Here is a 55,267-nt window from a genome sequence, read left to right as displayed (position 1 = left end):
CCACGGGCTACCGCGCCGCCGGCGACCGCTGGCAGATCGTCCACCAGCACACGTCGGTGCCGGTCGTCGCCGGCATCCCGGGAACCGAGGAGGTCCGGTCGTGAAGTACGTCCTGTTCCTCTGCACGCCCGTCGGCGGCGAGGACCTCGGTCCCGAGGAGATCGCCGACGACCCCTGGTTCACCTCGTACGTCCAAGAGGTGCGCGACCACGACATCATGAAGGGCGGCGCCCGGCTGCGGCCCTCCACCGACGCCACCACCGTCCGGGTCCAGGGCGACGAAGTCCTGCTCAGCGACGGCCCGTTCGTCGAATCGAAGGAGTACGTCGCGGGCATCGACATCGTCGAGGTCGCCGACCTCGACGAGGCCATCGCACTCGCGTCCCGGCATCCGGCGGCGCTGGGCGGCGGTTCGGTCGAGGTGCGGCCGGTCTGGGAGTGAACGACGACATCGAGGAGGCGGTCGCCGCCGCGTTCCGCGAGGAGTGGGGCCAGGTCGTCGCCACCCTCATCAGGGTGACCGGCGACTGGGACCTCGCCGAGGAATGCGCGCAGGACGCCTTCGCGCACGCCCTCGACCGGTGGCGGCGCGACGGTGTGCCGCGCCGCCCCGGCGCCTGGCTGACCACGACCGCGCGCAACCGCGCCCTGGATGTGCTGCGCCGAGAGGCGGTCGGGGCACGGAAGCTGAGGGAGGCGGCGGTGCCGGCGCGTGACGAGGGTCCGTACGACCCGGAGTTCGACGAGGACAGCGGGGTCGGGGACGACCGGCTGCGGCTGATCTTCACCTGCTGCCATCCGGCGCTTCCCCTCGAGGCCCGGGTTGCGCTCACCCTGCGCACCCTGGCCGGGCTGACCACGCCCGAGATCGCGCGCGCCTTTCTCGTCCCCGAGGCGACGATGGCGCAGCGACTGGTGCGCGCCAAACGGAAGATCCGCAACGCGGGCATCCCGTACCGCGTACCGCCCGCGCACCTCCTGCCCGAACGCACCACGGGCGTCCTCGGCGTGCTCTACCTGCTCTTCAACGAGGGGTACGCCGCCACGGCCGGCGTCGATCTGGTGCGCACGAACCTCTGCGCCGAGGCGATCCGCCTCGCCCGCGTCCTGGCCGGCCTGATGCCCGACGAGCCCGAAGTCCTCGGTCTGCTCGCTCTGTTGCTGCTGCACGACGCCCGGCGCGGTACGCGCGTCGACGCGGCGGGCGACCTGGTCACCCTGGAGGACCAGGACCGTGGCGCCTGGGAGAGGCCGGAGGCCGACGAGGGCGCCGCGCTGCTGGAGACCGCTCTGCGCCGCGGGCGCCCGGGGCCGTACCAGATCCAGGCCGCGATCGCCGCCTGCCACACCACCGCCGCGACGGCCGAGGAGACCGACTGGGCCGACGTCGCGGCGCTCTACGGCGAGCTCCGGCGCTTCGTGCCCTCAGCCGTGGTCCGGCTCAACCGGGCGGTCGCCGTGGGCATGTCCGAAGGCCCCGAGGCCGGGCTCGCCCTGGTCACCGAGCTGGAGGAGGAGGGTGAGCTGGACGCCTACCACCTGCTGCCCGCCACCCGTGCGGACCTGCTGCGTCGCGGCGGTCGTACCGCGGAGGCCGCCGAGGCGTACGAGCGGGCGCTCGAACTGGTGGAGAACGCGTCCGAGCGGAGATTTCTGGAGAAGCGGCTCGCGGAGTGTCGATCGGCGTAGGGGCTCTTTGTCCCTTGGGGTGAAGGGACCCTCCCGACGGTTGGCCGCCCGGGCGGGCAGGGCGAGGGCCGAACCCCGGCCGGGAGTCCGTCATGCCGAGGTTGCGCCGTTCGCCTTCCTCGAAGAACGCCGAGTTCCCCCAACCTCCCTGCGTGAGGCGGGATTGCGGTTCGTCGGTTCCGCCGCGTCGATGGTCGGGTTCGTGTGTCGGCCTTGCCACCACGGCGCGAGCTGGAGGACGCCGAACACCACCTCGACGGCGAAGAACGGCCACAAAATCCGAGAGGCTCCCTGGGCCAAGGCGTACGCCTGCCACGTCGCGAACAAGGTGCGCGCGATGCCGTCGAACAGCCCATGCTCCGGGCGCGTTCCGAGAATGCGCAGGAGCGACCAGACGACCACCACCGAGCCCATCAGGTTCGCGAACAGGGTCTGCCACGGGTCGGGTTCGGGCAGAGTGCCCAGTCCGAGCGCGTTGCCCCACGACGACAGTGCGTCGTGAACCAGCATGTAGGTCCAGGGTGTTGCGAATCCCGCCGTGACGGCGAGGTCGTACCAGGCACTGGCCCGGACGAGGCGGACATAGGCGGGTTGCCCGGGGTCGGGAAGACGGATCACGGCGAGGCTCCTGCTGGTCTTGTGGCAGCGACGCCTCACGCTAAACAGTGGAGTACGGTCCAAGGTCAAGCCCTAAACCGAGCTCCATCTCCGACGGAGGGTCATGCGCATCGGTGAACTCGCCGCGCAGGCGGGCATGTCCAGAGACACGATCCGGTTCTACGAAAAGATCGGCCTGGTCGAAGGCCGCCGTCTGGCCAACGGATATCGCGACTTCCCACCCGAGGCGGTGCCCTGGCTGCACTATGTCCGCACCGCACAGACCCTCGGGTTCTCCCTGGCCGAGATCGCGCGGCACGGCGAGGAGCTGCGTGAGGCGCCGGACACCGCGGAATCGCTGTCCGCGCTGTTCGAGGAGAAGATCCAGGTCATCGACGCCCGCATAGCCGAACTGGTCACCCTGCGGGCCGAACTGACCACACGCGTCGGCACCGGCTGCCCGCTGCGGACAGCCGGCCGGCTCGCCTGAACTCCGCCTCCGCGATCGTCGGACCGGGCAGGTGCGCCCAACACGACGGACAGGGGAACCGTGGTTCAGTGCCCGGCCCTCGGCCCGGTGAGTTCGAAGACGGCGTAGCCGAATCCCCGGGCGTCGATGGTGTCGTCGTCGATACGGACGCCGTCGGCTTCCAGGGGGCGGGCGCCGGTGGCGCCGCCGTAGCGGCAACTCGCCCGATCTCGGCGCGGATTGATAACGACGAGATAGCGGCCGCCCCGCACGTACACGAACGGGTAACCGGCGTGCACCACCTCCACCGAACCGCCCGGCCCCAGCTCCGGGGCGCTGGTGCGCAGGGCGACAAGGCGGCGTACGAGATGCAGGAGCGAGGTGTCGTCGGCCAGTTGGGCGGCGACCGTCGGGCGGTCCGGGGACGGGTCGACGGGGAGGTAGAGGCGGTCGGCGGGAGCCGTGGAGAAGCCGGCGTTGGGGCTGTCGTCCCACTGCATCGGTGTGCGGGAACCCGCGCGGTTGTAGCGCGGCCCCAGCACGCTGCCCTCCTTCTCGGGCAGTCCCGCAAGGTAACGCATGCCGATCTCGTCGCCGTAGTAGATCGCCGGAAGGGTCGGCCAGGTCATCTGAAAGGCGAAGGCGGCGGGGAGCTGGTCGGCCGTGCGGGGGCCGCAGTTGAGGCGGGAGAAGTCGTGGTTGGCGGTGGGGAGGGCGATGAAGCCGTCCTCGCCGAGCATGGACGCCGCCCGGCTCCACGCGTCCACGAAGGGGCGCGGGGAGCCCCGGCCCTCGGCGTCGAAGAAGCAGTCGAGCGGATCCCAGGCCTCGTTGACCGTGCCTTCGCCGTTGCTCCACAGCGAGCGCAGGGCGAGTCCGTCGGTCGGCCCGCCGAACTGGAGGAAGAAGTCCGCGTGGAACCCCGCGGGGACGGACACCTCGGGTTCTCCCCACTCCGAGAGCAGCACCGCCTGGGGATGCGCGCGGTCCAGCCAGTGGCGCAACTCCGTCCAGATCGCGGCCGTCTCCTTCCGGTCCGGGTCGTCCTTCACGAGCGAGGCGGCCATGTCCACGCGGAAGCCGGAGAGCCCGAGACCCAGCCAGTGGTCCATCACCGAGCGCAGCGCGGCACGGTTGGCGCGCGGTCCCTCCGCGGCGACCGGGCCGCGCCACGGCTCGTCCGGACGGGCGCGCGCGTAACCGAAGTTGAGGGCGGGCTGGAAGGCGAAGAAGTTCGGCAGATAGGCCCCCGGGCGGGTTCCGGGGGAGGGGACGAAGCCGTCCGGGGAGCCCTCGGGCGCCCAGATGTACCGGTCGTCGGCCGGATCGTCCATCGCGGTCCGGAACCACGGGTGCTGGTCGGAGGTGTGACCCGCCACGAGGTCGAGGAGTACGCGGATGCCGCGACGGCCGGCCTCGTCCACGAGGCGGGCGAGGTCGTCGGACGAGCCGTAACGGGGAGCGACGTCCAGGTAGTCGGCGACGTCGTATCCGGCGTCGCCGAACGGTGACACGAAGCACGGGTTGAGCCACACGGTGTTCACGCCCAGCCACGCGAGGTGGTCGAGGCGCTCGGCGATTCCGTCGAAGTCGCCGATGCCGTCGCCGTTCGAGTCGGCGAACGACTGCGGGTAGATCTGGTAGAAGACGGCGTCGGCCAGCCAGGCGGGGGCGGGGCGGAACGAGGTCATGCCGGGGACGATAGATCAGCGCACCGGCGCCCGCTGCCCCTAAGCTCGGCCAGATGTTCACGCCGCAAGGTCCCACCCTCCGCGAACTGGCCGTGCAGGGCCTCTCGTCCATCGAACACGGCTACGACCTGCTCGCCCCCAAGTTCGATCACACGCCGTTCCGGACCCCGGACGCGATCCTCGACGCCGTCGGACGGGCTCTCGCGCCGATGGGACCGTTCACCGCGGGACTCGACCTCTGCTGCGGCACCGGCGCGGGCATGGAGGTCCTGCGGGAACTGTGCCGGGAGAGCGTCACCGGCGTCGACATCAGTACGGGCATGCTGACGGTCGGACGTGAGCGGCTCGGCACCGACGGCTCACCGTCCCCGGTGCGGACGCGCGGGGACGGCTCACCGCCCCTGGCGAAGCCGTGCGACGACGAGCCACCGCCGGTCGCCCCGATGCCGGGAGGCAGGCCGCCCTCCGTCGCTCCGGCGCAGGGCGGCACGCTGCCGTCCGTCGCCTCCGTACGGGGGGCCGGGTCACCGTCCGTGCCCCGGGTTGACGGCGACGGCGCCCCGTCGGTCGCCTGGGTGCGCGGCGATGCCCGCGCCCTTCCCTTCGGGCCCGCGTTCGACCTGGTCGTGAGCTTCGGCGCCTTCGGGCACTTCCTGCCGCGCGAGCTGCCCGGCCTGTTCGCCGGGATCCACGCCGTACTGCGTCCCGCCGGGCGCTTCGCGTTCCCGGTCATGGCTCCGCCGCGGCCCAGCTCGCCGTGGTTCTGGGCCCTGCTGGGCTTCGACACGGTGATGCGGGTGCGCAATGCCGTCCGGCGTCCGACCTTCGTCATGTACTACCGGGCGTTCCGGCTCGGTGATGTGGAGCGGGAGCTGGCTCGGGCCGGATTCCGGACGGAACTTCACGCGCTGTCCACGTTCGGCCGGCGACGGGACGGCAGCCCGCGGGCCCGGATGGTCGTCGCCACGCGCGAGGACACCTCGGGGAGGCCGTCGGGCGCCGTATGACGGGGCCGAGGGCCCCGGAAGGCTCCCTTTCGAGAGATGGTGCGGTGGTGCGGTGCGGCGTGCGGGCGCCGCGCGGCCGCGGTGGAGGTCAGACGAAACGGCGGACGAACTCCAGTGCCGTGTCGGCGACTTCCTCCCAGCCGTGGTCGATGGTCAGCGCGTGGCCGCGGTCCTTGATCTCGGTGATCTCGGTGACGCCGGAGTTGCGCTGCTGCTTCTTGTACGACGCGTTGGCGATGGCCCATGGCACGGTGTGGTCCTTCTCGCCGGAGATGATCAGCAGAGGCCCCGGTCCGGGTTCTCGGTGTCGACCTTGACCTCGGTCCAGGGGTTGAAGTTGGCCGTGGCCGCCTGGAAGAGCGGGGCGCCCGGCGCGGGCACGGCGAAGGTGTCGTACAGCTCCTTGGCCTCCTCCTCGCCGACCGCGTTGGCGAAGCCGTAGCGGAACTACTCGAAGGTGAGCGGGACGGCCCGGTTCCGGTTCGCCGGGTTGCCGAGCACGGGCGCGGCGGAGCGCAGGGACGAGATCGGGAGGGGCAGCACGCCCCGGAACGGCGCCGGGTCGATCGCCACCGAGACGGCGGACCGGCCGCGGCCGGCCAGGATCTGGGTGAGGAGGCCGCCGAAGGAGTGGCCGAAGACGGCGGGCTTCTTCTCGAGGCCGCCGATGAGGCTCTCCAGGTGGTCGGCGACCTGACCGACCGTCTTGCTGGCGAAGACCTCGGGGTGGGCCTTGGCCTCCTCGACCGTGTCGGGGTCGTCGGGCCAGGACAGCGAGACCGGAGCGAACCCGGCCTGCTCGAAGTGGGTCGCCCACCGGTCCCAGCTGCTGGGCAGCAGCCACAGACCGTGGACGAAGACGACCGGTACCCGGCCCGTCGCGTTGGCCCGCTCGATCTGCTGTGCGTCGTTGGAGGTCATGCCTCGACGCTAGACGCGAACAGCCCTGCTGGGATCGGTCAGATGACTGCATTCCGGCTCCGGACGGGTGGGTGACCGGCCGAGGTCCCCCACCCCTCCCCTTTGTGTCCGCAGTCTCGACCGTCCTACGTCACCCGGAGTTCACTCGGCCGCCGGAAGTGTGAACTCGTAGACGAGGGCGTCCTGTTGCGCGTCGACGGTCAGGTCGGTGATTTCCAGGGGGCGGTCGTACTGGTCGTGCACGCGGCGGGTGACCCGCACCGACTGCGGGAGCCGGGTGATCGCGTCCCGGTGATGCAGGGTCAGACCCGCCTTGCGCATCCAGTCGTAGGCCCGTGACAGCTGCGCCGACGCGTGGCCGTCCGCGCGGTCGCGGTAGCGGGCGAGTTCCTCGACCTCGGTCACCGCGATCGCGGAGAAGGACGTCACGGCCGTGCGCAGCCCGCTGCCGTCGGCGGCGGCCGACTCGTAGCGGTGGACCAGCGTCGCGCGCCGCGGGGCGAGTCCGAGGGCCTTGGCGTGTTCCGGTGGGGGAGCCTCCCAGGTCACGGTGGTCCGCCGGCGTGCGCACGGTTCGCTGGTGTGCGCGCCGACGGGGAAGTCGAGGGACGGGACGGGCTCGGTGCCGGACAGCGTCGCGTGGCTGCCGCGCCGGTCGGTGGAGACCTGGCCGCCGCGTCGCAGCATCTGCAGCGCCTGCCGTACGGTCTCCCGGCTGACGGCGAAACGGGCGGCCAACTCGCGCTCTCCCGGCAGGCGTTCGCCGGGCGGGATGCTCCCGTCGCGCAGCTCGCCGAGCAGTTGTGCGGCGATCCGCGCGTAGAGCGGTTCGTGGTCGGATGAAGGGGTGGTGCGGGCCATGTCCGCTCCTGCGTGGTGACTAGACGTAGCCGTGCGGGCTCGTTGCGCCACCACATCTAGCATTGGTCTAAACCACCAGGAAAGGGCAGCCGGAGACTTCGGCCGAATTCAACCCGCGTCCCGGACAGGCGCGGTGCGCCCCCGGAGCGCGCTGTACAGGGCGTCGACGAGCGCCATCTTCCTTGGGTCGTCTGCGATGTGCGGGCCCATGCGGTTCATCACGTACCCCAGCGAGACCCCCGCTTCCGGGTCGGCGAGACCGCAGGAGCCGCCGAACCCGTCGTGTCCGAAAGCCCTGGGGTTGGGTCCGTACGATCCGTTGACCCCACTCAGCCACAGTCCGAGTCCTGCCTCCGTCTCATTCGCGAACCCGGCGCCCAGGACCAGGTCGCGGCAACTGCCCTGTCCCTCGCGTACCCGCTCGGCCGCCTCCGGGGACAGCACGCGCCGGGAGCCGTAGGTGCCCTTCAGCGCGAAGATCCCGTACAACTCGGCGATCGCGCGCGCCGTTCCGTGGCCGTTGGCGGCCGGTATCTCGGCGGCCCGCCATCGCGGTGTGTTCGCCTCGGCGGCTCCGACCGACGGGTTGGCGAGCGCGGCCAGCGCCGCGGGCGCCAACTGTGCGAAGACCGCTGCCTGTTCACTGCTCGACGCGGCCGGAGGGTGGACGAGCTCGGCCGCCCGTCCGGCCTCCTTCTCCGGTAGTCCGATGGTGAAGTCGATCCCGAGCGGCCCGGTCACCTCCCGCTCGAGGAAAGCGCCCGGCAACAGCCCCGACACGCGCCGCACCAGCTCACCGACCAGGTGCCCGAACGTCAGCGCGTGATAGCCGGACCGGGTACCCGGCTCCCACCAGGGCTCCTGCTCCGCGAGGCGCCGGACGGTCAGCTCCCAGTCGCAGAGCTGCGCGAAGGTGTGCGGCTCACGCAGCCCGGACAACCCCGCCCGGTGGGACAGCAGATGACGTACGAGGACGTCGGCCTTGCCCGCCGCCGCGAACTCCGGCCAGTACGTGGCCACCGGGGCGTCGAGGTCGAGCAGTCCCTGATCGGCCAGGATGTGCGCGCACAACGCGGTCGGTCCCTTCGAGGTCGACCACACGTTGACCAGCGTCTCCCGCTCCCACGGGCGGGTGCGGGCCGCGTCGGCCGAGCCGCCCCACAGGTCCACCACTGTCTCCCCGTCGAGAGTGACGCACACCGCCGCGCCCAGCTCCCCGCGGGCGCGGAAGTTCTCCTCGAACGCGGTGCGCACCGCAGTGAAGCGCGGGTCGCAGTGGCCTTCTGTAAGGGGGGTTTGCTGGGTCATGAGCCCTCCGTGATGCGTCCGCGGGTGGTCGGGAAGGTGCCGGGCCCGTTGAACGTACCGACTGGTCGGACTGGAGGGAAGTCGTACGACGACAAAGCGCGTTGTGGCCCGCCGACCGCCGACCGCCGACCGCCGACCGCCGACCGCCGACCGCCGACCGCCGACCGCCGACCGCCGCCCGCCGACCGCCGCCCGAGCCTGGCGCCCGCGTAGTTCCCCACTGGGTGAGGCCATGGGAGACAGCTGTGCCTGGTGGAGGCCCGAGCGCTGCACGGGCTGTCGGAGGCGGGTGAGAGTCTGGGCCGGTGCTGATAGAGGGATTCGAGAACGCCCCTGTTGTCGTGGGGGAGGAGCTGCTGGCACTGCCGGGGTTCTGGGCGGCCTACCTGATGTGGCTGAGCCAGACAGACGAGTACGACCCTGTTCCGGAGTGGTTCGGTGTCGACGGGGCCGATGCCGACGCGGCCTGGGGCGCGCTGAGCGACGAGGACCAATGGCCCGTCTTCCGGATCCCGTTCGCGGGCGGTCACACCGCGCTGGTCCTCGGCTGCAACATTCCCGAGGATCCGGGAACGGAGTACTTCATCACCCACCCCGGATGGGGACGGCACGGCCACCTGACCACTGTCGGCGGCAACCATGCCGGCCCGGGACTCTCCTGGCGGGAGCTCCACCACATCGCCCGCACGCCCGACCTCGACGCCCCGGGAGTCCACGCGGAACACGCCCGCCTGCTCCTGCTACTGCCCACGCTCGGCGACCGGGACATGCCCGAGGACGCCGTGGACATACTCGGCGACGCGCTGGCGCGTGCGGGCCTTCCCGTGACGGAGGCGCGGGGCACCGCGGAAGCGCTCCTCGCGGACCACCCTCTGTGGGAGCCGGCCGAATGGACGTTTCCTGGCGCCTCCCCGCTCTCAGGAGGACAGGATCCGTTGCCCTTCGACGGAATCCTGAACTGCGACGGGCCCATGAGTCCCCGGTTCGGTACTCGTCTCGCCCGGGGCATCACCCGAGAGCAGAGCGACCGGCTGGCCCAGGCGCTCGGCACCTGGCCTGCTGTTTGAACGGCCCGCCCGGGCAAGGCTGTCACCGGCCTCGCCCGCTTTGCTCTGCGGGGGTCCCAGGTGTCACTCGGCGGGCGGCGGAGCCCGGTTGAAGAGCCTTCGATCACCGCGCCTGACCGCAGAGTGCGGCCAGGTCCGCTCCGATGACGGCGCCGTCGGCGTCGCGGGTGAGAAAACCGCGCCGGCCGATCAAGCCGCCGCCGGTGACGATGGGGTGAGGGCGCCGTTCCCGAACCACAGTCCCGGAGTCGGCGAGGACGCCGTTGTCGAACCGCGCTACCGAAGTCGGCGATGACGACGAGCCCGCGGCCTCGGAGGCAGTCTCGGTCCGCCGTACTCCTCCATCGTCGCGGGTGAGGGGACCTGAAGCCCTTCGCCGCATCGATCGCGTATCTTGGCCGTCCTCGAGGAAGGGAGCTGGCCCCATGGAGTTCGTCTTTTCCGGCCGAGTGATCGAATGGCGCGGACCGTCGCCGTACTACTTCGTTCGTGTGCCGGACGAGGAGTCCGCCGACATCCGCGAGGTGGCCGCGATGGCCACCTACGGCTGGGGCGTGATCCCCGTCGATGCCCGGATCGGCGAGGTCGACTTCCAGACGTCGCTCTTCCCCAAGGACGGCGGCTACCTGCTGCCGCTCAAGGTCGCTGCGCGCAGGCCGAGCGGCCTCTCGGCAGGAGATGAGGTGACGGTGAGGATGGCCGTCCGCCTCCATGAACATCAACCCCGCTAGGGCCCACGGTCACGGTGCCAGTGGCCCGGTGGGGTTCGCGAACGCGACTTGATGATCCATGTCGAGCCGCGTTCGCAGACCGTATCGGGACAGCCGACCTCCGAGTCAACAGGCCCGAACCGACCGGTTACATCGACACCTTCTCCGCGGACAACCGGTGCACGGCACGTTCGATCACATCAAGGTCCGGGTCCTCGACCTTCAGACCGACGCACGGGTGAAGACTCAGCCCTTCCTGTCCCGCGCAGCGCGGGTGGAAGGTGAAGCACTTGAACCCGCGGGTCGAAACAGACCAGTCCATGGCGGCCGGCGACTGACAACGCCGGCGCACCTCAACTCGCGCTCACCGATTGAACCGCCGGCGGGCATACGGCAGGGGGGCGTGTCAGGCGGCGCTCACAAACCCATCGCGGGCAAAGCCTTCGTCGAGGTGGGCGCTGGGGGCCGGGTAACCAACTCGGCTGTGCACTGCCGCTCGTGGGTGTGCTTGTGCCTGATGCCTGGGTACATGGCTGACGGTCTTGGCAGGGGGCAGGGAGCAGGGGGGGCAGGGGGGGCAGGCGGACATCATGGGAGTTCGACATTGGAGGACTTACGCCCATGAGACTGATCTTCGACCCCGGGTACGGAGAAGTGGATCTCTCCGCCTCTGCGGAGGAACTGACGTGGTTGGCAAGCGCGGTGGCCCAGGGGGAGGGGCTGCTCAACTCCACGACTTCGCCGGGCGGCGACGTCCTGGCCGGAGTCGAGGTCAAAGAGACTTCCGGCCCCGGTGTCCTCATCGGCCGGGACGCGGAGCGGCACATCCTTGTGATCAGCGGTGACTCCGACGGCAGGGCGGTACTCGCGGAGAACCTGCGGGACATGGCAGGCGCCGAGGACGGCGGTCATCTCCACATCGACTACTTCCCCGGGCACGACTATCTCGCCGAAGGGTCACTGCCCTTGGTGGTCAACAGCCCGCACGGAGGCATGCCAACCCGCTGAACCGGCACTTGGTGGCCGCGTTACGCGGATTCACCTCTCTCGGGATCCGCGATGTCGCTCAGTCGTCGCCCCGAGCATCTTCAGGCGTGGCCGAGGCTTCTCCACTCTGGGCTGTCGACCACTTGAGCTCGATCTCCAGTTCTATCTGCCCGTCCCCGACCTCCACCTCGACTTCGCTGTGCAATTCGTGAGGGATCTGAAGGCTCAGCTTGCCGGGGCCGAGCTGGAGCTCGGCACGGCCACCATGCCTGAGCGCGTCCGCGAGTGCCGCAAGCTGATCGGCAGCCTCAAGGCGTGACAGGGAACGCTTGTGCTCGAATTCGAGGTCCTTCACGGATATCTCCGATCCGGCAGAAAACGTAGTTCTCAGTCATTGTGGTGCCGTGCATCGCGGTAGGCATCTCCACAGCGGTCCCCACAGCGTCCGCACAGCGGGATGGAGACCGTCCCGGATCTCACTGCCGCGGTGGAGGCTGCGCTTCCAAGCCCCCAGGTCGCCGCGGGCGGCACGGCTCACACCATCGCCCGGAGCAACCGGGACCTACCTGACCGACACGGTGACCGCCGAGGTTCGCAAACGCATTGCGATACTGATGGCACGTACTGCCGCCCGGTGCGATAGCCGTCTTCGGCTCGGGAGCCGTCAGGCCAGCAGACTTCGATGGCGGCCTCCCGGCCGTCCTCGCGCGGCGCGTAGAGGTGCTCGCGCCGTGCGTATGCATCCACTGCGGCCGCCAGGACACGGATGGCCAGGAGCGTCAGCCCGTAGACCGTTGCTGCCACGATCTCGCCCTCGTCCGTGCCCAGGGCCTCTGTGACGAGTTGGGTCGGGAACGGGAGGAACACCACCACGAGTAGGAAGAGCAGATTGAGGCTGAGAAAGTTCGGATCCGCCCGTGTGAGGCGGTCGGTCATCGCGTGTGAAGGAGCCAGGCTCCGCCGATCGTCAGGAAACTGACGAGGTAACCCAGGTATCCGGGCCAGCCATCAAGTACCTGCTTCAGTGGAGAGCCCGGTGGATGTACCGCGAGGTCCAGTACGAGCAGCGTGGCGGCGATCGAGAACACACCGTCGCTGAATGCCGCCAGCCGGTCAGTATTGAGGGTTCGGCGCCCGCGTGACTTGTCCGCGTCGGCTGGCATGGCGCTGACTCCTTCAGGTCGATCGACATTCGGAATCTTGCACCCGGTAAGAGCCTCGCTCTAGTTACGAAACGCCTTGGCGCCGCCCGCGGCGTACCTATGTCACCGACGCCGAACAACTCGAGGTAGGTCTCGCGGCCCATCGGATAGCGACCGGTCCAGGTCTGTCCGCCGGTACCGGTAGTGGTGCGAACCTGGAAGTTGGCGAAGTCCCGCAGATAGCCGGAGTGCTCGATGGCGTCGGCGGTCTCCCGGTCGAGGACTCCGTAGGAGTGGTTGTAGAACAGCAGCTGCCGATCGTACGAGGACGGGTTCCCTTCCGCCTGTGCGGTCTCCACGCCACCCCCGATCGCTCCGGTGAGAGCCACGGCGAGCACGACGATCATCCGTAATGTCCGGCGAATCGGCATGCGAGGGATCGTAGGACGGGAAAGATGCGGCTCCTCTTCCCTTTGACCCAGGCCGAAATGCTTGACACGTGGCGGTCGGCGAAGTGCTGCATCTCCAACAGGTTCTGGCCAGGTCCATGCTGGTAGTAGCCCTCGACCGGTGAGGCGGGCGGTATCCGCTCACTCCGTCCCCAGTGGACGCCGTCCGGGTGCCAGGTCTCGGGGTCGGCTGCGCGTGCTGACAGCGGCGTCAGGGGAGTGCGCGCGAAAGGCCGTCCGCTCACGGCGCGCGAGATGGGCCTGTGGTTCCTTACGCTCGTAGGGACAGGTTCCCTTGGACCGTGGTGGACACGGTCTCGGAGGTGGCAGCCATGCGTGCCTCACTGATCCAGCTGTCCGTCGACTCGTCGGACTCCGCCGACGAGCGACGTCACAGAGCGGCTTCGCTGGTCCGCGGTCGGACGGGCGACGACCTGGTGGTCCTGCCGGAGCTCTGGGCGGCCGGTGCGTGGTCGTACGACCGCTGGGATCACGATGCCGAAGGCCTGGACGGCCCCACCGCCGAGGCCATGTCCGCCGCGGCGCGGCAGGCCGGGGTGTGGCTCCACGCCGGATCGATCGTCGAGCGCGACAGGGACGGGACGCTGTACAACACCGCCCTGCTCTTCGACCGGAACGGCGACTTGCGCGGTCACTATCGCAAGATCCACCGGTACGGCTTCGACACCGGCGAGGCGACCCTGATGGGTGGTGGCGACGACATCGTCACCGTGCCCACCGACGTCGGTGTCATCGGCCTCGCCATCTGCTACGACCTGCGCTTCCCTGAACTCTTCCGGGCTCTGCTCGACGCGGGCGCGGAACTCGTCGTGGTGCCCGCCGCATGGCCCGCGGCCCGTCTCAGCCACTGGCAGCTCCTCACGCGCACCAGGGCCCTGGAGGAGCAGGTCTTCCTCCTGGCCTGCTGCGCGACGGGTGAGCACGGAGGCATGCGGCAGGGCGGACACAGCGTGGTCGTCGACCCCTGGGGGACCGTCATGGGTGAGGCCGGCACGGCGGAGGAAACGGTGACCGTGGACGCCGACATGACCGAGGTCACCCGGATCCGCTCCGAGCTCCCCGTCCTGCGTGACCGTGTCCTGGCCATCGACGCCCCCGGAGGGCGGTGACATGTGGCGGCGGGCCACGTGCGCCGGCGCCATGACCGGCCCATGACGCCTGGATCTCGTGCACTCCGCGCACATGGCCCGGCGACACATGTCGCGCAGCGACCCTGTGAAGCCCTCACACTCGATCTCGGCGGCGAGTACATTCTCCTGGCCCTCCGTGGTTCCCCAGCCGCGGGAAGCGGGCCTGATCCATGTCAAGCCGTGTTCACAGACCTTTACTCCGCCCGGGACTGTTCAGGGTCTGACAGCAAAACGTCTCTATGTTGCAAAGCGAGTCGGAGCCCCTCTTCGAGGACCGGCCGTCTTTTCGCCTCGCGCGTACACCCAGCGGCCCTAGCCACAATTCCGCGTCCACGTGCACCCCCGGCCTACGGCGCGTTCGGATAGAGCCCTACCCCCGTGGACAACCCGTCACTCCGAGCGCCGATGTCCCCAGACAGCGCCACAGTTGGCAGTCACCGTAGACAACGACGAGCAGGGTCGGTCCGGGCCGTGGACGGAGGCGGTCACGAAGGGGGTCTGTGAGCGAGGCTTGATGGTCCAAGTCAAGCCGTGTTCACAGACCATTGGATGACTCCGGGGAACCTGACCGGCCACACGAGACTGATCACCCCAGCCGGACGGACCGAGAGCGCCTTGTCCCGACGGGGATCGCCCGGGCACCGTAGGCCACCCATAGCCATCCTGCGTGAATGCAGGCGTCTGAAAACAAGGTGTGGCACCAAAGGCGTACGGTGCTGCGGCCGACATGCGCCGTCGCCACCAGTGGCAGTCGAAAATCGGTGGTCACCTGACCTGGCCGAGTCCACGCTGTACGCCATGGAAGAACCGCACCGCAGGATCCGCGCGCTCCACACGGCGTCCACGATCACCGTCTACCAGGCGTACTCCCCTGAGATCGGACTGCCCGCCATCCGAGACGGCCGTTTCCCCGCCGCGTGGAAGCCTGGCCGCATGACGTGGATCAAACCCAGTTTCATGTGGATGATGTACCGCTCCGGCTGGGGCACGAAGGAGGGTCAGGAGACCGTCCTCGCCGTCGAGATCACTCGCGACGGCTTCGACTGGGCGCTGCGCCATGCCTGCCTGGCGAGTTATGTTCGCGGACTGCATCCTGATCGCAGCGCCTGGCAGCGCGACCTCAAGCGCGCACCGGCCCGTGTCCAGTGGGATCCCGAACGCGACCTGCACCTGCGTCCCCTGCCGTACCGCTCGCTACAACTGGGGCTCTCGGGTGAGGCATCGTCGCGTTACGCGGACGACTGGATCGTGTCCATCAGTGACGTGACTCCGCTCACCAACGAGATCCACGCCCTCGTCAGGGACGGCGAACTGGACTCAGCGACCCGTCTGCTTCCCCAGGAGCAGGGATACCCCCGCCGGTGAAGAACTACTGGCCCACCTGCGTCCCTGACCGGCAGTCCGGGCACAACCGCCGGCATCACCCATGGGTCACGTGGCAGCATAGATCTGTGAACGCTGCTTGGTGATCCATGTCAAGCCACGTTCGTAGCCCATTCACCTACAGCATGATGGGCGCTGGGACCCGCACGGGGGTTGATGACCTTGGCCGCTCGGTCGACGCGAGGCGGCTATGTCGGAAACAGCCATTGCATCGCGGCAAGACTCTTGTCGACGTACTTGCCTTGTTGCGTCTCGATGCCGTGCGCCAGGTCCTCGAAGACACTGCACCTGGCATAGAACATGGCGCGCTCGCCGAGAGACCCGAGGCCGTTGGCGTCGGTTCGATAGCTGCTGATGGCGGCGCGGGCAGCGCCAGGGCCGAGATCACGGTGGAGAAGCCCGAAGTCGTAGGCCGGATCGACGATGGCTGCATCGCTCCAGTCGATGATGCCGGTCACCGTCCATGCAACCGGGTCGATGAGAACGTGTTCGATCCCCAGATCGTTGTGGGAGAACGCTGGGGTCCATTCATCGTGCGGTGGTGCGGCATCCAAGAACGCCTCGACGGGTCGGCGGTACGCCGCCGGTACCTGCCCGGCTACCGCCACATAGTTCTCCGTGGCCTCATGCCGCCACTCGGCCAGCGGCTGGTGGTCCGCGTCCACCAGATCGGCCAGCCGTTCGATCGGAACAGCGTGCAGCGCAGTGAGCAGATCGCCGAGGGTGGCGGCGATCGACGTGCCGTGGGCCGATAGCTGGTGCGGCGGCATATCCAACAGTGGCGTGCCGGGGAGCTTGTGGTACGCCAGACATCCCTGCTCCGCGACCGTGAACGTCGGTTCGGGGACTGGCAGCGGCGAGATATCGGCTACGGCGGCAAGCACGCGGGCCTCGTGGCCCACCAGGGCGGTCCGCCGTGCCAGGTCGGGCTCCTTGCTGAAGCGCACGATCAGCTCACCGTTGACCTCGTATGCCAGGTTGTCCAGGCCCTCGCCAAGCGGCACAACGGAGTCGATCCGATAGTCGCGCATGTGCGTAGCCACGACGCCGCGGACGTCGGCGAGGCGGTCGCGGCTGCGACTGGTCATTTGCCGACCTTATCAATCGAACGCATGAGGCAAGCGGTGGTCATTGGGTGGCCGCCGCGCGGTCGCCCGGCCAGGCCCGCAAAGGCGCGGATGGCATCCCTTCAGGCACGGAAAAGGGTCTGTGAACTCTGCTTGATGATCCATGTCAAACCGTGTTCATAGACCTTTTCTGCGGCCGGTCGACACCTGTGGGGAACCGACGAAATGCGAAATCTACGGCCTGAGCAGCGACAACCAGGAAATCGTCCCCCTGAGCATCGGCGCGAAGCAGGACTACGACAAGTCCCTTGCCCAACTCCCGGCCGGCGAGCGCCGGTGGGCGGTGTACGGCCTCGAGTTCGAGAAGGTGGAAGGCGAGAGGCGAGAGGCGCAGGATTGTCCTCATCCTCTGGCCGCCGGACACCTCCACGGTCAAGCAGAGAATGATCTTCACGAGTTCAAACGTTGCCCTCAGGAGGTCCCTCGAGGGTGTCACAGTCGAGATCCGGAGCAGTGACCTCAGCGACGTGTCCTACGAAGCGGTCCTGGGCAGGGCGAGCACCGGAGCCTGACGCGACCCACCACCATGGCCGCGCTGGAACGGCGCAGACAGCACAGGACGCCGGTGCCGTAATCAGTACAGCTGGGAGCTGGAAGGGGTCACAGCCCGTTGCCGGTCCGGTGTGGTGTAGGCGAAGTTGAGGACTGTACGGCGCAGGCCGGGGTGGCGGAGCGGGGTGCCGCGGTGGGCGGTGGCGTCGCTGCGCAGCAGGTAGCCGTCGCCGGGCCGGTGGTGGGCCTGGAGGGCTGTGTTGGTCTGCAGGGTGTCCAGGTCGACGGTGTGGGGGACGTACTCCAGGAGTCCGCCGTGGGCGGGGTCGGCAGGTGCCTCGATGAACAACACCAAGGCCAGGGGGTAGTCGTCGGTGTGAGCGCCGTGGGTGTCCCCCTGCTGGTGGAGGCTGTTGATGACGTGCCGTTCGAGCGGGTCCTTCACCGGGACGGCCTCAATGCCTGCGATCCGGCCGAGCAGGCCGAGCAGGTGCTCGTCGCGGTACAACTGCGGGATCAGCTGGGATTCCCGGGCGATGACGTGGCCGCCGAGTGTAGTCATGTGGCGGGGCGAGCGATCCATGCATTCCATGTCGAAGTCTCGCCGTGCGGCTAGTTTTCCCAGCCGTCGCACCTCGCTGTCGAGGATCGGCAGCACCTCGGGTGGCACCAGGGCCGGCAGGGGCAGGTAGCCGTCGGTGGCGAAGCAGTCGCGCAGGACACAGGTGTACTCGGGTAGGGATAACACGGACATGCCTTACCCGGCTCCGCCCGCAACCATGTCGTGCGGGTTACCTCGTCACCCACACGGCATGGTTGCCCCGGAAACGTAACTGAGGGACAACCTCGGGTGGGACGGCGGGGCTTGCGACGTCTCACCCGGCCGCCGCTCCGCCGCGACGGAGGAGTCGACGCCCGCCCAGCACTGGTCGCCGAGGAGCATGAGGTGCGCGCCGATGGGCAAAGAGATCGCCGCGCACGTCCCGGTCGGCTGACGGGGCAGGCCTTTCAGCCCGAGGCGGCAGCGGCCGAGACCTGGGCTTCCGGTGTGCCGCCCACCGCGCTGTCTCGTCCGGTTCCGGTCCGAGTGTCCCGTGGCGGCTTTGACGACGGCGGAGTGTGCGCTCAGACAGGCGCATGGGCCATGTCTCTTTCAGCGAGGCCGTTGTGACGGACTCGCCGCGATGGAGGTCACGCGTCTGAGCTCGCCAACCTGCTCGCGCATGGAGACAGCGAGCGCTGACGCAGGCGTCCATTGGGCTGCTCGTTTCGGTGCCACCGCGGTATGAGGATTCCACCTGTTCACGACACGCGCGGGTGAACAGCGCCGCGTGATCCGGTAGACGGCGCCTGCCGGTTGCCAAGTTCGAAATGAGCGACGGCCGCGCTCCGGCATCCGGCGCTGCGCGGCCATGGGCGAGTGGGAAGAGGCGGGCAGGATAAAGATTCCTCCGGGCTACAGCTACATCATCGAGAACAAGAAGAGCGGCAAGGTCGTGAGCGTGGCGAGCTTCTCCACCAACGAGGCCCGGCAGCTCCAGATCTTGGACCTGCGGACCGCCTCTGCGGAGCGGGACAGCCAGACCTGGCTGGTCATGTCGCTGGACAATGACAACGTGATCTTCGTCAATAAGAAGAGTGGCAAGGTCCTGAACGTCGCAGGCTTCTCCACGAGCAACTGGACGGCGCTCGAGCAGCTGTCTCTGCGCGCGGACCCGACCCAGCAGGCGAGCCAGACGTGGACCATCCGTGAGGACTCCGGCGGTCACCGGACCATCCAGAATCTCCGCAGCTCGCTGTATGTCGGCGTGGCGGGTTACAGCGGTGACGAAGCCCGGAATCTGGAGCAGCAGCCCCTGCAGAGTGACGCCAACCGGTCGGCGCAGAGCTGGAAGCTCACCCAGGCGCACGCCTACAGCGAGATCACAGGGCTCAAGGAACCGGTCGACAGCAGCATTGGTGACGTCCAGGAGCTGACCAGTTACTCCCGGCCCGCGGAGGACCGTACCAAGGAGGTACTTGTTGGGGTGGTGGCTATCCCCTGCTCGCTCATCGATGACCACACCGAGCAGTGGCGCGTCGCGAACAGCCCCTGGTACATCCTGCGGCGCTTCGGCTACTGGAGCCTGGAGTACTTCTACGAGCACAGTGGTGCGGGCGCCCGCACCGTGACGCAGACGGTGACCGTCGGTCTGAAGACCGGCAACTCCCAGACGATCGAGAAGACCACGAGCATCACGGTGGGGGTGGACGCCGGCTTCGCCTACAAGGGCGCCAGCGCCAGCATGAGCACCACGATCAGCGAGTCGCTGAAGGTGTCGCGTACCACGTACTCCGAGAGCGAGCACAGCAAGAAGCAAGAGGTCACCCGTACCTACTCCAATGGCAAGAAGGTGTCGGAGGCGATCTGGTACCGGGGGGACCGGTATGTCCTGTCGCGGATGGACGGCACCCAGGTGATGGGACTGGCACACCCTCAACGAGCGTCACGTCGCCACTAAGGCTTATCCGGAGCAGACCGGAAGCTGACCCGTAAAGGGGTGAAGGGCCACGTCGTCGGCGGGTGTCGTCAAGGCCCCGCGGTAAGAGGGCCGCCGTCTGCCTGCTCAGGCAGCCAGGGCGTTCCGCAACTCCCGCACGGCGCACTCACCGTGATGCTGGGCGGGGACCGCCTCGTACAGGTCCAGTGCGCGGCGTCGGACCAGACCGGTGCGGTAGTCGGCCGGCAGCGCGGCCGGCGCGCGGCATGTTTACTCGTGTCGCCGTCGTGATGCAGCCCGTCTTGGAGATGACCACCACTGACGGCTTCGACCTTTGGCCTGTCGCCGAGATCGAGCCGTTCGGTTTCCTGCCGCTCAGCGGTGAGCTGTCACCCGCTGAGGTCGGGACGACGGTGATGCGCATTGCCGGCTGCAATGACGTCGAACCTGACGGCGATCGTCCGCCTCGGCCGGTCGCCGCACTCGACTCGTTCCTTCACGGACTGCTGACCTTCGACAGTCTGTTCGCGGCCGGCGGTCTGCGGGTCACCGACAACTCCACAGGCGTCACCTTCCTGCCCGGTTGCTGCGATGGGCTGGAGGACTGGCGCGACTGGCAGCGGTTCGTCGACGACGGCGGCCTGCTCGGGTTCGGCCACGACCCCGTGTCACCGATCGCGGAGCGTTTCGGCACCATCGTCCGACTCACCGTTAATGCTGAGCAGAGCGACAGCCCGGTGATCGAGCTGCCCGCCACTGAGCTCCGGCACCTGCTTGCCGTTGCCGAGCGCGACCTCGTCGACTTTCTCGCGCTGGCGGCCGATTGGGCCGCCATCCAGATGCCGGACCACTGCTCTGCCGTCACGGTCGCCCTCGCCCGCGTTCTGGACCTTCCTGCGTCGGCCGTACCGCCGAAGCGGTAGCACGGGGCGCGGCGTCGTCATCGTGTGCGGCGCGGTGACCATGCGCCTGCCTGTCGGCCTGGACACTTCGACATGTACGCCGACACCTGATCGATGGAAGAGGCGTGCACGGACCCGTCGGGCGACGGATAGAGGTCTGTCAACGCGGCATGATGATCCATGTCAAGCCGCGTTCACAGACTTCATCCGGGATGATCTCGACGGACGTCTTCGGCTGTGGATTCGTTCTACGGGAAGTGAGGATCATGAAGCCTTTCAGGCGCCATGACCGCTCGCCTGGCTATGTGTCCTCAGCATGTGCCGCTGGTAGCGATCCCGCTGCACCGCGGACAAGCGCCACTGATTTGATGGCGCAACACATTGGCAGAGGTAACCTTTCGGCACTACGAGACAAATAGGGTGAATTGGCAACTGTCTACGGGGCGAAAAATTGACCCTTCACCGAGTGGTGAGCTCTCAGGTCACCTAATCGCGGCGCGCGCAGTCTCTCAAGATGCGACTGTACACATCAATACGTAGACTCATTATGCGCGACATTTCTCCGGTGGGCACCGTGCTGCGGAGGTCATCATGTCCTGCAGAAAGAGAAAGCCGGGGCACTGGGCTGAATCCTCTACTCCGAAGCCCCGCCCTATCCTGTGGTCGGTCGGCTTTGCTATAGCCTTCACGCTTGTAGCGTGCGGAATTATGGCATTCGGGGTAGACGTCGAAAATTGGAAAGACAAGCCGATCTTGGGGCTTATGGTGGTTTTGAAGCCCTATAGATTCTTCATACTCGGCATTTCTTTTCTGACAGCAATCTACTGCTGGCGCAGAATCGGCATGTCCAGAAGGATACGTGCACCCGGACCCATTTCTGTACCCCCATTCAGAGACGAAACCAGAAGGTCCAATGCGTCGATTGATAGGTTGACGACAAGCTTCCGAGAGAAGCTCAATCGGGTGAGCATACAAGCCCCAGAACCGATTCCAGGAGGTTCACAGCAGATTGATTTTGCGGAAGTACTGCGCAGTCCAGCTGTAGACACAAGAAACATCGGCGCAAGTTTGGCTGTAAGCATTGGAAGGCTACTTGCTGCTGGACAAGTCAGCTACGCATACCAAGTCAACGGCGCACTCTTCAACAGCGCCGACGGCAAGCGCGGCGTGACGGTGCAGGTGATAGTGCTGCCGAAATGGGCCAGTCAACCGATCACCTGCACAGGTGAGACATGGGATCTGGCCCTAGAGCAAGCAGCTTACGAAGTGTGCGCTTTCGTGTTGCCGCTGACGAGGCTTGCGGAGGAGCCCCCTTGGCCGGCATGGCGGCGCCTCGCGGTCCCGCCTCAACTATTCAAGAATGTCCAAAAAGCGCAAGAATGCAAGAATGTAAGACGATTTGACGAGGCGCTTAGATACTACTACGAAGCTTTGAAACTCGATCCCCACAATCCCTATCTTCGCCTCGAGGTAGGCATGCTGCAGGAGCAGATAGGGATGCATATCGATGCGCTCGTTACATACGAAGCCGCCATTATGCTTGCACCATCGGATAGGGATCTGAAGGTCTACCCTCCGTTCAGAAGGAAGCCTGTCTATTTTCGCCGTAAAGGTGTATCCATACGCAGTGATTGGTGGAGAGCCCCCCTGCTCATGGCCAGATATCGCCAAGCGGTTCTACTGGCCATGGGTGAGCGACTGAGTGCGGACTGGTCCCCTTACGACGAGATAAAGGGGCTACGAGCGAAAGAATGCAAAGAGATTAGGGTCCGCATCAGGGAAATGTTCAAAGGCTATTTTGGAAGTTTCCACCAGTATCTTGTTGATCAAGAAGGAGGGCTAGACAGCGAGGGTAAATGCTCCGATCAGCGCCTTCCCGAAAAGGTTCGTGACGTCCTCCCTGATGACCCACTCGAAACGACGCAAGAGAGACTGATCCAGCGAGAGTTCTTCCAATTTATTGGTCAAGTCAGAGCACAGAAACTGAGGCGAGCTTACTATCTTCCACGGAGGATCCCGGAGCAAAAAATTCCCCGAGCCGCCTTGCGCCTCTTGTTGGTAGGGAATCCGGTCCGGCGGTGCTGGACCCGCGCCCTCCGCCATGGATCAACTTCCAATTTTCGCGGCCTTAAGTACAAATCAGCTTACAGGGTCGTTAAACATCCAGTCATTGCGAAGATCTGGGACGCTATGCGCGCATTCGAGTTCCCGGAAGCGCGAATATTCTGGCCGATTGAAGCTCGTGACATATCACGTCAAATGCGGCTTCCTTGCCTGCTTCCCCACTGGCAAAGCTACTACGATACAGCTTGCATTTATTCTACCTGCATACTCCCAATGAGGGGAGGTGTAGCTGACATGGACGCACAATCTCAAAATGGAACAAGGTACTTTTCTGCTCGGCTAGACGAGGAGGGAAGAAAGATTCGCAGAATGGTCCATGACTCGGCCGAGAGGGCAGTGCATTTTCTCGAATTGTCTTCACAGAATCAAGACAGCGGATTTGCCAGCTCCATCCGCTCTTGGCTTTTGGCGGATGATCCGGATCTTGTCGGACTCAGGAGAATGACGGAATTCATCCGATGGGCGGAGCGGCACTACCCTGAGAGGTACCCAAACCGGCTGCGTCCAGACAATGTGCACGATATTGAGAGGGTCTATTATGAACAGCTGATTATTGAGAGATCGGCCGCCATGGCTGCTCGCATATGGAAGCACCGAAGCGCTCAGAGTTTGAATGGAAGTCTGACACCGAAAAAGCCTCGCGAGTGGCTGGAGGTGGAAGAGGAAGGGTGGACTCTTGTGGCCAAACTGGTTGAGAACAGGAGCCATTGGCAGACGCGCTGTGAAGTGATTCGAGCAATGCGCAAGTTTGGCCACAATAGTGCATCAAGTGAGATAGTTTACGAATTCACCGTACCTTATCCTGTATATAGTACGGATCCTGTAATCCATGTGCCCGTAAACGGAGATGAAGAGTTCATAGGCAAGGTAGAGGAAGCTCAAAGGCAGAGAAATGGACGAATTGAAGAGTTGCGGCAGATCCTTGAAGTTCGCCAAGGATGGTGCCTCATCGACGTCTCTAGCCCGGCTTCTCCAGCGGAACTTTCTCGGTTCTGCGACCAGATTGCAGCCCGCTGGGAAACGCTGGCAAGGGCATTCCGCGAAGAAATGAATCATGGAGAGTTCAAAGCGCTTGCTTTGGTGGAAGAGGTGGGAAGGCGTCCCGGCGAATTTTAGGGGTTAACGTCGGCGGTCCAGTCCCCCATCTCGTTTTGCCATGCCAATGTTCGGTACGGTCTAGTGCTGGATTCCTCATTTTCTGGGTATAAGTCCTGGTGGCGGGGTGCTTCGGGTACTCGGGGGCGGGTGCCGGACGGTGGTGTTACGGGCACGGTCGAGCCGTGGCGAGAACCAGGAACGGGTCGTGCTTCGGCTGTCGCGAGCGCGCAAGGCTCCGCGTGGTCTGGTGCTGCGGGCACGGATGGTCGAGCTGAGCTGGGCCGGAGAGTACGTCCCGGCCATCGCTGACGAGTTGAGGTGCAGTCAGAAGACGGTCCGCCGCTGGCTGCACCGCTTCAACCGCTTGGGCCTGCACGGGCTGGAGGATCTGGGCGGGCAGGGCCGCAAACGGCGGATCACCGAGGGAGAACGCTCAAGGATCATCGGCCTGGTCAAGCAGCCGGCTCCTGGCCGCCTGACCATGCAGGCGGACGGCGAGCTGGCTGCGGAGGATGAGTCCGGGCCACCGGAGTGGACCCTTGACGCGCTGGCATCCGAGGCCAGGAGGCTGGGCATCGAGGTCGGCCGCAGCCAGGTCCGCCGGATCCTGCTGGCCGAGGGGGTGCGCTGGCGCCGCACCCGGTCCTGGACCCGCTCGAGAGACGCGGATTTCGAGGGAAAAGGACCAGGATCATCGGGCTCTGCACCTGCCCGCCCGAAGGCGCGACGGTCGTCTGCGCCGACGAGCTCGGACCGGTGATCCCCCGCACGTTTCCGCCGGCGCCGGGCTGGTCGCCGGACGGCCGCCGCATCAAGGCGGAAGTCGACTACGGTCGCGGACCGGAGAAGACCTGGGTCTACGGCGCCCTGCGAGTACGGGACGGACACGAGGTCACCATGACCGCCTCCTCCCGCAACAGCGTCTTCTACCAGCAGTTTCTTCAGAAGGTCGAGGCAGCCAATCCCACCGGGGACATCTACGTCGTCACCGACAATCTGTCCTCGCACAACAGCCTGTCCACCCGGACCTGGCTGGAGGATCACCCGCGAATCCGGCACGTCTTCATCCCCGTCGGCGCCTGCTGGCTCAACCTCCAGGAAGGCTGGTGGCGCATCTTCCGCAAGGCCGCCCTCGCCGGCCAGTCATTCGCCGGGCCCGCCGAGATCGAACACGCCACCCGCCTCGCAACATCCCAGCTCAACGCCCGAGCCCGGCCCTGGGTATGGGGCAGACCCGCACCACCAACACGCCTACTGCGACGCCGATATATGTACATCCAATGAGGAATCCAGCACTAGGTCGTGTCCGGCGCACGTCGCGTTGGTCACCCGAAGGCGTGTGCTGGTTGACCGCGCGCGACTAGGGGAGCTGGTACAGGCATGGCGGTTGACGCTGCTCGGTCGGGCGAGGGGTTCACGTCAGCGGAGGCTACGCGGGTGATGGTTGCCGCGTGCCGGGCTGCGGGGCTCAACGACAGAGGCGCGGAGTTGATCCGTCTCGGAGAGAACGCGCTGTTCCGGCTGGCTTCTGCGCCGGTGATCGTGCGGGTGGCCCGCGGGGAAGAGTGGCTGCCGAAGTCGCGCAACGAGGTGGCTGTGGCGCGGTGGCTGGCGGCGGAAGGGTTTCCCGCTGCGCGGGTCGTTGAGGATCTGGAGCAGGCGATTGCGGTCGGGGGCACCCCGTGACGTTCTGGCATCTGATCAAGGAGGGGGACCGTAAGGCAACATACGGGGAGCTGGGCGTGATCCTGAGAGAGCTGCACTCCTCGACGCTGCCAGCGGGCTTGGAGCTGCCGCCGTTCGATCCGTTTGACAAGCAGGAGTTGCGGCTCGATCGGGCCGTGATTCCAGGGGATGACCGGGTCTTCCTGCGGAAGCGGTGGCGGGAGCTGCGTGACAAGTTCGACGAGCTGCGGTTCGAGACGCCTAAGGGGCCGGTGCACGGTGATGCCCACGTGCAGAACCTCATGGTCGACGATCAAGGGCAAGTGATCCTGATCGACTTCGAGGCTTTCTGCTTCGATCATCCCGGGTGGGACCTGATGGTCACCGCCGTCGAGCACCACGGTCTTGGATGGCAGACCGACGAGCAGTACGCCGACTTCGTCAGAGCCTACGGACGGGATCTGTACAAGTGGCACGGGTACGAGACGCTGCGCGGGTTGCAGGAGTTCGGCATGACGACGTGGCTGATGCAGAATCGATCAGGCGGCGGGACGTGTCGTCACTGGAGCGGCAGGCGTGCGCCACCTCGATGCGCAGGAAGAACCGGTCGTCGGGGTCCGAGAGATCACGACGGTTCGCCTGGCCGTGCAGGGTGATGTCGTGATCGTCGGCGATCTGCAACAGCTCTTCGAGATCACGCGGTTGCCTCATGAGGCGGTCCGGGTGGTACGTGAGGACGTGGCGCACTCTGCCTTCACCGGCCTCCGCGAGAAGCGCGTCCCACCCCGGACGCTTGCGCTTCCGCTGCCACGCCGACCGGTTGTTGTCCACGAACACTTGGTCTTCGGTGACCACGAGGCCCAGACGGTCGGCCAGTTCGCGGCAGATGCGCTCCTGGCGCTCCGCGCCGGTCTGGTCGTCGTCGTTCACATGAGAGATGCGGCAGTAGATCGCGGCGGCCTCGCCCGTGCAGTCCGACCGGTGCCGCTTCGCCCTCTGCGCGCTGGCCGTCTGCCGGGTACGGAGGGCGCGCCGTAACCGGGCGTCTGCCTGCTGGTTGTCGTCGTCTTCAGTCATGGATAAAGGCTAATGAGCACTGTTTGGTCCATGTCATCCTGTCCCGCTTCCCTGCCGTTAGGGAACTGCGCTCCCAGGCGGCGGGCAGTTGGGACCGGTCTCGGCCCCAACCGCCCCACCATGGGCCTCCATCGAAACGACCTCGGGTCTCAGCGGTCGGTCCAGGCGGTCGACGCGGTCGATGTCGCTGCCTGTGATCGTCGGTGGACGGCTGGGCTGTTTTCCTCCGCGACGACGCGGAACTCGGTTGCGACCGTGCGTTCGTCCCGACCGGCCGCTGTTCGGAGAGCCGAACCTTGGTCGTGCTCTCGAGCGTGAAGGGACTCCGGATATACGCGGTGAGTTCGTCTGGAAGCGGTACGGGTCCCTGAACGGCATGGGCCGGATGGCGTGCGCCTCCGCCTACAGCACCGGGATCCCCTCCACGCCATGGGCCGCGCGCGCCGCGCCCGGACCCCGCTTCCGTACCCGTACCCGCACCCGTTCCCGTACCAGTTCCCGCATTCGTACGAATCGTCGTGCCGCCCGGTCATGTCGATGGTCGGCGTCAGAGGCGGGCGGGTAGCCAGCGGAGTTGTGCTGCCTGCTGGTAGGGGCCGCCGCCCTCGTGGTCGTTGAAGTCGTACACCTCGATCTGCTTCTCCTCGTGGGCCCAGGCGTTGAACGCCGCGAAGACGGTCGACGGCGGGCAGGTCTGGTCCTCCAGGGCCGCCGAGAACAGTGCGGGCGCCCGGCCGCGCGCGGCGAAGTGCACCCCGTCGAAGTAGGAGAGGGTGCGCCGCACCTGCTCGGTGCGGCCGCGGTGGGTCCTGAGGTAGCTGCCGATCTCGCGGTAGGGCGCACGGTCCGTGATCGTCATGGCGCGCGGGAAGTCGCACAGGAACGGCACGTCGGGGGCGATCGCCGCCAGATCGGGCACCAGGCCGCCCACCGCGATGGTGATGCCGCCGCCCTGGCTCCCGCCGAGCGCCGCGACGCGCGCCGAGTCGACCAGAGGATGCGAGCGGGCCGCCTCCACCGCGCGCACCGCGTCCGTGAACAGGCGCCGGTAGTAGTAGGTCTCCGGGTCCTCGATCCCTCGCGTCATGAAGCCGGGGAAGGCAGGCGCGCTGCCCACCGGGTCCGGGGTCTCGCCGCCGCCCCAGGCGCTCGCCTGGCCGCGGGTGTCCATCACGAAGTGCGCGAACCCGGCCGACGCCCACAGCAGATGCGTGTGCGGTAGCCCGCGCCCGCCGCCGTATCCGATGAACTCGACGACCGTGGGCAGCGGCGAGTTCGCCCACGCCGGCACGGTCAGCCAGCCCTTCACCGAATGCCCGTCGAACCCGGCGAACGTGACGTCGTGGACCGAGACGGTCTTCAGCGGGGTCTCGAACGGCTCGAAGCGGGCGGAGAGTTCGTGCTCCCGGGCTTCCTGGAGCGTCTTGGCCCAGAAGGCGTCGAAGTCCTCGGGCTCGGTGGACGCGCTGCGGTAGCTGCGGAGTTCGTCGAGAGGGAGGTCGAACAGGGCCATCAAGGACCACCTTTCGGCATACGGGGTGCGGTGATCACACCGTACGTGCGCCCTCAAGGGCCTGCTATGCCCGCTCCGGGAAGTCGGCTCAGCCGCCAGCCGCCAGCCGCCAGCCGCCAGCCGCCAGCCGCCAGCCGCCTCCCGCCTCCCGCCTCCCGCCTCCCGCCTCCCGCCAGCCGCCAACCGTCCGTCGCCAGCCGACCGTCCGTCGCACCCGGCGACGGGCGCCGGCTCGCGGGCGTCCGTCGGGCCGTGCGCCGAATACGACCATGCGCCGAGTCCAGTTGACGCTTCCGCGCGCCAGGTCCCGCGCCCCCGGCCGGTAGGCCGCTCGCATCGACTCCGGCGCCGTGCGACTGATCCCCGCCCGTCGTGGAACCCGCGCAGCACTGCATCGGCGAACAGGAGGCATCAACCATGAACTCCGGCACCGGCACCATCACCGCGGGAATCGACGGCTCGCGCGCGAGCCTGGACGCCGCCGACTGGGCGGCGCGCGAGGCCGGACGGCGGCGTCTCCCGCTGCGTCTGCTGCACGCGGGCACCCGGCACCGCGCACCCGCGCGTGTTCCGGACGTCGACGTACCCGCGGGGTGCACCAGGTCGGTACTCGACCGGGCGGCCATCCAACTGGCCTACGCGCACCCGACGTTGGACATCGCCGGGCTCGACACCGAGACACCCGCGGTGCCCGCGCTGCTCGCGGCGGCCGACGAGTCCGAGACACTGGTCCTCGGCTCCCGCGGCCGCACCGGCCATACCGCTCTGGCCGGATTCCTGGCCGGCTCCGTCGCCCTGGCCGTCGCGGCCGCCGCCGCATGCCCCGTCGTCCTCGTCCGCGCTGGTGAACTCCCCGAGGACGAACGGGAGTCCACCCCCGGCAGTGCGCCACCGAGCGCCGCGCCCTACCTCCCCGTGGTCCTCGGCGTCGATGTGGAACACCCCGCCGACGACCTGATCGGCTCCGCCTTCGCCGCCGCCGCGGTCCGCTCGGCACCGCTCCTCGTGGTGCACGCTTGGACCCCGCCCACGTACGACGGTCGCGCGAGCGCCGTCCCGTCCGACGGCGACGCGCACGACCCGGAGACAACCCGACGGCGGGCTCTGACCGGCGCCCTGCGGCCCTGGCGCCACACGTTCCCGGACACCCCGGTCTCGGAACAGGTCGTCCACGGCCACCCCGGCGACCATCTGCTGAAGGCGTCAACCGGCGCGGGTCTGCTGATCGTCGGCCGCCGCGCGGGCGAGCGCCTGGGCCGCGCCGCGCGGACGGTCATCCACCAGGTGACGTGCCCGGTCGTCGTGGTGCCGCACGGCTGACGGCGCTCCGGTGGCGCGCGCCGGCCCCGGTGGCACACATCGGCCGACGCCCGAAGACAGCCGACTCAGCTGTCCGCGACCACGGGCAGAGGGCGCCTCCACGCGCTCTTCGTCGACGCCCCCAGGGCCTGTCCGGTCGATCGTTGTCGTCGGTCACCCCGCTCGCCGGCATCGACCAGGCGCTGTTGGTCTCCTCCACCGTGATCCAGGCGCTGTTGGTCTCCTCCGCCGTGATCGACCGGACAGGTCCTACTAGCCGAACCGCTCGATCCGGATCCGGTCCACCGGCTGCCCCGCCTTTACCAGCAACCGCGAGGCGTGCTCGGCGAATCCGTTGGAACCGCAGACGTAGGCCTCCCACCCACCGGGCGGCTGCTCGGCAAGGAGCGGCGCCACATGTGTGGCGGCCATACGTCCGACACGCACACCCTCCGGGGCACTCCGTGTGAAGACCGCTGCGGTCTCCGCGCCGTACTCCCTTGCGTAGATGAGCTCTTCGGGACTCCGCGCGGAGACGAGAAGGCGCACCGGTACGTCCAGGGCCTGTGCGCGGTGGTGACGCAGCATCGACATCAGCGGTACGACACCGGAGCCGGCGCCGACGAGGAGTGCGGGCCGGTCCCCGGGCCAGGCGAAGAAGCCGCTGAGCGGGCCGCGCACCTCGACGGAGTCGCCGGGCCGGGCCACGGTGTGGAACCAGCCGGAGACCTCGCCGCCGTCGACATGGTCCAGGGTCAGTTCGATGTGACCGGTGTCGTCGGGGGAGGACGCGATGGAGTAGTGGCGCTGCGCCACATACCCGTCCCCGGCGGTGAGCCGCAGCATCAGATGCTGGCCGGGCAGATGTCCCTCCCACGCGGGCACGGCGAATCGGAAGGTCGCCGCGTGCGCGGTCTCGCGGCGGATGCCGGTGAGGGTGGCGGTCTGCCAGGTGGTGGCCGTTCGGGTGTTCACGGCGATGCGTCCGGGCACGGCGAACCGTGTGGGCGGTACGAAGGCTGCTGTCGTCGTCTCAGTCACCGGAGTAGCGCTGCTCTTCCCAGGGGTTGCCGCGGGCGTGGTAGCCGTTCTGCTCCCAGAAGCCCGGCTCGTCGTGGTCGAGGATCCGGATGCCCGCGATCCACTTGGCGCTCTTCCAGAAGTACAGATGCGGCACGATCAGCCGTGCGGGGCCGCCGTGTTCGGCGGGCAGCGGTTCGCCGTCGTAGTCCCACACGATCCAGGCGCGGCCGCCGGTGAGGTCGGCCAGCGGGAGGTTCGCGGTGTACCCGGTGTGCGCGTACGCGACCGCGTGGGTGGCGGCCGGGTCCGGTCGTACGGCCTCCAGGAACGTGTCCAGCGACACGCCCCCGAACCGCACCCCGAACTTCGACCAGCTCGTCACGCAGTGGATGTCTCCCTCGTACACCGAGGGGGGCAGCGTGTGTGCCTGGGCCCAGTCCCAGGTGCGCGGCTCGGCCACCAGGCCGTCGATCCGCAGGGTCCAGTCGGCGGCGGACAGGTCCGGGGTGACCTCGGCGGACAGGACGGGCCAGTCGTCGCCGGCGTCGTACTGACCGGGCGGGAGTCCGGGGTCGTGGGCGCGCGGGCGCCCGGTGAAGCCTCGCGTGACGTTCATACGGGTGGGGCCTCCAGGACCGCCGGGAACGGCGGCCCGCGGATCGAGCGTGATCGGCGCGCACCCACAGGTCGGTCTCGCGGGTGCGCGCCGGTGTTTAACCATTCAACCGTACGCGCAAGCGGACCGTTCTCCGAGCCGGTGCGGAGCTCTGATCATTGCGGCCGTATGAACTCTCCCGGCGCCCGGGAATAGTCGCGCCGCGATCATCCTTGCTGCTGATGCCGACTCCGGTGGCTCGTACACGCACAATCGGTGAGCGGGGCCGCGACGACCGGTGACGACAGCGAAGGAGAGTGAGGGAGCAGATGCCCAAGGCGTACGTCTTCACACGGTTCGGGGGCCCGGAGACCGAGGCCCTGGTGGAGCGGGACCGCCCGAGCCCCGGCCCCGGCGAGGTCCTCGTCGCGGTACGCGCGGCCGGCGTGAACCCCGTCGACTGGAAGCAGCGCACCGGCCACCGCCGCCCGGGCGGCCCGCAGCGCGCGCTGCCCGCCGTGTTCGGCAACGAGGTCGCCGGGGTCGTCGTGGAGGCCGGCGCCGGCGTGACCGGTCTGGCCGTCGGGGACGAGGTCTTCGGCAACCCGGTGGACGGCGGATACGCCGAGTACGCCGTGCTGCCCGTCGCCGTCACGGCGCACAAGCCCGCCGGGCTGTCGTTCGCGGACGCCGCGGCCCTGCCCGTCGCGGCGGCGACGGCGTACGACGGAATCCGGCAGCTCGGCCTGCCCGCGGACGCGACCCTGCTGGTGACCGGTGCGGGCGGCGGAGTCGGGGTCGCCGCCGTCCAGATCGCGCGGGCCTCCGGGCTGCGGGTCCTCGGGGTCGCGAGCGAGGGCAAGAAGGACTTCGTCGAGTCGCTCGGAGCCGTGCACGTCCCGTCGGGGCCGGACCTCGCGGAGCGGCTGCGCGCGACGGCGCCGGACGGGGTGGACGCCGTGTTCGACCTCGTCGGGGGAGCGGTGCTGGAGGCCGCGGCGACGCTGCTGGCCGACCGTACGAAGCTGATCACCGCCGCCGACCGCGAGACGGTGGCGAAGCTCGGCGGCGCGGGCGTCGAGCGGGCCCGTACGGCCGCCGTGCTCGACGAGGTGGGCCGGCTCGCCGCCGACGGCAGGCTGCGCCCCTTCGTCACCCGGACGTTCCCGCTCGACCGTGCCGCCGAGGCGCTGCGCACCGTCGAGGACGGGCACGCCCGCGGCAAGATCGTGATCGAGGTGACCGCATGAGCGTCCATCCCCTCGACAACCCGGCCCTCGGCTCGCTCACCGGGCCCCACGCCCACTTCGCCGAACGCCGTGGACGCGTCCTGCGCTACCCCGTGGACGTGTCGCCCTGGCTGGCGCTGCCGGACGATCCGGGCGCCGAGGACTGGGCGGATCTGGCGGCCCTGGTGGGGCCCGGTGGCGAGGCTCCGCTGGCCGGGTTCGGCGGGCGGACCCCGGACGGCTGGGAGGTGACCTTCAGCATCGACGGCGTCCAGCTCGTGGACGACGGGCTCGCAGCGGCGCCGGACGCCGAGGCGGTGCCGCTCGGCCCCGCCGACGTGCCGGAGATGCTCGAGCTGGTGGAACGGACACGGCCCGGTCCCTTCCTGTCGCGCACCGTCGAGCTCGGCACGTATCTAGGGATCCGACGGGACGGCATCCTTGTCGCCATGGCGGGGGAGCGGCTCCATCCGCCGGGCTGGACCGAGATCAGCGCGGTCTGCACCGATTCCGCGCACCGGGGTGAAGGCCTGGCCAGTCGCCTGATCCTGGCTGTCGCGCACGGCATCCGTGAACGCGGCGAGACCCCGTTCCTGCACACCGGCGCAGGCAACAGCAACGCCGTCCGCCTCTACGAGTCCCTGGGGTTCAAGCTGCGCCGCAGGACCCGCTTCATGGCGGCGCGGGTGCCCGAGCACCTGGGCGACGGGCGGGCCGTGGGCGTGGGGTGAGACCGCGCCGCCGAGCCCGTGGCAGGCCGTGGGGACGGTCCGCTCAGTTCCTCGGCGGCCTGCCGTCCGGCGTCTCCGGGGCGGTGGCGCTACCCGTGGCGTTGTAGCGCAGCAGATACGAGGCGAAGCGGGCGAGGTCCTCCTCGGACCAGCCCGTGAGCCGCTGGCGGAACGCCGCACGGCGACTGCGGGTCACCTGGGCGAGGATCTCCGTGCCCGCCTCCGTCAGATGCAGCACCTGGACGCGGTGGTCGTCGGGGTCCATCCGGCGTTCGATCAGACCGGCCCGCTCCAGCGCCGCCACCTGACGGCTCACCGTGGACTTGTCCAGCGCGTAGTGCGCGGCGAGGTCCGTGGCACGGCAGCCGCCGATCTCCTCCAGATGGCCGAGGAGGGTGTACGAGACCAGGGACAGCTCGGGATGCATGCGTCCCGCCGAGGCGCGGGCCCGCCGCGCGAACACCGTCATCTCCCGCTGGATGGTCTCCACGGACGCGTCGCCGGTCGTGCCGTCCGTGGCCGTCGTGCCGTCGGCGGCCGTCGTGCTGTCCGTCGTCCCGGCCTCACCGGCCCCTTCGGACGCCATCGCGGGACCTCCCTTCGCCGCCCTGGTTGCATAGTACAACTTGGCAGGGTGTGGAGAGAGTTGCGCAGGCCGACCGAAGGGGATGCGACGGTTCCCGGCCGCGGGCTCACCGGCCGCCCGCGACGGCCCGCGCGCAGCGGCCTCGCGCCGCACGTCGGCTCCGGCGACGGACGGCCGTAGGAGCCTGTCGCCAACTGATCGTTCCTGTAAGGTGGCCGTCCCGGCCGTGGTCCGTCTCGGCCGATGAGTTGCCGAGGAGGTGAGTCCCATTACCGCTGTGTCAGGTCGGGTGCTCTCCTCTCCAGGCAATACGGTCACCGTCTCCGGGTGACCGTGGGAGCGCCCTTCGGCTCGTCGAAAGGCTCTCGGCTTCATGCCTCCCTTTTCTCCTGATGTCCCTGGTTCCGCAGACCCTTTGGTCGCCGCGCTCCGCTCCGCCGGATGCGTCTTCGCCGAGGACGAGGCGGAGTTGATCCTCTCCGCCGCCCGCACTCCCGACGAGGCCGCCGCGATGGTGGACCGGCGCGTCGCGGGGCTGCCCCTCGAACACGTCCTCGGCTGGGCGGAGTTCCACGGGCTGCGCATCACCGTCGAACCCGGCGTCTTCGTGCCGCGCCGCCGCACCGAGTTCCTCGTCGACCAGGCCGTCGCGCTCGCGCGGGGCGCGTCCCTCGTCGTGGACCTGTGCTGCGGCTCGGGCGCGGTCGGCGCAGCGCTCGCCGCGTCCCTCGGCGGGCCCGAACTGCACGCCGTCGACATCGACCCGGCCGCGGTGCGCTGCGCGCGCCGCAATGTCGCGCCGTTCGCCGGTCAGGTCCACGAGGGCGACCTCTTCACGGCGCTGCCCGACACCCTCCGGGGCCGCGTCGACGTCCTGGCCGCCAACGTGCCGTACGTCCCCACCGACGAGGTCGGCCTGCTGCCGTCGGAGGCCCGTGACCACGAACCCCTGGTCGCCCTCGACGGAGGCGCGGACGGACTCGACCTCGTGCGCCGGGTCGCCGCCGAGGCCCCGCGGTGGCTGGCCCGCGGTGGCTGCCTTCTCGTGGAGACGAGCGAACACCAGGCGCCCGTGGCCGTCGAGGCCTTCGCCCGCTGCGGGCTGATCGCCCGGCTGGCCGTCTCGGAGGAGGGGTACGCCAACGTGGTGATCGGCGTGAGGCCCTGACGTGGGGGGCGGGGCGACACGGGCGACATGCCGCGTTCGGGCCCTGATCTGCTGATTGTCCCGCCCCGCGCGCCACACTCTGGCTGTCCGCAGACGCCGGAGGAAGGCCCGAACATGAGCAGTGCCCCCGAGAAGTTCGACGCATGGGACATCAAGGAGTCGGGGCCCGCCGACGCGGGCACGAAGGTGCTGCTGCTGCCCGGCGGCATGTGCAGCACCGCCTTCTACGACGACCTGGCCGCCGCACCGCCGCTCGCCTCCGCGCCGGTGCGGTTGGTGGCCGCGACCGTTCCGGGTCACGCGGGCACCACGCCACCGCGCGATCTCGGCATGGAGAACTACGCGGCACTGGCCGGTGCCCTGGCCGCCGAGCGGGGCTGCGCTGTCGTGGTCGGCCACAGCATCGGCGCCAACATCGCCCTGGAGATGGCGGCCGGCGGGCACTTCACCGGTCCCGTCGTCCTGCTCTCCCCCACGTTCTCGGCATCCGACGAGGACAAGGCGCTCGTGATCGCCAACAGCCTCGGGCGGGTGCCCGGCATCGGGGCGCTGACCTGGTCCGGTCTGGTCAAACTGACGCCCCGCGTCATGGTGAGCGAATTGCCCCCGGCCCGCCGCGAGGCGCTGACCGCCGAGTTCGAGAAGAACGATCCGGCGTTCTGCCGCACCGCGATGCGGCACTACTTCGACTACCTGGACCGGTACGGATCCCTCGTCCCCCGGCTTCGTGACTCGGGCGTGCCCGCCTGGGTCGTGCGCGGCGACCACGACGACGTCGGACTGGCGGAGGAGGAGCGGGCCGGGCTCGAAGCCAGCCCCAACGTGGCGATGGTCGCGGTCCCCGACGCGGGCCATCTGGTGATGGTCGACCAGCCCGTCGTGGTCGCGGAACTCGTGGCCCGGGTGGCTCTCGGCCGAGTGGGCCTCCGGCCCCGGGCCGAGTGATCCTCCTCATTGTGCAACTAGTTGCATAATGCGTGGCGCGTCGTCTACAACAGACGTACGACACCGCGCACGGAGGGCCAGATGAGCCGTTACCCGCACCTGCTGAACCCGCTCGACCTGGGCTTCACCACCCTGCCCAACCGCGTGCTCATGGGCTCCATGCACGTGGGCCTGGAGGAGGCCGAGCGCGGCTTCGAGCGCATGGCGGAGTTCTACGCCGCCCGCGCGCGAGGTGGCGTCGGCCTGATCGTCACCGGTGGCATCGCGCCCAACGACGCCGGACGGCCGTACGAGGGCGGTGCCAAGCTGACCACCGAGGCCGAGGCCGAACAGCATGCCGGGATCACCGCGGCGGTGCACCGCGAGGGCGGCAGGATCGCGATGCAGATCCTGCACTTCGGGCGGTACGCCTACCACCAGGACCTGGTCGCCCCCAGCGCGCTGCAGGCCCCGATCAGCCCGTTCCCGCCGCACGAGCTCAGCGACGCCGAGATCGAGCAGACCATCGACGACTACGCGCGCGCCGCCCGGCTCGCCCGGCAGGCGGGCTACGACGGCGTCGAGATCATGGGCTCCGAGGGCTACCTCATCAACGAGTTCATCGCCCTGCAGACCAACCGGCGCGAGGACCGCTGGGGCGGCTCGTACGAGAACCGGATGCGCTTCCCCGTCGAGATCGTCCGCCGTGTACGCGAGGCCGTCGGCGACGACTTCATCATCATCTACCGCCTGTCGATGCTCGACCTGGTGCCCGGCGGCTCCTCGCTCGACGAGGTCATCACGCTCGCCCGGGCCGTCGAGGCGGCCGGGGCGACGATCATCAACACCGGCATCGGCTGGCACGAGGCCCGTATCCCCACGATCGCGACCTCGGTGCCGCGCGGCGCGTACGCCTGGGTGACCAAGAAGGTCATGGGCTCCGTCTCGATCCCGCTGGTCACGACCAACCGCATCAACACCCCCGAGATCGCTGAGCAGTTGCTCGCCGACGGCCACGCCGACATGGTCTCGCTCGCCCGGCCGATGCTCGCCGACCCCGACTTCGTCGCCAAGGCCGAGGCCGGGCGCCCGGAGGCCATCAACACCTGCATCGGGTGCAACCAGGCCTGCCTCGACCACACCTTCGGCGGCAAGATCACCTCCTGCCTGGTCAACCCGCGCGCCTGCCACGAGACGGAGTTGGTCCTCGCGCCGACCCGGCTGCGCAAGACGGTCGCCGTCGTGGGCGCCGGGCCCGCCGGACTCGCCTGTGCCGTCAGCGCCGCCGAACGCGGCCACGCCGTCACCCTCTTCGACGCCGCGGGCGAGATCGGCGGCCAGCTCAACGTGGCCCGCAAGGTCCCCGGCAAGCAGGAGTTCGACGAGACCATCCGCTACTTCCGTACCCAGCTCGAACTGCACGGCGTGGACGTCCGGTTGAACACCTGGGCCACCGTGGACACCCTGGAGACGTACGACGAGGTCGTCGTCGCCACCGGCGTCAGCCCGCGCACCCCGGAGATCCCCGGCGTCGACCACCCCAGCGTCGTCGGCTACCTCGACGTCCTGCGCGACGGAGCCCCCGTCGGCGACCGCGTCGCCGTCCTCGGCGCCGGCGGCATCGGCTTCGACGTCGCCGAGTTCCTCACCGACAGCGGCGACAAGGCGAGCGAGGACCCGTCGACGTACTTCCGGAGCTGGGGCGTCGACATGGACTACCGGACGCCCGGCGGTCTCGCGGCCCCCGAACGGCCCGCCCCGCCGCGCACCGTGCACCTCCTGCAGCGCAAGGCGTCCAAGGTCGGAGCCGGACTCGGCAAGACCACCGGCTGGATCCACCGCACCGAGCTCAAGCACCGGGGCGTCACCATGGTCCCGGGCGTCCAGTACGACCGGATCGACGACGCCGGACTGCACGTCACCGTCGACGGGCACGGCCAGGTCCTGGAGGTCGACACCATCGTGCTGTGCACCGGACAGGAGCCGCGCCGGGACCTGTACGAGGCGCTGCGCGCCACCGGCCGCGGGGTCCACCTCATCGGCGGCGCCGACGTGGCCGCCGAACTGGACGCCAAGCGTGCCATCAAGCAGGGCACCGAACTGGCGGCGGCTCTCTAGGGCACCGGAAGAAACGACGTACGGAAGGGCTGTCGCGGTGTCCGGCGGATCACGGCCGGGCACCGGGCGGCACCTCCGGCCCTCCCTAGGATGACCCCATGTCACTCCCGCACGCGATCCTCACCGCCCTGCTCGAGAAGCCCTCGTCGGGCCTCGGACTGACCCGGCGGTTCGACAAGTCGATCGGCTACTTCTGGTCGGCGACGCATCAGCAGATCTATCGCGAGCTGGGGAAACTGGAAGCCGAGGGGTACATCCGGGCCCTGGCGCCGCAGCAGCCCGCCCGGGGTCAGAAGAAGAGCTACGAAGTCCTGCCCGCGGGCCGTGCCGAACTCGCCCGCTGGACCGCCGCCTCCCAGGACCCGAAGCCGCTGCGCGACACGATGCTGTTGCGCCTGCGCGCCGCCGCGGTCGTCGGCACCGAGGGCGTCGAGGCGGACCTTCGCCGCCATCTCGACCTGCACCGGCATCAGTTGACCGAGTACCAGGAGATCCAGGAGCGGGATTTCCCGCCGGGAAAGGACACCCCCGAGGACCGTCTGCGGCACCTCGTCCTGCGGGCCGGCATCGACCTGGAGACCTTCTGGACCCAGTGGCTCACCCACGCCCTGGCGGAGTTCGAGAAACTGCCCGGGCGTGACTAGGCGGCCCTCCCGTGACCGGAGTCGACGGAACGGCCGCCCGACGTGACGGACTTCGGTTCAGAGCCGGTGGGGCTTGGACCGGCGGCGCAGGAACCACGCCGCCGCCCCCGTGCCGGTCACGACCAGGGCCGCGCCGCCCACGACGGTGGCCGTGCCGTAGTCCTTCACCGCCCCACCGAGCCCGCCCATGACACCCCGCGACGGTGAGGCCGAGGCTGTCGCAACCGCCGAGGCTGTCGCTGTCGCTGTCGCTGTCGGTGTTGCCGTCGCCGAGATCGTGGGAGCCGAGACGATGATCGACTGGGTGCCCGCCGTCGAACCGTCCTGGCAGACGACGATGACCGTGTAGGTGCCGGGGCCCACGCCCGTCCAGGACGCCGACTGACTGGTGCTCGTCCCGGTGAGCGACATCTGGCGCCCCTGGGCGAAGTTCGCCTGCCCGCTGGACAGCAACGAGGCGTCGCCGAAGCTGCTGCCGTTGCTCGGGCAGGCACTGGTGGTGACAGAGACCGTGGTGCCGGTGGTGCTCACGGAGATCCCGGAACCCCAGGCGACGGCCGCCGGGGCGGCCAGGGTGAGCGGAAGCGCAGCGGCGGCGGCCACGGTCAGGCCGGATCGGAGAAGTGTCTGAGTGGTACGCATAATAACTGCCCTCCAGCGGCACGGTTGGCGGTACATCCCATGCGCCGCCGAGGATTGGAAAGGCCCGTGCTGCCTCAGAGCGAGCCAATGTGCCCCGGGCCGGGCCCGCATGCGGACGGGGACCGGGCAGGTGACGAATTCCATCGTCCGGCGCACTGCCGGCGGATGCTGCGGACCCGACGGCGCGCTGTGCCGGTGGATCCGCCGTCCCCGGATCCGATCAGTTGCGCGGCGGCGGTCACCGGATGAGGACCGTCCCCGGGAGGAGTCGCCCGGCGGGGCGGTTCGCGGCGGAAAGTCAGCGGGTTCGGGCCTCCCCGGCCGTGGTCACCAGGTGCGGGCCGCCCGCAGCAGCCGGTCCCGGACCAGGACGACGTGCGGATTGTCCGAGGGTCCGGGGCGCTGGGTGAGGTAGCCGGTGTTGATCGGCGGGTCCTCGGGCGTCAGCAGCGCGATCAGGGCGCCGGCGGCCAGCTCGTCCTGGCACAGGTAGCGGGGGAGCACGGTGATCCCGGCACCGGCGACGACCGCCGCGAGGACGCCACGCAGATCGGGCACCGTGATCGCGGCCTGCCCGGACAGCCGTACCCCGAAGACATGCCGCCAGTAGCGGCGGGCGATGGGCAGGTCCTCGGCGTACGTGACCAGGGGCAGGCCGTGCAATGCCGCGGCCCCCTCCGCCGCCACCCGGTCGGGGCCGATGCGCTCGGCCCAGGCGGGGGAGGCGACGAGCACGAACTCCTCGTCCATCAGCGGGACCGACGCGAGGGTACGCCCGCGCGGCCGGCTCGTGGCGATCACCAGGTCGAAGCGGCCGCCGCGCAGGCCCTCCAGGAGGTCGTCGGTCAGCCCGGTGCTGATCCGCAGCCGTACACCCCGGGCCGTGAGCGGCGCCAGCGCGGGCAGCACCCGCGCGCACAGCAGCTCGGCCGGGCCCGCCACCTGGACCGGGTCCGGCGGCTGGCCGGCGCCGGGGCCACCGCGGTCCGCCACCGTCGCCAGCGCGTCCAGCGGCGCCGCGACCTGCGCGGCCAGCTCGTCCGCCACGGACGTGGGAAGCACACCCCGCGGCCCCCGTTCGAACAGCTCCCGGCCCAGCTGCTCCTCCAGGGACCGCATCTGGGTCGTCACCGTCGGCTGGGAGAGGCCCAGCAACCGCGCGGCCGCCGTGAAGGAACCCGCCCGGTGCACCGCGAGGAACGTGCGCAGCAGAGTCAGGTCGAGCGGCGCGCCAGCATTGGATTCCCTATGGGCCATACGGGCAACCCTATGCGGCCCTATGGCCGGGCCCGCCTGTCGGGCCTGTCGCCGTCCGCCCGCGGGGCCCGTCGCCGCCGTCCCACCCGCCCCCTCACGGTCGGCCCGTCGTCACAGAACGCTCCGCGGAGAACCCTCCCCACTTCCCGTCGGGCAGTTTCGCCCGGATCCGCACCCGGTGCGCCGCGTCCGCCTCCCTGCCGATGTAGAAGCTGTAGGTGGAGGTGTCGCGGGGCGGGTCGGTGCCCCAGACGAGCGAGGTCACGGGACGCCCGTCGAGATGGACCTGGTACTCCGTGATCACTCCGTCGACCTCGGGCGCGATCCACGTCAGGTCGATGTAGTACGCCCCGTCGCTGCGGTGGGTCGTCGCCCGGAAGCCGGTCGGCGCCGTGCCCCGGCCGTCGTCCGAACCCGGTGCCGTGGTGACCGGAACGGTGGCGCTCGGCGGCGAGAGGTTGTCCGCCGCGTCGCGGGCCCGCACGGTGAAGGCGTAGGCCGTGCCGGGCCGCAGCCCGGTGACGACGGTGGCCGTCTGCGTGCCGCCGACACTGTGGATCTTCGAGGTGCTCTGGTAGATGTCGTACGACGCCACCCCCCGCGCGTCGGCCGACTTCGCCCACGACAGCTGGACCGCCCGGCTGCCGACCGCCTTGCCGTGCGGGCTGCCGGGGCGTGTGGGCGGTGTGCGATCGGCCGCGACCGCCGCCGGGGTGGTGGCCCGCGCCCGTTTGCTGAGCGGCCCCTGGACCCCGGCGGCGTTCCGGGCCCGGACCGTGAAGACGTAGGCGGTGGACGGTTCGAGCCTGGTGACGTCGACCATGTGCTCCGAACCGGGCACTTCCTTGACCTTGGTGGTGCCGCGATACACCTCGTAGCGGGTGACCTTCGGGTCCTCGGAGGCCAGGTTCCACATGACGTGCACGCTGGTCGCGCTGCCCGCGGCGGCGGTCACGCCCATCGGCGCGGCCGGCTGCCGTTCGCCCTGGCCCGAGGCCGGCGCCCCCCATCCGCAGGACGCGAGCACGAGCAGCGCGCCGCACACCAGCACGCGCAGGACGGTGGGGGGAACGCGTCGCACGGGTCTGCCTTCCCTCGGCGGGATTGGTCTGTACCTATAAGACACGGCTGACGCGGCCACATCAAGAGGAGGGGTGGGCTGTTGGCCGGACCGTCTCGGAGGTACGTATGCTGAGAACGTGACGTGGTGTGAACTCGCCCCGGTATCAGGGGAGTTCCTGCCCGCGGCGCGGACCGCTGTCGTCGCTGATCCCGCGCCGACGCGTGCGGTCGAGTGGCCGGAGCCGGTTGTGGCTCGGGCCCTCGGCCGTACGGCGGCCGGGAAAGTGACCGTGCACCGTCCGGCCCCCTCCCGGTGGACGCGCTCTCGGACGCCCCCCAGATTTGGCCAAATGAGCGTCCATGTCCCCCAGGAGAGGGTCTCCCACCGTGCGTGTCCACCCGATGAGGCTGGCCGCGGCGGCCGCGGCCCTGCTCGTCCCGGCCCCGGCGTTGCTGTCCACCGCCCCCACCGCAGGCCGCCCCGGCAGCCCCGCCGCGGCCACGCGGGAGGGCGCTGTTCCGGCCGCCGACCTGCTGGCGAAGGTGCGTGGCTGCGCCGTCGTCTCGAACGGGCGCTACCGCAGCGACGACGGCACCCGTGCCGACATCCCGGTCTGCGGCGCCGAGGGGGCCGTCTACTGGAAGGCCGACATGGACATCGACTGCGACGGCAGACCGGGCCCCCTGTGCAACAGCCGTACCGATCCGCTCTTCTCCGACGCCACGGCATTCCAGCAGTCCGACGGCCGATACCTGAGCGCCGAGACCCTGCCCTACATCGTCGTCCCGGCCTCCAGTGGCATCTGGAACTTCCGGGACCACGGCATCGGGGCGGGCTCGGTGGCGGCCGTGATCTACCAGGACCGGGTCCAGTACGCCGTCGTCGGTGACACCGGCCCGCAGGACATCATCGGTGAGGCCTCGTACGCGACGGCCGAGGTGCTCGGGATCCGCCCCGATCCGCGCGGCGGCGGCACGCCCTCCGGTGTCACCTACATCGTCTTCAAGAACTCCCGGGTGTCACCTATCGAGGACCACGCCGCCGCGGTGGCGACGGGGGAGCGGCTGGCCCGGAAGTTCGTGAACGACGTGAACCGGCGCTGAGCCGCCGCGGCCCGGTGCCGGAAGCGCCCGGGTCACGAGGGCGGCCCTGGCGCCCCGGCTCCCAGCTCCCGGAGCCCTGGCTCCCGGCTCCCGGCTCCCGGCTCCCAGAGCCCTGGCTCCCGGCTCCCAGAGCCCTGGCTCCCGGCTCCGGCTTCCGGAGCCCCGGCTCCCGGTCCCGGAATCCCGGCCTCCCCGGTCCGTGCGTCAGACCGCCGCCCAGCCGTTGTCGACGTGCAGGATCACGCCGTTGATGTTGCTCGCCGCGTCCGAGGCGAGGAACACGATCGCGGCGGCCTGCTCCCCGGCCTCGGTGGGCCGGCCGGCGTTGCCCATGTACGCGCCGAGGACGGCTGGGCGTGGGCGCCGGCCTCGATGTCCACGGTGATGGCGGTCCTGGTGCCGCCCGGAGCGACGGCGTTGCTGCGGATGCCCTTGTCTTGGTACATCACGGGTGGCGCGGCGGCACCGCGGCTCCGGTTCTCACACCTTTCGGTAGGTGTACGCCTCCGCTGCCGCCGCTTCCACTGCCGCGAGGTCGCCGCCCGCCGAGGCCGTGACGACCGCGGCCACCGTCCCCTCGACGAACGGGGCGTCCACCAGGCGTGTGTTGTCGGGGAGCTCGTCGCCCTCGGCGAGCAGCGCCTTCACGGTGAGCACGGCACTGCCCAGATCGGTGAGCACGGCTATCCCGGCGCCGCGGTCCACCGAGGCCGCGGCGGCGGCGATCAGCTCGGCGCTGGTGCCCAGGCCCCCGTCCACGGTGCCGCCCGCCGGGGCGACGGGAGCGGTCGTGCCGCCGCCGGCCAGACCCGTCGCCAGTTCGGCGACGGACGCCGCGACCGCGGCGCTGTGCGAGACCAGCACTATGCCTACGAGCTTGCCTTCGGTGTCACTCATCGGCCGCCTCCACGAGTGCCGCGATCAGTAGCGAGGAGGACGTGGCGCCCGGGTCCTGGTGCCCGATGCTGCGCTCGCCCAGATAGCTCGCCCGGCCCTTCCGGGCCTGCAGGGGTGTCGTCGCGACGGCACCCTCCTCGGCAGCGGACTTCGCCGCGGCGAACGACTCGGCCAGCGCGTCGACCGCGGGCACCAGGGCGTCGATCATGGTCTTGTCGCCGGGTGCGGCTCCGCCCAGCGCCATGACCGCGTCGACGCCCGTGCGCAGCGCGTCCGTGAACTGCTCCTCGGTGACCTCGGCGGCGTCCCCGAGCGCCTTGCCGGTCCGGCGCAGCAGGGTGCCGTACAGCGGCCCGGACGCGCCGCCGACCGTCGAGATCAGCTGCCTCCCGGCGATCGTGAGTACGGCGCCGGGGGTCTCCGGGGCCTCCTTCTCCAGTGTGGCGGTCACGGCGGTGAATCCGCGCTGCAGATTGCTGCCGTGGTCGGCGTCACCGATGGGCGAGTCCAGGTCGGTGAGCCGCTGTGCCTCCCGGTTCACCGACGCGGCGGTCACCGTCATCCAGCGGCGGAAGAAATCGGCGTCGAGCACGGAATCTCCTTGCGTGGTACGAAAGTTGACCTGGTGCCGGTTGACGCCGGGCGGCAGCCGACTCGCGTCGACCGGGTTCACACGCCCCAGCGCAGCCCCGACGTCTTCACCGGCGCGTCCCACAGACGCAGCAGCTCCTCGTCCACCTGGCACAAGGTCACCGACGCGCCGGCCATGTCGAGGGAGGTGACGTAGTTGCCGACCAGGGTGCGCGCCACCGGGATGCCGCGCTCGGTCAGCACCCGCTGCACCTCCGCGTTGAAGCCGTACAGCTCCAGCAGGGGAGTGGCGCCCATCCCGTTGACGAGGACCAGCACCGGATTGCGCGGCACGAGATCCTCCAGGACGGCGTGCACGGAGAAGTCGGCGATCTCGCGCGAGGTCATCATCGCGCGCCGTTCCCGGCCCGGCTCGCCGTGGATGCCGACGCCCAGTTCCAGCTCCCCGGATGGCAGATCGAACGTCGGGCTGCCCTTGGCCGGAGTCGTACAGGCGCTGAGCGCGACGCCGAAACTGCGGGAGTTCTCGTTGACCTGCCGGGCCAGCGCCTCGACCCGCTCCAGGGGCGCGCCCTCTTCGGCGGCCGCGCCCGCGATCTTCTCCACGAACAGCGTCGCGCCCGTACCGCGCCGCCCGGCCGTGTACAGACTGTCGGTGACGGCCACGTCGTCGTTGACGAGGACCTTGGCGATCCGGATGCCCTCGTCCTCGGCCAGCTCCGCCGCCATGTCGAAGTTGAGGACGTCGCCGGTGTAGTTCTTGACGATGAACAGCACGCCCGCACCGCTGTCCACGGCGGCCGCGGCCCGCAGCATCTGGTCCGGCACCGGGGAGGTGAACACCTCGCCGGGGCAGGCCGCCGACAGCATCCCGGGGCCCACGAATCCGCCGTGCAGCGGCTCGTGCCCGGACCCGCCGCCGGAGACGAGGCCCACCTTTCCCGCGACCGGGGCGTCCCTGCGTACGATCACGCGGTTCTCGACGTCCACCGTCAGCTCCGGATGGGCTGCCGCCATGCCTCGCAGCGCGTCCGCGACCACCGTCTCCGCCACGTTGATGAGCATCTTCATGGGAACCTCCTGGTGAGAAGAGTCGCCGGGCCCCTGTCCTGCACTGCCCACGTTAGAAGTGGGTCCGCCAAATCGTCGACCGCGGCGCGGCGCCGTTTCGGGAATCGGGCGCTCATGGGGCCCGATCCCGTCCGTCGCGAACGTGGCCGACCGGCCGGACTGCCTGGCCGGCGAGCGGGTCGGCGGTGCGAGGAGCTCACTCTCGGAAGTATCGGCGCTCGGGCGGCGATGGTCACGTGCGGAGACGTTCTTCGGTGAGGTTGCGCCGCGGTGAGTACGCACTCACCGAAGCGCGCAAGCACCGGTTCCACGAGACTCGGGCGTCCTACTTGCCCGTCTTGCGCACGCGAAGGCTGCCGCGCTCGTCCTCCTTCAGCGCGCGGCCGATGATCAGGCGCTGAATCTGGTTGGTGCCCTCGAAGATCTGCATGACCTTGGCCTCGCGCATGTAGCGCTCGACCGGGAAATCGCGGGTGTAGCCGGCGCCGCCCAGTACCTGCACCGCGTCGGTGGTGACCTTCATGGCGTTGTCGGTGGCGATCAGTTTGGCGATCGACGCCTCGGACTGGAAGGGAAGTCCCTCGTCCTTGAGGCGGGCGGCGGCGAGCGTGGTGGCCCGGGAGACCTGTACCGCCGCGGCCATGTCGGCCAGGACGAACGCCAGGCCCTGGTGCTCGATGATGGGGCGGCCGAAGGTCTCCCGCTCCCGCGAGTAGCGCAGCGCGTGGTCCAGCGCCCCCTGGGAGAGGCCGGTGGCCACCGCCGCGATGCCGAGCCGTCCGCAGTCCAGCCCGGCGAAGGCGATCCTGAGCCCGTCGCCCTCCTCGCCGAGCCGGCGGTGGGCGGGGACGCGTACGTTCTCCAGCCGCACGGTGGCGGTGGCGGACCCGGTCAGGCCCATCTTGTGCTCCGGGGGATCGGCCACCACGCCAGGCGTGTCGGCCGGGACGAGGAAGCAGGAGATGGCGCGCGAGCCCGTGTCGGACGTACGGGCCATGACCGTGTAGAAGTCCGCGTGCCCACCGTGCGTGGTCCAGGCCTTGGCGCCGTTGAGCACATAGTCGTCGCCGTGCCGGACGGCCCGTGTGCGCATCGCGCCCGGGTCGGAACCCGCATGGGCCTCGGACAGGCAGTAGGCGCCGAGCAGCTCGCCGCCGAGCATGTCCGGGAGCCATTCCTTCTTCTGCTCCTCGGTGCCGAACGAGGCGAGGGCGAAGCAGGACAGCGCGTGCACCGAGACGCCCACCGCGACGCTCGCCCACACCGTGGCGATCTCCTCGACGACCTGGAGGTAGACCTCGTAGGGCTGGTCACCGCCGCCGTGCTCCTCGGGGTAGGGCAGGCTCAGCAGCCCGGCCCGTCCGAGCGTGCGGAAGACCTCGCGCGGGAACCGCTCCTCGGCCTCCGCCTCGGCGACGCGCGGGGCGAGCTGCTTCTCGGCGAGCTCGCGGGTCAGGGCGATCAGGTCGACGGCTTCCGACGTGGGGAGCGTGCGGGTCGCGGGCATGGCGTGTCCTCGGGGGTGACGGGTCGCGGCCCTGACGATTTTGATACGCCAGGCGATACAACAGTATCGTTTTTGGTACCGTCGGGCCATGGCGTCCCCCGATGGATCCACGGGGTCACTGCCGGTTCACGTGTCCCGGAACGCTCGGGGCTCGGGCCGGCTCCGCGCGCGGCCATGGTGTCGGCCGACCTCGGCGCCGACGTGGTGCGCGTCGAGCGCCCGCCCGGCCGGGGGCCGTGGCTCGGCCTCGACGGCGCGGCGGATATCGTCCGGCGCGGCCGCCGGTCGTTCCCCGCCGGCCTCAAGGAGCCCGCGGGGTGTGAGCGGGTCAGGAACCGGGCCCGGGCCTCCGCCGACGCGAACCTCGTCACGGTGGCCGCGCTGGAGCGGCGCTTCTCGGCCGTGCCTCTCGACGGCCTTGCCCCCTCCCGGCTGTCCGACCAGGACAGCCGCGGCGGTGCCGCTGGGCCGAGGTGTCGGCTCGGAGGCCCCCTGCGCCGAGGTCAGGGGGAGACGGCGTGGACGATGAGTGACGCCAGCTCGGCGTAGGCCTCGGCGTCGCTCAGCCCGGTGCGGGCGGCGACCTCGCCCCGCTGGATCTCCTGCATGGTGGCGGCCACGACCTCGCCCACGAACGCGGCATGCACGTCACGGAACGCTCCCGCGGCCACGCCGTCCGCGATCAACTGCCTGATCCTGCCCGCGGCGAGGCGCGTATTGGCCTCGTACACCTCGCGGGCCGGCTCGAACTGGGCCATGTCGTCGAGGAACTGCCGGGACAGCGGCCTCAACTGGTGGGCGACCGCGTTCAGGTAGACGACCACACGCTCGGAGGGCGCCGAGGTGTCGGCCACCCGCTTCTCGACGGCCTGGGCGGCCTCCCGGAAGTAGTGCTTCACCGCTTCCCGGACCAACTCCTGCTTGCTGCCCGCCAGCTGGTACAGCGTCGTCTTCGAGCAGTGCAGCCGCTCGGTCAGCTCGTCGAGGGTGAACGCTGCGAAACCCTCCGCCACCAGCAACGCGACCAGCCGCTCGAGCAGGTCGGTCTGGCGCGCTGTACGACGTGTGGACGGCATGATCCCAGCGTAGCCGTTCCTACTGGACCGTAACCGTCCCCCTCAGGGGGTGTGATCCGGGGCGCGAGGTGCCGCCCCGGCGGTCAGCCCGGACAGGACGGACCCGCCTCGCTCGCGGCGGACGACAGCAGGTCAAGAGCATCCTCGGGTACGCGCCCGACGCGGCGGCCGGGCAGAGCGGCTCGCCCCGGGCAGCAGGCCGGGGCGAGGCCGTGTGGTCGAGTGCGCCGACGGTGTCCGTTCGAGCGGACCGCCGGCGCGCTCGACGATGTCCCCAGGAGGGCCCGGCTCAGCGGTAGAGGGCGGGCCGCTCGATCAGATCGACCTCCGTGCGGCGGCCCTCGGCCTGGGCGCGGACGCCCGCCTCGCAGACCGCCGCCGCCGCGTACCCGTCCCAGCAGCTGGGCCCGGTGACCTCGCCACGCAGTGTGGCGTCGACCCAGGCCTGCACCTCGCGGTCGTACGCCTCCAGGAACCGCTCCACGAAGTCCGGCGCGATCGAACCACCCCACCTTCCGCCCGAGTTGACCAGCATCCCGTGGGCCTCGCCGATCCGTGCCGTGCCGTTCTCGCAGACGGCCTCGGCCTGCACCTGGTACCCGAAACGGCAGTTGACGTAGATCTCCACATCCACGAGCACTCCTCCGTCCGTCTCCAGGACGACGAACTGCGGGTCGGAGAGTCCGTCGGGCGCGTTGCCGGAGGGCCGTGGCTTCAACACCGTGACCGCGGTGATCTCCTGCCCGAGCAGCCAGCGGGCGGCATCCATCTCGTGCACGACGGAGTCGTTGATGAGCATCTGCTCGGTGAAGTACGGCAGGACATCGGCGTTGCGGTGCCGGTTGTGCAGCATCAGCGGGCGACCCAACTCGCCGCCGTCCAGGAGCGACTTGAGTTTCAGATATTCGGCGTCGTAGCGCCGCATGAACCCGACCTGGACCCGCCGGTGCCCGAGTGCGCGCTCCGCCTCCATCACCCGCAGCGCGGAGGCCGCGTCCGGGGTCAGCGGCTTCTCGCACAGGACCGGCAGGTCGTGCTCGAACGCGGTGAGCAGCGCCGCCTCGTGAGCGGGGCCGGGGGAGGCGATGACCACGGCGTCGACGTCGTCCGCCGCCAGCGCCGAGGCCGGATCCGTGTACGCGGTGCAGCCGTCGATGCCGCCGGCGAGCCCTTTGGCGCGCTCGGCGTCGATGTCCACGACCGCGCTCACCCGCGCTCCGCTGATGACCTCGGTGATCCGGCGGACATGATCGGCCCCCATCCGGCCGGTGCCGATGACAGCGACCCCGAGTGTTCCGTGCTGGGTCATGTGGTCGGTGGTCCCTTCGATGGATCAGGCGCCGCAGGAGCGGAGGAACGCGCGGGTGCGTGTGGCGATGGGCAGCGGCTTCTCGGGCTCACAGGGATACATGTCCTGCTCCACGACGGCGAACAGCTCCACGCCCAGGCGCTGTGCCGCGACGAGTACCGGCTCCAACTCCGGTACCCCCGTGGGCGGTTCACACATCACTCCGCGCTGGACCGCGGGCCCGAACGGCACCTCGTCCTGCACGACGGCGGCGAGGACCGCGGGGTCGACCTGCTTGAGGTGCAGATAGCCGATGCGTTCGCCGTACGTCTCGATGAGCTTGACGCTGTCGCCGCCGCAGTAGGCGTAGTGCCCGGTGTCCAGGCACAGGTTGACCAGGTCGGAGTCCGTGGAGTCGAGGAAGCGCTCGACGTGCTCCTCGGTGTCGACGTGGGTGTCCGCATGCGGGTGCACGACGATGTCGAGGCCGTACGTCTCCTTGACCTCGTGGCCGAGCCGCTCCATGCCCTTGGTGAGGTGGGCCCACTGCTCGGCGGTCAGCTCCGGCGGCTCGATGATCTCCGCCGTCCGGTCGTCCCGCCAGAAGGAGGGGATGACCACCAGATGCCGGGCGCCCATGTCCCGGGTGAGCGCGGCGACCTGGCTGACATGCGCCCAGGTGGAGTCCCAGACGGACGGTCCGCGGTGCAGGCCGGTGAAGACCGTGCCGGCCGACACCTTCAGGCCGCGCTTGTCGGTCTCTGCGGTGAGGCGGACCGGGTCCGTCGGCAGATAGCCATACGGGCCGAGCTCGATCCAGGAGTATCCGGCCTCGGTGACCTCGTCCAGGAACCGTTCCCACGGGACCTGCCTCGGGTCGTCGGGGAACCAGACGCCCCAGGAGTCCGGGGCTGAGCCGACGCGGATGCGGTCCAGGGGAGTTGCCATGTCAGGAGGTCCCTTCCGAGGGGGCGGGCGCCGGGGTCCGGAGGTCCTCCGCTTCGGGGAGCCCCTCCACGTCGACCCCGCGCACCTGTGCCAACTCGTGCTTGAGTGCGGCGAGTTCGGCGCCGCCCGCCATGTGGTTGGTGAGTTCCTCCAGGCTGACCTCGCTGCGGTCGGCGCTGAGTTCGAGCGTGCCGAGGCGCAGCACGCTGAAGTGGTCGCCGACCATGTAGGCGTGGTGCGGGTTGTGGGTGATGAAGATGACGCCGAGACCGCGGTCGCGGGCGGCGGCGATGTACTTCAGGACGACACCGGACTGTTTGACGCCGAGCGCGGCGGTCGGTTCGTCGAGGATGAGGACGCGGGCGCCGAAGTAGACCGCGCGGGCGATGGCCACGGACTGGCGCTGGCCGCCGGAGAGCGTGCCGATCGGCTGGTCGAGGTCGGCGAGGACGATGCCCATGTTGCGCAGTTCCTCGTCGGCGGTCCGCTTCATCCTCGCGATGTCGAGACGGCGTACGGGCCAGGGCCCCTTCGTCATCTCGGAGCCGAGGAAGAAGTTCCGCCACACCGGCATCAGCGGCACGGTCGCGAGGTCCTGGTAGACGGTGGCGATGCCCTTGGCGAGGGCCTCGCGCGGGGTGCCGAAGCGCACCGCCGTGCCGTCCACCAGGAACTCGCCCTCGCTGTGCCGGTGCAGCCCCGAGATGATTTTGATGAGGGTGGACTTGCCGGCGCCGTTGTCGCCGAGGACGCAGGTCACCCGGCCGGGGCGGACGGCCAGGGAGACGCCGTGCAGGGCGCGGATGTTGCCGTACGACTTGCCGGCGCCGCGCAGTTCCACGATCGCGGCGGTGCCCTCCCCGGGCGGGGTGTCCGGGAGAACGGCGCCCGCGGTTCCGGATCCGTTGGTTGTCATGGGTCGGTTCACCTCCGGGTCGCCGTGCGGCGGACCCACAGATTGATGAGCGTGGCGCCGAGCAGCATCACGCCGAGGAAGGCCTTGAACCAGTCGGGGTTCCAGCCGGCGTAGACGATGCCCTGGTTCACCATGCCGAACATGAAGGCGCCGAAGACCGGGCCGATCGCGGAGCCGTAGCCGCCGGTCAGCAGACAGCCGCCGATCACCGCCGCGGCGATGTAGATCAGCTCCTGGCCGACGCCCTCGCCCGACTGCACCGTGTTGAACGAGAACAGCTGGTGCATGCCGACGAACCAGGCGCCGAAGCCGACCGTCATGAACAGGGTGATCTTGGTGAAGGTCACCGGTACGCCGACCGCGCGGGCACTGTCCTGGTTGCCGCCGACCGCGAAGACCCAGTTGCCGTACTTGGTGCGCAGCAGCACCCAGGTGGCCAGCGCCGCGAAGACCAGCCACCACACGATGGTGATCTTCACCTGGACGCCGCCGACGTCGAAGGAGGAGGCGAAGACCTTCTTCGCCTGGCCGAATCCGTCCATGTCGCTGATGTCGTCGGTGGCGACGTTGGTCGTGATCAGCTTGGTGACGGCGAGGTTCACGCCTTGCAGGATCAGGAAGGTCCCGAGGGTCACCAGGAAGCTCGGCAGCCCGGTGCGGACCATCATCCAGCCGTTGAACGCCCCGATCGCGAGGGAGACGACGAGTGCGACGACCACACCCGCCCAGACGTTCATGGTCAGTTGGTAGCTGAGCATGCTCGCCGTCAGCGCCGAGGTGATCACCGCTACACCGGCGGACAGGTCGAACTCGCCGCCGATCATCAGCAGTGCCACGGGCAGCGCCATGATGCCGATCGTCGACGACTGGTAGAGCACGGTCGCCATCGAACCGCCGGAGCGTACCGACGGCGCCGCGACCAGGAAGAAGACGAACACGGCGACGGCGCCGAGGAACACCCCGACCTCGGGCCGGGCGAGCAGCCGCAGCGCCAGGGAGCGCTGCGCCGTCCGGCCGTCGGTCCTGCGGGGGCCGGGGGCCGGCGGTGCGGTCACCGCCGGATCGGCCTGCTGGGCCATGCCCATCACCGAGTGCCCTTCGAGGCGAACTTGGCGACGGTGTCGACGTTGCTCTTGTCGACGAAGGCCGGACCGGTCAGGACCGGCTGCTCACCGCCGCCGCTGTAGTTGCCGTTGTTCTTGTAGAGCCACAGCGAGTCGACCGCCAAGTAGCCCTGGAGGTAGGGCTGCTGGTCGACGGCGAACTGGATGGTGCCCTTGCTGATGGCGCCGGTGAGGTCCTTGTTGAGGTCGAACGTGGCGACCTTCGCCTTGCTCCCGGCGTCACTGATCGACTGCACCGAGGTCAGGGCGTACGGGGCGCCCAGCGTGACGACGTAGTCGATCCCCTTGTCCCGCTTGAGCTTCGCGGTGATCGTGGACTTCACGGACGGCATGTCGGTGCCGTTGACGTACAGGTTCTCGGTGCTGCCGCTGAACGTCTTCTTCACGCCGTCGCAGCGCTGGGTGAGGCCGATGTTGCCCTGTTCCTGGACCACGCAGACGACCTTCTTGGCGCCTTCCGAGTTCAGCCTCTTGCCGAGCGCCTCACCCGCGACGGTCTCGTCCTGGCCGAAGAACTCCGTCAGGCCCAGCTTCTTCCAGTCGCTGAGACCCGAGTTGAGACCCACGACGGGTATCCCGGCCGAAGTCGCCTTGCCCACCACGTCCTTCATGGCGTCGGGCTTGGCCAGGGTGATCGCGATGCCGTCCACCTTCTGGTCGATCGCGTTCTGGACCAGGTTGGCCTGCGTGCCCGCGTTCGGGTCGGCGGAGTAGACGAGCTTGATGTTGTCCTTGGCGGCGGCGGCCTCGGCGCCCTTGCGGACGATGTCCCAGAACGTGTCGCCGGGCGCCTGATGGGTCACCAGGGCGACCTTCATCAGGGGGGTGTTCGCCTTGCCCGCGGCGGCACCGTCCCCGTTCTCCTCGGACTTCTTGCCGCCCGAGCCGCTGGAGCAGCCGGCGGCGAGCAGTGCGGACGCCGCGACCAGGGCGACGAGGGGGGCGATTCTCCGGGAACGGGGGTGGAACGTGCGATCCATCTTTCCAGCACCTCACTGTGCGACCGGGGGAAAGGGAACGGGACGGCGCGGGGCGCGGGGCCCGTGCGGGACCCGGACGGCGGGTCCGGGTGTGATGCGTCGAAGCGGCGGTTTCGTTGGGACGGGATACAAGTCCCTGTTGCACCCACCTGTCAATACTTTGTTAAGACATCATTTCAGGAGCAGGTCCGAATGTCCGTACAAAGTCTTGACAGAGTGGAGCCGGGAGTCCTACACCTAAGAGGCATCGGGCGCCCCGTTGCCCGCATCCCACGCATCAGGAGCGTCACGCATGCCTGAGTCCGCCGTACCCCGGGTCGCCGCCGCTGAGTCCGCAGAGGCCTTCGACCTCATCACCATGGGACGCATCGGCGTCGACCTCTATCCGCTGCAGACGGGTGTGCCGCTCGCCCGGGTCGACTCCTTCGGAAAGTTCCTCGGCGGCTCGGCCGCCAACGTCGCCGTGGCCGCCGCTCGCCTCGGCCGGTCCACCGCGGTGATCACCCGGACCGGACAGGACCCCTTCGGAACCTATCTCCACGAGGAACTCAAGGAGTTCGGCGTCGACGACCGCTGGGTCACCCCCGTCGCCGCGTACCCGACGCCGGTCACCTTCTGCGAGATCTTCCCGCCGGACGACTTCCCGCTGTACTTCTACCGGCAGCCCAAGGCGCCCGACCTGGAGATCCGCACCGACGAGCTCGACTACTTCGCCATCCGCGCGGCCCGCATCTTCTGGATCACCGGGACCGGCCTGAGCGAGGAACCCAGCCGCTCGGCCACCCTCGCCGCCCTGAAGGCCCGGGCCCGGACCGGCATCACGGTCTTCGACCTCGACTGGCGCCCGATGTTCTGGAACAGCCGCGGAGCGGAGGCGGCCCGCCCGTACTACGCCGAGGCCCTGCGCCATGCCACGGTCGCCGTCGGCAACCTCGACGAGTGCGAGATCGCCACCGGAGTACGCGAACCACGCGCCTGCGCCGAGGCACTCCTCGACGCCGGAGTCGAACTCGCCGTCGTCAAACAGGGCCCCAAGGGTGTACTGGCCGTCCACCGCGACGGCACCGAGGCCGAGGCCTCGCCGGTACCGGTGGAAGTCGTCAACGGCCTCGGTGCGGGCGACGCGTTCGGCGGTTCCCTCTGCCACGGCCTGCTGTCCGGCTGGGAGTTGGAACGGATCGTCCGGTACGCCAACGCCGCCGGCGCGCTGGTCGCCTCCCGCCTCGCCTGCTCCTCCGCGATGCCGACCGGGTCCGAGGTCGAGAACCTCCTCGCGCGCGCCTGACCGGGCTGACCGACGCCACCCCTGAACGGAGCCTGACTTGAGTATCAGCATCCCCGACCTCGTCGCGGTGCGCGCCCGGCACCCGGAGGCCATCGCCGAAGCGGCCGCCCGCCGGGTCCGCCGCCCGCTGATCGGCGACACCGGCCGCCTGATGATCGTGGCCGCCGACCACCCGGCCCGCGGCGCCCTCGGCGTCGGCGACCACCGGCTCGCCATGGCCAACCGCGCCGACCTCCTCGAACGGCTCTGTGTGGCACTGTCCCGGCCCGGCGTCGACGGAGTGCTCGCGACCGCCGACATCCTGGAGGACCTGCTGCTCCTCGGCGTCCTGGAGGACAGGGTCGTGATGGGCTCCATGAACCGCGGCGGACTCGCCGGCGCCTCCTTCGAGATGGACGACCGCTTCACCGGCCACCGCGCAGAAGACATCGAACGGCTCCGCTTCGACGCAGGAAAGCTCCTGCTGCGCATCGACTACGACGACCCCGGCTCCCTGAAGACCCTGGAGACCACGGCCCGCGCCGTCGACGCCATGGCGGCACGCCGACTGCCGCTCTTCGTCGAGCCGTTCATATCCCGCCGCGACAGGGACACGGGCGCGGTCCGCAACGACCTGAGCGCCGAGGCCGTCACCCGGTCCATCGCCATCGCGTCCGGCCTCGGCGGAACTTCCGCGTACACCTGGCTCAAACTGCCCGTCACCAGCGACCCCGACGACATGGCCCAGGTGCTGGAAGCCTCCACGCTGCCCGCCGTGCTGCTCGGCGGAGAGGTCGGCACGGACCAGGAAGGGGCGTACGAGAGATGGCGCAAGGCGCTGCGACTGCCCACCGTGCAGGGCATGGTCGTCGGCCGGTCCCTGCTCTACCCCGCCGAAGGCAGCGTGGAAGCCGCGGTGGACACCGCGGTCGGCCTGCTCTGACCTCCGCCGGGCAGCCGAGGCCCGGCGCCACGACCCACCCGAGGCCGCTTCCGTCCTGCCGGTTGCCCCGCCCCCGGGGTCCCGCCGGCCCAGCAGCCCTTTTTCGCCCCCGCCGCCCTTACCCGTCCCGTCCCTGGGGCCGCCCCAGACCCCGCTCCTCAAACGCCGGAGGGGCTGGATCTCACCACAGCGTGCCCGCAGCCGGGATCGCACGGGAGGGGCCGTGCCGGTACATCCCTGATGTCCGTCGCTTACGTTCGGATCGAGCAGCGGTTCCCTCCTGGACCCACGTCTGATCCAGCGGCGACGGACTGGGATGTACCGGCACGGCCCCGACCCACCCACCGGACCCCCACCCGAGAACCGCCGA

54 protein-coding genes and 5 pseudogenes (1 of these 59 cut by a window edge) are annotated in these 55,267 nt (G+C 69.4%); 28 read left to right on the top strand and 31 right to left on the bottom strand.

Features of this window, described 5'->3' with window-relative positions:
• The 3 genes in view from ACWD68_RS07795 to ACWD68_RS07785 are tightly spaced (each overlapping or abutting the next) and all read left to right on the top strand, a layout consistent with a single transcriptional unit that may run on beyond the window.
• Nucleotides 1–104, top strand: the final stretch of a protein-coding gene (locus tag ACWD68_RS07795) for a nuclear transport factor 2 family protein (protein WP_451805578.1). It extends 643 nt beyond the left edge of the window; the window shows 104 of its 747 coding nt (coding positions 644–747); the start codon falls outside the window, past its left edge; its stop codon occupies nucleotides 102–104.
• On the top strand, nucleotides 101–442 hold the full coding sequence (locus tag ACWD68_RS07790) for a YciI family protein (RefSeq protein WP_451805577.1): 342 nt from the start codon (nucleotides 101–103) through the stop codon (nucleotides 440–442). Before ACWD68_RS07795 ends, ACWD68_RS07790 begins: the two co-directional genes overlap by 4 nt.
• Nucleotides 439–1,689 (top strand): RNA polymerase sigma factor, encoded by a 1,251-nt coding sequence (locus tag ACWD68_RS07785; protein ID WP_451805576.1) that lies wholly within the window; start codon nucleotides 439–441, stop codon nucleotides 1,687–1,689. The genes ACWD68_RS07790 and ACWD68_RS07785 overlap by 4 nt, the downstream gene beginning before the upstream one ends.
• Before the next feature lie 90 nt (nucleotides 1,690–1,779).
• Here ACWD68_RS07785 and ACWD68_RS07780 read toward each other — a convergent pair whose 3' ends face one another.
• A complete protein-coding gene (locus ACWD68_RS07780) occupies nucleotides 1,780–2,307 on the bottom strand; it encodes a hypothetical protein (protein WP_451805575.1) in 528 nt (175 codons plus the stop codon).
• A 103-nt stretch (nucleotides 2,308–2,410) separates the two neighbouring features.
• Here ACWD68_RS07780 and ACWD68_RS07775 point away from each other — a divergent pair, with 103 nt between their 5' ends.
• Nucleotides 2,411–2,776 carry a MerR family transcriptional regulator gene (locus ACWD68_RS07775; protein WP_451805574.1) on the top strand — a complete coding sequence of 122 codons (366 nt, stop codon included), beginning with the start codon at nucleotides 2,411–2,413 and terminating at the stop codon, nucleotides 2,774–2,776.
• Between the two features lie 65 nt (nucleotides 2,777–2,841).
• On the opposite strand, the gene ACWD68_RS07770 is transcribed toward ACWD68_RS07775, so the two are convergent.
• A complete protein-coding gene (locus ACWD68_RS07770; protein ID WP_451805573.1) occupies nucleotides 2,842–4,446 on the bottom strand; it encodes an alpha-amylase family glycosyl hydrolase in 1,605 nt (534 codons plus the stop codon).
• Between the two features lie 53 nt (nucleotides 4,447–4,499).
• Here ACWD68_RS07770 and ACWD68_RS07765 point away from each other — a divergent pair, with 53 nt between their 5' ends.
• Nucleotides 4,500–5,453 (top strand): methyltransferase domain-containing protein, encoded by a 954-nt coding sequence (locus ACWD68_RS07765; protein ID WP_451805572.1) that lies wholly within the window; start codon nucleotides 4,500–4,502, stop codon nucleotides 5,451–5,453.
• An 88-nt stretch (nucleotides 5,454–5,541) separates the two neighbouring features.
• On the opposite strand, the pseudogene ACWD68_RS07760 reads toward ACWD68_RS07765, so the two are convergent.
• The 3 genes and pseudogenes from ACWD68_RS07760 to ACWD68_RS07750 all read right to left on the bottom strand — a co-directional run bounded on the left by ACWD68_RS07760 (nucleotide 5,542) and on the right by ACWD68_RS07750 (nucleotide 8,543).
• Nucleotides 5,542–6,374, bottom strand: a pseudogene (locus tag ACWD68_RS07760) (alpha/beta hydrolase).
• A gap of 141 nt (nucleotides 6,375–6,515) precedes the next feature.
• Nucleotides 6,516–7,235, bottom strand: a complete 720-nt coding sequence (locus ACWD68_RS07755) for a GntR family transcriptional regulator (RefSeq protein WP_451805571.1) — start codon at nucleotides 7,233–7,235, stop codon at nucleotides 6,516–6,518.
• Nucleotides 7,236–7,343: 108 nt separating this feature from the next.
• Entirely contained in the window at nucleotides 7,344–8,543 is a 1,200-nt protein-coding gene (locus ACWD68_RS07750) for a serine hydrolase domain-containing protein (protein WP_451805570.1), read from the bottom strand.
• A 305-nt stretch (nucleotides 8,544–8,848) separates the two neighbouring features.
• On the opposite strand from ACWD68_RS07750, the gene ACWD68_RS07745 reads away from it, so the two are divergent.
• From ACWD68_RS07745 to ACWD68_RS07735, 3 genes are all read left to right on the top strand, one after another.
• Nucleotides 8,849–9,610: a hypothetical protein gene (locus tag ACWD68_RS07745; RefSeq protein WP_451805569.1), complete on the top strand. Its 762-nt coding sequence runs from the start codon at nucleotides 8,849–8,851 to the stop codon at nucleotides 9,608–9,610.
• A 425-nt stretch (nucleotides 9,611–10,035) separates the two neighbouring features.
• The gene (locus tag ACWD68_RS07740) at nucleotides 10,036–10,341 is read left to right on the top strand and encodes a DUF1905 domain-containing protein (RefSeq protein WP_451805568.1); all 306 of its coding nucleotides are present in this window, start codon (nucleotides 10,036–10,038) and stop codon (nucleotides 10,339–10,341) included.
• 600 nt (nucleotides 10,342–10,941) lie between these two features.
• On the top strand, nucleotides 10,942–11,328 hold the full coding sequence (locus tag ACWD68_RS07735; RefSeq protein WP_451805567.1) for an Imm32 family immunity protein: 387 nt from the start codon (nucleotides 10,942–10,944) through the stop codon (nucleotides 11,326–11,328).
• 58 nt (nucleotides 11,329–11,386) lie between these two features.
• Here the strand turns inward: ACWD68_RS07735 and ACWD68_RS07730 are convergent, their stop codons facing one another.
• The 4 genes and pseudogenes from ACWD68_RS07730 to ACWD68_RS07715 form a co-directional block, all read right to left on the bottom strand.
• On the bottom strand, nucleotides 11,387–11,662 hold the full coding sequence (locus ACWD68_RS07730; protein WP_451805566.1) for an amphi-Trp domain-containing protein: 276 nt from the start codon (nucleotides 11,660–11,662) through the stop codon (nucleotides 11,387–11,389).
• Nucleotides 11,663–11,841: 179 nt separating this feature from the next.
• A complete protein-coding gene (locus ACWD68_RS07725; protein WP_451805565.1) occupies nucleotides 11,842–12,243 on the bottom strand; it encodes a hypothetical protein in 402 nt (133 codons plus the stop codon).
• On the bottom strand, nucleotides 12,240–12,470 hold the full coding sequence (locus ACWD68_RS07720) for a TMEM175 family protein (protein ID WP_451805564.1): 231 nt from the start codon (nucleotides 12,468–12,470) through the stop codon (nucleotides 12,240–12,242). Before ACWD68_RS07720 ends, ACWD68_RS07725 begins: the two co-directional genes overlap by 4 nt.
• 98 nt (nucleotides 12,471–12,568) lie before the next feature.
• Nucleotides 12,569–12,856, bottom strand: a pseudogene (locus tag ACWD68_RS07715) (DUF5829 family protein); the annotation flags it as partial.
• 374 nt (nucleotides 12,857–13,230) lie between these two features.
• Here ACWD68_RS07715 and ACWD68_RS07710 point away from each other — a divergent pair.
• Nucleotides 13,231–14,028, top strand: coding sequence for a carbon-nitrogen family hydrolase (locus ACWD68_RS07710; protein WP_451805563.1), 798 nt, complete (start codon nucleotides 13,231–13,233; stop codon nucleotides 14,026–14,028).
• Between the two features lie 819 nt (nucleotides 14,029–14,847).
• A pseudogene (locus tag ACWD68_RS07705) lies at nucleotides 14,848–15,442 on the top strand (DUF4291 domain-containing protein).
• Between the two features lie 178 nt (nucleotides 15,443–15,620).
• Here ACWD68_RS07705 and ACWD68_RS07700 read toward each other — a convergent pair.
• Nucleotides 15,621–16,520, bottom strand: a complete 900-nt coding sequence (locus ACWD68_RS07700) for a phosphotransferase family protein (protein WP_451805562.1) — start codon at nucleotides 16,518–16,520, stop codon at nucleotides 15,621–15,623.
• Between the two features lie 145 nt (nucleotides 16,521–16,665).
• A complete protein-coding gene (locus ACWD68_RS07695) occupies nucleotides 16,666–16,953 on the bottom strand; it encodes a hypothetical protein (protein WP_451805716.1) in 288 nt (95 codons plus the stop codon).
• Here ACWD68_RS07695 and ACWD68_RS07690 point away from each other — a divergent pair.
• The gene (locus ACWD68_RS07690) at nucleotides 16,895–17,071 is read left to right on the top strand and encodes a hypothetical protein (protein WP_451805705.1); all 177 of its coding nucleotides are present in this window, start codon (nucleotides 16,895–16,897) and stop codon (nucleotides 17,069–17,071) included. The genes ACWD68_RS07695 and ACWD68_RS07690 overlap by 59 nt on opposite strands.
• 62 nt (nucleotides 17,072–17,133) lie before the next feature.
• On the opposite strand, the gene ACWD68_RS07685 is transcribed toward ACWD68_RS07690, so the two are convergent.
• Nucleotides 17,134–17,805, bottom strand: a complete 672-nt coding sequence (locus ACWD68_RS07685; protein ID WP_451805561.1) for a HalD/BesD family halogenase — start codon at nucleotides 17,803–17,805, stop codon at nucleotides 17,134–17,136.
• A gap of 658 nt (nucleotides 17,806–18,463) precedes the next feature.
• Between ACWD68_RS07685 and ACWD68_RS07680 the strand changes: the two genes are divergently transcribed.
• The 6 genes and pseudogenes from ACWD68_RS07680 to ACWD68_RS07655 form a co-directional block, all read left to right on the top strand.
• A complete protein-coding gene (locus tag ACWD68_RS07680; protein ID WP_451805560.1) occupies nucleotides 18,464–19,552 on the top strand; it encodes an RICIN domain-containing protein in 1,089 nt (362 codons plus the stop codon).
• A gap of 287 nt (nucleotides 19,553–19,839) precedes the next feature.
• Entirely contained in the window at nucleotides 19,840–20,454 is a 615-nt protein-coding gene (locus ACWD68_RS07675; protein ID WP_451805559.1) for a hypothetical protein, read from the top strand.
• Between the two features lie 942 nt (nucleotides 20,455–21,396).
• On the top strand, nucleotides 21,397–23,673 hold the full coding sequence (locus ACWD68_RS07670; protein ID WP_451805558.1) for a hypothetical protein: 2,277 nt from the start codon (nucleotides 21,397–21,399) through the stop codon (nucleotides 23,671–23,673).
• 187 nt (nucleotides 23,674–23,860) lie between these two features.
• Nucleotides 23,861–24,415: a helix-turn-helix domain-containing protein gene (locus tag ACWD68_RS07665; RefSeq protein ID WP_451805557.1), complete on the top strand. Its 555-nt coding sequence runs from the start codon at nucleotides 23,861–23,863 to the stop codon at nucleotides 24,413–24,415.
• Nucleotides 24,346–24,939: an IS630 family transposase gene (locus tag ACWD68_RS07660; protein ID WP_451805704.1), complete on the top strand. Its 594-nt coding sequence runs from the start codon at nucleotides 24,346–24,348 to the stop codon at nucleotides 24,937–24,939. The genes ACWD68_RS07665 and ACWD68_RS07660 overlap by 70 nt, the downstream gene beginning before the upstream one ends.
• A gap of 96 nt (nucleotides 24,940–25,035) precedes the next feature.
• A pseudogene (locus ACWD68_RS07655) lies at nucleotides 25,036–25,856 on the top strand (aminoglycoside phosphotransferase family protein); the annotation flags it as partial.
• On the opposite strand, the gene ACWD68_RS07650 reads toward ACWD68_RS07655, so the two are convergent.
• Nucleotides 25,762–26,397, bottom strand: a complete 636-nt coding sequence (locus tag ACWD68_RS07650) for a recombinase family protein (protein ID WP_451805556.1) — start codon at nucleotides 26,395–26,397, stop codon at nucleotides 25,762–25,764. The pseudogene ACWD68_RS07655 and the gene ACWD68_RS07650 overlap by 95 nt on opposite strands.
• 547 nt (nucleotides 26,398–26,944) lie before the next feature.
• Entirely contained in the window at nucleotides 26,945–27,910 is a 966-nt protein-coding gene (locus ACWD68_RS07645; RefSeq protein WP_451805555.1) for an acetylxylan esterase, read from the bottom strand.
• A 417-nt stretch (nucleotides 27,911–28,327) separates the two neighbouring features.
• On the opposite strand from ACWD68_RS07645, the gene ACWD68_RS07640 reads away from it, so the two are divergent.
• Entirely contained in the window at nucleotides 28,328–29,230 is a 903-nt protein-coding gene (locus tag ACWD68_RS07640; RefSeq protein WP_451805554.1) for a universal stress protein, read from the top strand.
• Nucleotides 29,231–29,482: 252 nt separating this feature from the next.
• Here the strand turns inward: ACWD68_RS07640 and ACWD68_RS07635 are convergent, their stop codons facing one another.
• Nucleotides 29,483–30,250, bottom strand: coding sequence for a ferredoxin reductase (locus tag ACWD68_RS07635; protein WP_451805553.1), 768 nt, complete (start codon nucleotides 30,248–30,250; stop codon nucleotides 29,483–29,485).
• Nucleotides 30,243–30,848, bottom strand: a complete 606-nt coding sequence (locus ACWD68_RS07630; protein WP_451805552.1) for a sulfite oxidase-like oxidoreductase — start codon at nucleotides 30,846–30,848, stop codon at nucleotides 30,243–30,245. Before ACWD68_RS07630 ends, ACWD68_RS07635 begins: the two co-directional genes overlap by 8 nt.
• A gap of 308 nt (nucleotides 30,849–31,156) precedes the next feature.
• Here ACWD68_RS07630 and ACWD68_RS07625 point away from each other — a divergent pair, with 308 nt between their 5' ends.
• Together ACWD68_RS07625 and ACWD68_RS07620 are read left to right on the top strand one after the other, a co-directional pair.
• Nucleotides 31,157–32,077 (top strand): NADP-dependent oxidoreductase, encoded by a 921-nt coding sequence (locus ACWD68_RS07625; RefSeq protein WP_451805551.1) that lies wholly within the window; start codon nucleotides 31,157–31,159, stop codon nucleotides 32,075–32,077.
• Complete coding sequence (locus ACWD68_RS07620; RefSeq protein ID WP_451805550.1) at nucleotides 32,074–32,787, top strand: GNAT family N-acetyltransferase; 714 nt, start codon at nucleotides 32,074–32,076, stop codon at nucleotides 32,785–32,787. Before ACWD68_RS07625 ends, ACWD68_RS07620 begins: the two co-directional genes overlap by 4 nt.
• A gap of 43 nt (nucleotides 32,788–32,830) precedes the next feature.
• Here ACWD68_RS07620 and ACWD68_RS07615 read toward each other — a convergent pair whose 3' ends face one another.
• Entirely contained in the window at nucleotides 32,831–33,256 is a 426-nt protein-coding gene (locus ACWD68_RS07615; RefSeq protein ID WP_451805703.1) for a MarR family winged helix-turn-helix transcriptional regulator, read from the bottom strand.
• Between the two features lie 490 nt (nucleotides 33,257–33,746).
• Between ACWD68_RS07615 and ACWD68_RS07610 the strand changes: the two genes are divergently transcribed.
• The 4 genes from ACWD68_RS07610 (at nucleotide 33,747) to ACWD68_RS07595 (ending at nucleotide 38,227) form a co-directional block, all read left to right on the top strand.
• Complete coding sequence (locus ACWD68_RS07610) at nucleotides 33,747–34,541, top strand: putative protein N(5)-glutamine methyltransferase (protein WP_451805549.1); 795 nt, start codon at nucleotides 33,747–33,749, stop codon at nucleotides 34,539–34,541.
• A 114-nt stretch (nucleotides 34,542–34,655) separates the two neighbouring features.
• A complete protein-coding gene (locus tag ACWD68_RS07605; protein ID WP_451805548.1) occupies nucleotides 34,656–35,486 on the top strand; it encodes an alpha/beta fold hydrolase in 831 nt (276 codons plus the stop codon).
• An 81-nt stretch (nucleotides 35,487–35,567) separates the two neighbouring features.
• Entirely contained in the window at nucleotides 35,568–37,583 is a 2,016-nt protein-coding gene (locus ACWD68_RS07600) for an oxidoreductase (RefSeq protein WP_451805547.1), read from the top strand.
• A 98-nt stretch (nucleotides 37,584–37,681) separates the two neighbouring features.
• The gene (locus ACWD68_RS07595) at nucleotides 37,682–38,227 is read left to right on the top strand and encodes a PadR family transcriptional regulator (protein ID WP_451805546.1); all 546 of its coding nucleotides are present in this window, start codon (nucleotides 37,682–37,684) and stop codon (nucleotides 38,225–38,227) included.
• A gap of 57 nt (nucleotides 38,228–38,284) precedes the next feature.
• Here ACWD68_RS07595 and ACWD68_RS07590 read toward each other — a convergent pair whose 3' ends face one another.
• The 3 genes from ACWD68_RS07590 to ACWD68_RS07580 all read right to left on the bottom strand — a co-directional run bounded on the left by ACWD68_RS07590 (nucleotide 38,285) and on the right by ACWD68_RS07580 (nucleotide 41,207).
• Nucleotides 38,285–38,869, bottom strand: a complete 585-nt coding sequence (locus ACWD68_RS07590) for a hypothetical protein (protein ID WP_451805545.1) — start codon at nucleotides 38,867–38,869, stop codon at nucleotides 38,285–38,287.
• Between the two features lie 327 nt (nucleotides 38,870–39,196).
• Nucleotides 39,197–40,126: a LysR family transcriptional regulator gene (locus ACWD68_RS07585; protein WP_451805544.1), complete on the bottom strand. Its 930-nt coding sequence runs from the start codon at nucleotides 40,124–40,126 to the stop codon at nucleotides 39,197–39,199.
• 94 nt (nucleotides 40,127–40,220) lie between these two features.
• A complete protein-coding gene (locus ACWD68_RS07580; RefSeq protein ID WP_451805543.1) occupies nucleotides 40,221–41,207 on the bottom strand; it encodes a fibronectin type III domain-containing protein in 987 nt (328 codons plus the stop codon).
• Nucleotides 41,208–41,575: 368 nt separating this feature from the next.
• Between ACWD68_RS07580 and ACWD68_RS07575 the strand changes: the two genes are divergently transcribed.
• On the top strand, nucleotides 41,576–42,292 hold the full coding sequence (locus ACWD68_RS07575; protein WP_451805702.1) for a glycoside hydrolase family 75 protein: 717 nt from the start codon (nucleotides 41,576–41,578) through the stop codon (nucleotides 42,290–42,292).
• A 204-nt stretch (nucleotides 42,293–42,496) separates the two neighbouring features.
• On the opposite strand, the pseudogene ACWD68_RS07570 reads toward ACWD68_RS07575, so the two are convergent.
• From ACWD68_RS07570 to ACWD68_RS07550, 5 genes and pseudogenes are all read right to left on the bottom strand, one after another.
• Nucleotides 42,497–42,741: pseudogene (locus tag ACWD68_RS07570) on the bottom strand (SDR family oxidoreductase); the annotation flags it as partial.
• Nucleotides 42,742–42,772: 31 nt separating this feature from the next.
• Nucleotides 42,773–43,189 carry a PTS-dependent dihydroxyacetone kinase phosphotransferase subunit DhaM gene (locus tag ACWD68_RS07565; protein WP_451805542.1) on the bottom strand — a complete coding sequence of 139 codons (417 nt, stop codon included), beginning with the start codon at nucleotides 43,187–43,189 and terminating at the stop codon, nucleotides 42,773–42,775.
• Nucleotides 43,182–43,781: a dihydroxyacetone kinase subunit DhaL gene (dhaL, locus tag ACWD68_RS07560; RefSeq protein ID WP_451805541.1), complete on the bottom strand. Its 600-nt coding sequence runs from the start codon at nucleotides 43,779–43,781 to the stop codon at nucleotides 43,182–43,184. The genes ACWD68_RS07565 and dhaL overlap by 8 nt, the downstream gene beginning before the upstream one ends.
• Before the next feature lie 77 nt (nucleotides 43,782–43,858).
• Entirely contained in the window at nucleotides 43,859–44,851 is a 993-nt protein-coding gene (gene dhaK / locus ACWD68_RS07555; protein WP_451805540.1) for a dihydroxyacetone kinase subunit DhaK, read from the bottom strand.
• Nucleotides 44,852–45,176: 325 nt separating this feature from the next.
• Entirely contained in the window at nucleotides 45,177–46,358 is a 1,182-nt protein-coding gene (locus tag ACWD68_RS07550; protein ID WP_451805539.1) for an acyl-CoA dehydrogenase family protein, read from the bottom strand.
• A 174-nt stretch (nucleotides 46,359–46,532) separates the two neighbouring features.
• Between ACWD68_RS07550 and ACWD68_RS07545 the strand changes: the two genes are divergently transcribed.
• Complete coding sequence (locus tag ACWD68_RS07545; protein WP_451805538.1) at nucleotides 46,533–46,907, top strand: hypothetical protein; 375 nt, start codon at nucleotides 46,533–46,535, stop codon at nucleotides 46,905–46,907.
• On the opposite strand, the gene ACWD68_RS07540 is transcribed toward ACWD68_RS07545, so the two are convergent.
• The 6 genes from ACWD68_RS07540 to ACWD68_RS07515 form a co-directional block, all read right to left on the bottom strand.
• A complete protein-coding gene (locus ACWD68_RS07540) occupies nucleotides 46,862–47,434 on the bottom strand; it encodes a TetR/AcrR family transcriptional regulator (RefSeq protein WP_351134721.1) in 573 nt (190 codons plus the stop codon). The two genes, ACWD68_RS07545 and ACWD68_RS07540, sit on opposite strands and share 46 nt — an antisense overlap.
• A gap of 289 nt (nucleotides 47,435–47,723) precedes the next feature.
• On the bottom strand, nucleotides 47,724–48,743 hold the full coding sequence (locus ACWD68_RS07535) for a Gfo/Idh/MocA family protein (RefSeq protein WP_451805537.1): 1,020 nt from the start codon (nucleotides 48,741–48,743) through the stop codon (nucleotides 47,724–47,726).
• Nucleotides 48,744–48,767: 24 nt separating this feature from the next.
• Nucleotides 48,768–49,670, bottom strand: coding sequence for a sugar phosphate isomerase/epimerase family protein (locus ACWD68_RS07530; RefSeq protein WP_451805536.1), 903 nt, complete (start codon nucleotides 49,668–49,670; stop codon nucleotides 48,768–48,770).
• 1 nt (nucleotide 49,671) lies between these two features.
• Nucleotides 49,672–50,586: an ATP-binding cassette domain-containing protein gene (locus tag ACWD68_RS07525; RefSeq protein WP_451805535.1), complete on the bottom strand. Its 915-nt coding sequence runs from the start codon at nucleotides 50,584–50,586 to the stop codon at nucleotides 49,672–49,674.
• Nucleotides 50,587–50,594: 8 nt separating this feature from the next.
• Nucleotides 50,595–51,671 (bottom strand): ABC transporter permease, encoded by a 1,077-nt coding sequence (locus tag ACWD68_RS07520; RefSeq protein WP_451805534.1) that lies wholly within the window; start codon nucleotides 51,669–51,671, stop codon nucleotides 50,595–50,597.
• Nucleotides 51,671–52,690, bottom strand: a complete 1,020-nt coding sequence (locus tag ACWD68_RS07515) for a sugar ABC transporter substrate-binding protein (RefSeq protein ID WP_451805533.1) — start codon at nucleotides 52,688–52,690, stop codon at nucleotides 51,671–51,673. The genes ACWD68_RS07520 and ACWD68_RS07515 overlap by 1 nt, the downstream gene beginning before the upstream one ends.
• 292 nt (nucleotides 52,691–52,982) lie before the next feature.
• Between ACWD68_RS07515 and iolC the strand changes: the two genes are divergently transcribed.
• On the top strand, nucleotides 52,983–53,975 hold the full coding sequence (iolC, locus tag ACWD68_RS07510) for a 5-dehydro-2-deoxygluconokinase (protein WP_451805532.1): 993 nt from the start codon (nucleotides 52,983–52,985) through the stop codon (nucleotides 53,973–53,975).
• A 37-nt stretch (nucleotides 53,976–54,012) separates the two neighbouring features.
• Nucleotides 54,013–54,897: a Cgl0159 family (beta/alpha)8-fold protein gene (locus ACWD68_RS07505; RefSeq protein ID WP_451805531.1), complete on the top strand. Its 885-nt coding sequence runs from the start codon at nucleotides 54,013–54,015 to the stop codon at nucleotides 54,895–54,897.
• Nucleotides 54,898–55,267 lie beyond the last annotated feature (370 nt).

The organism is Streptomyces sp. NPDC005141, assembly GCF_053599975.1.
The sequence above is the reverse complement of the archived record's forward strand: the minus strand, read 5'-3'. Positions and strand labels throughout refer to the sequence as shown.

Bases quoted from the DNA above. Each gene is read 5' to 3' on its own strand.
- ACWD68_RS07775 (WP_451805574.1), top strand. From the start codon at position 2,411: ATGCGCATCGGTGAACTCGCCGCGCAGGCGGGCATGTCCAGAGACACG.
- ACWD68_RS07770 (WP_451805573.1), bottom strand. From the start codon at position 4,446: ATGACCTCGTTCCGCCCCGCCCCCGCCTGGCTGGCCGACGCCGTCTTC.
- ACWD68_RS07765 (WP_451805572.1), top strand. From the start codon at position 4,500: ATGTTCACGCCGCAAGGTCCCACCCTCCGCGAACTGGCCGTGCAGGGC.
- ACWD68_RS07755 (WP_451805571.1), bottom strand. From the start codon at position 7,235: ATGGCCCGCACCACCCCTTCATCCGACCACGAACCGCTCTACGCGCGG.
- ACWD68_RS07750 (WP_451805570.1), bottom strand. From the start codon at position 8,543: ATGACCCAGCAAACCCCCCTTACAGAAGGCCACTGCGACCCGCGCTTC.
- ACWD68_RS07740 (WP_451805568.1), top strand. From the start codon at position 10,036: ATGGAGTTCGTCTTTTCCGGCCGAGTGATCGAATGGCGCGGACCGTCG.
- ACWD68_RS07735 (WP_451805567.1), top strand. From the start codon at position 10,942: ATGAGACTGATCTTCGACCCCGGGTACGGAGAAGTGGATCTCTCCGCC.
- ACWD68_RS07725 (WP_451805565.1), bottom strand. From the start codon at position 12,243: ATGACCGACCGCCTCACACGGGCGGATCCGAACTTTCTCAGCCTCAAT.
- ACWD68_RS07720 (WP_451805564.1), bottom strand. From the start codon at position 12,470: ATGCCAGCCGACGCGGACAAGTCACGCGGGCGCCGAACCCTCAATACT.
- ACWD68_RS07710 (WP_451805563.1), top strand. From the start codon at position 13,231: ATGCGTGCCTCACTGATCCAGCTGTCCGTCGACTCGTCGGACTCCGCC.
- ACWD68_RS07700 (WP_451805562.1), bottom strand. From the start codon at position 16,520: ATGACCAGTCGCAGCCGCGACCGCCTCGCCGACGTCCGCGGCGTCGTG.
- ACWD68_RS07685 (WP_451805561.1), bottom strand. From the start codon at position 17,805: ATGTCCGTGTTATCCCTACCCGAGTACACCTGTGTCCTGCGCGACTGC.
- ACWD68_RS07680 (WP_451805560.1), top strand. From the start codon at position 18,464: ATGGGCGAGTGGGAAGAGGCGGGCAGGATAAAGATTCCTCCGGGCTAC.
- ACWD68_RS07675 (WP_451805559.1), top strand. From the start codon at position 19,840: ATGACCACCACTGACGGCTTCGACCTTTGGCCTGTCGCCGAGATCGAG.
- ACWD68_RS07650 (WP_451805556.1), bottom strand. From the start codon at position 26,397: ATGACTGAAGACGACGACAACCAGCAGGCAGACGCCCGGTTACGGCGC.
- ACWD68_RS07645 (WP_451805555.1), bottom strand. From the start codon at position 27,910: ATGGCCCTGTTCGACCTCCCTCTCGACGAACTCCGCAGCTACCGCAGC.
- ACWD68_RS07640 (WP_451805554.1), top strand. From the start codon at position 28,328: ATGAACTCCGGCACCGGCACCATCACCGCGGGAATCGACGGCTCGCGC.
- ACWD68_RS07630 (WP_451805552.1), bottom strand. From the start codon at position 30,848: ATGAACGTCACGCGAGGCTTCACCGGGCGCCCGCGCGCCCACGACCCC.
- ACWD68_RS07625 (WP_451805551.1), top strand. From the start codon at position 31,157: ATGCCCAAGGCGTACGTCTTCACACGGTTCGGGGGCCCGGAGACCGAG.
- ACWD68_RS07620 (WP_451805550.1), top strand. From the start codon at position 32,074: ATGAGCGTCCATCCCCTCGACAACCCGGCCCTCGGCTCGCTCACCGGG.
- ACWD68_RS07615 (WP_451805703.1), bottom strand. From the start codon at position 33,256: ATGACGGTGTTCGCGCGGCGGGCCCGCGCCTCGGCGGGACGCATGCAT.
- ACWD68_RS07610 (WP_451805549.1), top strand. From the start codon at position 33,747: ATGCCTCCCTTTTCTCCTGATGTCCCTGGTTCCGCAGACCCTTTGGTC.
- ACWD68_RS07605 (WP_451805548.1), top strand. From the start codon at position 34,656: ATGAGCAGTGCCCCCGAGAAGTTCGACGCATGGGACATCAAGGAGTCG.
- ACWD68_RS07600 (WP_451805547.1), top strand. From the start codon at position 35,568: ATGAGCCGTTACCCGCACCTGCTGAACCCGCTCGACCTGGGCTTCACC.
- ACWD68_RS07595 (WP_451805546.1), top strand. From the start codon at position 37,682: ATGTCACTCCCGCACGCGATCCTCACCGCCCTGCTCGAGAAGCCCTCG.
- ACWD68_RS07590 (WP_451805545.1), bottom strand. From the start codon at position 38,869: ATGCGTACCACTCAGACACTTCTCCGATCCGGCCTGACCGTGGCCGCC.
- ACWD68_RS07585 (WP_451805544.1), bottom strand. From the start codon at position 40,126: ATGGCCCATAGGGAATCCAATGCTGGCGCGCCGCTCGACCTGACTCTG.
- ACWD68_RS07565 (WP_451805542.1), bottom strand. From the start codon at position 43,189: ATGAGTGACACCGAAGGCAAGCTCGTAGGCATAGTGCTGGTCTCGCAC.
- dhaK (WP_451805540.1), bottom strand. From the start codon at position 44,851: ATGAAGATGCTCATCAACGTGGCGGAGACGGTGGTCGCGGACGCGCTG.
- ACWD68_RS07550 (WP_451805539.1), bottom strand. From the start codon at position 46,358: ATGCCCGCGACCCGCACGCTCCCCACGTCGGAAGCCGTCGACCTGATC.
- ACWD68_RS07545 (WP_451805538.1), top strand. From the start codon at position 46,533: ATGGTGTCGGCCGACCTCGGCGCCGACGTGGTGCGCGTCGAGCGCCCG.
- ACWD68_RS07540 (WP_351134721.1), bottom strand. From the start codon at position 47,434: ATGCCGTCCACACGTCGTACAGCGCGCCAGACCGACCTGCTCGAGCGG.
- ACWD68_RS07535 (WP_451805537.1), bottom strand. From the start codon at position 48,743: ATGACCCAGCACGGAACACTCGGGGTCGCTGTCATCGGCACCGGCCGG.
- ACWD68_RS07530 (WP_451805536.1), bottom strand. From the start codon at position 49,670: ATGGCAACTCCCCTGGACCGCATCCGCGTCGGCTCAGCCCCGGACTCC.
- ACWD68_RS07525 (WP_451805535.1), bottom strand. From the start codon at position 50,586: ATGACAACCAACGGATCCGGAACCGCGGGCGCCGTTCTCCCGGACACC.
- ACWD68_RS07520 (WP_451805534.1), bottom strand. From the start codon at position 51,671: ATGGGCATGGCCCAGCAGGCCGATCCGGCGGTGACCGCACCGCCGGCC.
- ACWD68_RS07515 (WP_451805533.1), bottom strand. From the start codon at position 52,690: ATGGATCGCACGTTCCACCCCCGTTCCCGGAGAATCGCCCCCCTCGTC.
- iolC (WP_451805532.1), top strand. From the start codon at position 52,983: ATGCCTGAGTCCGCCGTACCCCGGGTCGCCGCCGCTGAGTCCGCAGAG.